At 44.4% G+C, this 44551-nt stretch carries 34 protein-coding genes, 2 pseudogenes, 1 riboswitch and 1 other annotated feature; of the genes and pseudogenes, 4 read left to right on the plus strand and 32 right to left on the minus strand.

From position 1 onward, the window contains the following. Nucleotides 1–388 precede the first annotated feature (388 nt). The 11 genes from tuf to rplJ all read right to left on the minus strand — a co-directional run bounded on the left by tuf (nt 389) and on the right by rplJ (nt 18409). On the minus strand, nt 389–1582 hold the full coding sequence (gene tuf / locus QVP40_RS06940) for an elongation factor Tu (RefSeq protein WP_022067746.1): 1194 nt from the start codon (nt 1580–1582) through the stop codon (nt 389–391). A 108-nt stretch (nt 1583–1690) separates the two neighbouring features. Then, on the minus strand, nt 1691–3808 hold the full coding sequence (fusA, locus tag QVP40_RS06945) for an elongation factor G (RefSeq protein WP_022067747.1): 2118 nt from the start codon (nt 3806–3808) through the stop codon (nt 1691–1693). An 18-nt stretch (nt 3809–3826) separates the two neighbouring features. Beyond that, on the minus strand, nt 3827–4297 hold the full coding sequence (gene rpsG, locus QVP40_RS06950) for a 30S ribosomal protein S7 (RefSeq protein ID WP_022067748.1): 471 nt from the start codon (nt 4295–4297) through the stop codon (nt 3827–3829). A gap of 375 nt (nt 4298–4672) precedes the next feature. Continuing rightward, entirely contained in the window at nt 4673–5089 is a 417-nt protein-coding gene (gene rpsL / locus QVP40_RS06955; RefSeq protein WP_022067749.1) for a 30S ribosomal protein S12, read from the minus strand. 187 nt (nt 5090–5276) lie between these two features. After that, nucleotides 5277–6494, minus strand: coding sequence for a hypothetical protein (locus QVP40_RS06960; protein ID WP_022067750.1), 1218 nt, complete (start codon nt 6492–6494; stop codon nt 5277–5279). Then, nucleotides 6491–7336, minus strand: coding sequence for a PP2C family protein-serine/threonine phosphatase (locus QVP40_RS06965; protein ID WP_022067751.1), 846 nt, complete (start codon nt 7334–7336; stop codon nt 6491–6493). The genes QVP40_RS06960 and QVP40_RS06965 overlap by 4 nt, the downstream gene beginning before the upstream one ends. Then, nucleotides 7302–9122, minus strand: a complete 1821-nt coding sequence (locus tag QVP40_RS06970) for a serine/threonine-protein kinase (RefSeq protein WP_022067752.1) — start codon at nt 9120–9122, stop codon at nt 7302–7304. Before QVP40_RS06970 ends, QVP40_RS06965 begins: the two co-directional genes overlap by 35 nt. Before the next feature lie 432 nt (nt 9123–9554). Continuing rightward, the gene (gene rpoC / locus QVP40_RS06975) at nt 9555–13271 is read right to left on the minus strand and encodes a DNA-directed RNA polymerase subunit beta' (protein WP_022067754.1); all 3717 of its coding nucleotides are present in this window, start codon (nt 13269–13271) and stop codon (nt 9555–9557) included. Nucleotides 13272–13287: 16 nt separating this feature from the next. Then, complete coding sequence (gene rpoB, locus QVP40_RS06980) at nt 13288–17148, minus strand: DNA-directed RNA polymerase subunit beta (protein WP_022067755.1); 3861 nt, start codon at nt 17146–17148, stop codon at nt 13288–13290. A gap of 265 nt (nt 17149–17413) precedes the next feature. Then, nucleotides 17414–17788 carry a 50S ribosomal protein L7/L12 gene (gene rplL / locus QVP40_RS06985; RefSeq protein ID WP_015541728.1) on the minus strand — a complete coding sequence of 125 codons (375 nt, stop codon included), beginning with the start codon at nt 17786–17788 and terminating at the stop codon, nt 17414–17416. 114 nt (nt 17789–17902) lie between these two features. Next, nucleotides 17903–18409 (minus strand): 50S ribosomal protein L10, encoded by a 507-nt coding sequence (gene rplJ, locus QVP40_RS06990; RefSeq protein ID WP_022067756.1) that lies wholly within the window; start codon nt 18407–18409, stop codon nt 17903–17905. A gap of 49 nt (nt 18410–18458) precedes the next feature. Beyond that, nucleotides 18459–18595 (minus strand) — a sequence feature (ribosomal protein L10 leader region). 897 nt (nt 18596–19492) lie between these two features. Between rplJ and QVP40_RS13995 the strand changes: the two are divergent. Beyond that, nucleotides 19493–19657, plus strand: a pseudogene (locus QVP40_RS13995) (hypothetical protein); the annotation flags it as partial. 120 nt (nt 19658–19777) lie between these two features. On the opposite strand, the gene QVP40_RS06995 reads toward QVP40_RS13995, so the two are convergent. Continuing rightward, the gene (locus QVP40_RS06995; protein WP_022067758.1) at nt 19778–20332 is read right to left on the minus strand and encodes a GNAT family N-acetyltransferase; all 555 of its coding nucleotides are present in this window, start codon (nt 20330–20332) and stop codon (nt 19778–19780) included. Nucleotides 20333–20433: 101 nt separating this feature from the next. After that, entirely contained in the window at nt 20434–20676 is a 243-nt protein-coding gene (locus QVP40_RS07000; protein ID WP_022067759.1) for a hypothetical protein, read from the minus strand. 143 nt (nt 20677–20819) lie between these two features. On the opposite strand from QVP40_RS07000, the gene QVP40_RS07005 reads away from it, so the two are divergent. Then, nucleotides 20820–21908: a pyridoxal phosphate-dependent aminotransferase gene (locus QVP40_RS07005; RefSeq protein ID WP_022067760.1), complete on the plus strand. Its 1089-nt coding sequence runs from the start codon at nt 20820–20822 to the stop codon at nt 21906–21908. Between the two features lie 199 nt (nt 21909–22107). On the opposite strand, the gene spoIIID is transcribed toward QVP40_RS07005, so the two are convergent. Continuing rightward, nucleotides 22108–22362 carry a sporulation transcriptional regulator SpoIIID gene (gene spoIIID, locus QVP40_RS07010; RefSeq protein WP_022067761.1) on the minus strand — a complete coding sequence of 85 codons (255 nt, stop codon included), beginning with the start codon at nt 22360–22362 and terminating at the stop codon, nt 22108–22110. A gap of 257 nt (nt 22363–22619) precedes the next feature. Next, a riboswitch (M-box (ykoK) riboswitch) is annotated at nt 22620–22789 on the plus strand. A 231-nt stretch (nt 22790–23020) separates the two neighbouring features. Here spoIIID and QVP40_RS07015 point away from each other — a divergent pair. Further along, nucleotides 23021–23611, plus strand: a pseudogene (locus tag QVP40_RS07015) (magnesium transporter); the annotation flags it as partial. A 5-nt stretch (nt 23612–23616) separates the two neighbouring features. Here QVP40_RS07015 and QVP40_RS07020 read toward each other — a convergent pair. From QVP40_RS07020 to QVP40_RS07090, 15 genes are all read right to left on the minus strand, one after another. Continuing rightward, entirely contained in the window at nt 23617–24225 is a 609-nt protein-coding gene (locus tag QVP40_RS07020; RefSeq protein WP_022067763.1) for an ABC transporter ATP-binding protein, read from the minus strand. Then, the gene (locus tag QVP40_RS07025) at nt 24215–25141 is read right to left on the minus strand and encodes an ABC transporter ATP-binding protein (RefSeq protein WP_022067764.1); all 927 of its coding nucleotides are present in this window, start codon (nt 25139–25141) and stop codon (nt 24215–24217) included. Before QVP40_RS07025 ends, QVP40_RS07020 begins: the two co-directional genes overlap by 11 nt. A gap of 10 nt (nt 25142–25151) precedes the next feature. Then, complete coding sequence (locus tag QVP40_RS07030) at nt 25152–26009, minus strand: ABC transporter permease (protein WP_022067765.1); 858 nt, start codon at nt 26007–26009, stop codon at nt 25152–25154. Continuing rightward, nucleotides 26006–27019 (minus strand): ABC transporter permease, encoded by a 1014-nt coding sequence (locus QVP40_RS07035; protein WP_178709601.1) that lies wholly within the window; start codon nt 27017–27019, stop codon nt 26006–26008. The genes QVP40_RS07030 and QVP40_RS07035 overlap by 4 nt, the downstream gene beginning before the upstream one ends. Nucleotides 27020–27143: 124 nt before the next feature. After that, the gene (locus tag QVP40_RS07040) at nt 27144–28682 is read right to left on the minus strand and encodes an ABC transporter substrate-binding protein (protein WP_257465403.1); all 1539 of its coding nucleotides are present in this window, start codon (nt 28680–28682) and stop codon (nt 27144–27146) included. Between the two features lie 372 nt (nt 28683–29054). Next, nucleotides 29055–29840 (minus strand): ABC transporter ATP-binding protein, encoded by a 786-nt coding sequence (locus tag QVP40_RS07045; protein ID WP_022067768.1) that lies wholly within the window; start codon nt 29838–29840, stop codon nt 29055–29057. After that, nucleotides 29837–30649, minus strand: a complete 813-nt coding sequence (locus QVP40_RS07050) for an ABC transporter ATP-binding protein (protein WP_022067769.1) — start codon at nt 30647–30649, stop codon at nt 29837–29839. Before QVP40_RS07050 ends, QVP40_RS07045 begins: the two co-directional genes overlap by 4 nt. 26 nt (nt 30650–30675) lie before the next feature. Continuing rightward, nucleotides 30676–32211 carry an ABC transporter substrate-binding protein gene (locus tag QVP40_RS07055; protein WP_022067770.1) on the minus strand — a complete coding sequence of 512 codons (1536 nt, stop codon included), beginning with the start codon at nt 32209–32211 and terminating at the stop codon, nt 30676–30678. Continuing rightward, nucleotides 32211–33080: a nickel transporter permease gene (nikC, locus tag QVP40_RS07060; protein WP_022067771.1), complete on the minus strand. Its 870-nt coding sequence runs from the start codon at nt 33078–33080 to the stop codon at nt 32211–32213. The genes QVP40_RS07055 and nikC overlap by 1 nt, the downstream gene beginning before the upstream one ends. After that, nucleotides 33077–34021: a nickel ABC transporter permease gene (gene nikB / locus QVP40_RS07065; protein WP_022067772.1), complete on the minus strand. Its 945-nt coding sequence runs from the start codon at nt 34019–34021 to the stop codon at nt 33077–33079. The genes nikC and nikB overlap by 4 nt, the downstream gene beginning before the upstream one ends. 35 nt (nt 34022–34056) lie before the next feature. Then, nucleotides 34057–34971, minus strand: coding sequence for a LysR family transcriptional regulator (locus tag QVP40_RS07070; protein WP_022067773.1), 915 nt, complete (start codon nt 34969–34971; stop codon nt 34057–34059). A 22-nt stretch (nt 34972–34993) separates the two neighbouring features. Further along, nucleotides 34994–37444: a methyltransferase domain-containing protein gene (locus tag QVP40_RS07075; RefSeq protein ID WP_288200371.1), complete on the minus strand. Its 2451-nt coding sequence runs from the start codon at nt 37442–37444 to the stop codon at nt 34994–34996. A gap of 204 nt (nt 37445–37648) precedes the next feature. Beyond that, nucleotides 37649–38773 (minus strand): MGDG synthase family glycosyltransferase, encoded by a 1125-nt coding sequence (locus QVP40_RS07080; protein WP_022067775.1) that lies wholly within the window; start codon nt 38771–38773, stop codon nt 37649–37651. After that, the gene (locus tag QVP40_RS07085; protein WP_022067776.1) at nt 38770–39378 is read right to left on the minus strand and encodes a glycerol-3-phosphate acyltransferase; all 609 of its coding nucleotides are present in this window, start codon (nt 39376–39378) and stop codon (nt 38770–38772) included. Before QVP40_RS07085 ends, QVP40_RS07080 begins: the two co-directional genes overlap by 4 nt. 136 nt (nt 39379–39514) lie before the next feature. Then, on the minus strand, nt 39515–40417 hold the full coding sequence (locus QVP40_RS07090) for an AEC family transporter (protein WP_022067777.1): 903 nt from the start codon (nt 40415–40417) through the stop codon (nt 39515–39517). A 289-nt stretch (nt 40418–40706) separates the two neighbouring features. On the opposite strand from QVP40_RS07090, the gene QVP40_RS07095 reads away from it, so the two are divergent. Continuing rightward, nucleotides 40707–42038 carry an MATE family efflux transporter gene (locus QVP40_RS07095; protein ID WP_022067778.1) on the plus strand — a complete coding sequence of 444 codons (1332 nt, stop codon included), beginning with the start codon at nt 40707–40709 and terminating at the stop codon, nt 42036–42038. 15 nt (nt 42039–42053) lie between these two features. Here QVP40_RS07095 and QVP40_RS07100 read toward each other — a convergent pair whose 3' ends face one another. The 3 genes from QVP40_RS07100 to QVP40_RS07110 all read right to left on the minus strand — a co-directional run bounded on the left by QVP40_RS07100 (nt 42054) and on the right by QVP40_RS07110 (nt 44158). Beyond that, nucleotides 42054–42521 carry a DUF5071 domain-containing protein gene (locus QVP40_RS07100; protein ID WP_022067779.1) on the minus strand — a complete coding sequence of 156 codons (468 nt, stop codon included), beginning with the start codon at nt 42519–42521 and terminating at the stop codon, nt 42054–42056. Between the two features lie 135 nt (nt 42522–42656). After that, nucleotides 42657–43085: a hypothetical protein gene (locus QVP40_RS07105; protein WP_022067780.1), complete on the minus strand. Its 429-nt coding sequence runs from the start codon at nt 43083–43085 to the stop codon at nt 42657–42659. Between the two features lie 107 nt (nt 43086–43192). Then, nucleotides 43193–44158, minus strand: a complete 966-nt coding sequence (locus QVP40_RS07110) for a hypothetical protein (RefSeq protein WP_022067781.1) — start codon at nt 44156–44158, stop codon at nt 43193–43195. Nucleotides 44159–44551 lie beyond the last annotated feature (393 nt).

Genomic DNA, 44551 nt, shown 5'->3' on the forward strand with positions numbered 1-44551 from the left:
ATCTATCATTTCTAGCAAGAGAAGATGAAGTGAAATGCTTGCATTTTCTAATGATTATTATGGATTCATTTTTAGGGTAACACAATCCGTCGAATTATTTTGCGCTTACGTTTTTTTATACTGTTCGTTATTCTTTTCCGCCCTTTTATATATTTCCAGGCAACAGAAAAACCCGTAGAACCGAAGTTCTACGGGTATCTTACGTTTGGACACAACGTACCTTACGGTACTCTATATTTAGATATATTCGCAGTACACGCCTTCGATTCCGCTACGCTTCATCTCGGTCGGGCATTCGCCCTGTAAGTCCTTCGTCAAATATCCTCATACGAGTAAACTCGCATCGGATATTTTCCTCGTCCCTACACTGCTCATTGCTTATCGAATATTACTCGATAACTGTAGCAACACGGCCTGATCCTACAGTACGTCCACCTTCACGAATAGCGAATGTAAGACCCTGGCTCATAGCGATCGGGTGGATCAGCTCGATTGTCATTTCGATGTTATCTCCAGGCATGCACATCTCTGTTCCTTCTGGAAGGTTGCAAACACCTGTTACGTCAGTTGTTCTGAAGTAGAACTGCGGACGATAGTTGTTGAAGAATGGTGTATGACGGCCACCCTCGTCTTTTGTCAGAACGTAAACCTGAGCTGTGAATTTTGTATGGCATGTGATTGTGCCTGGTTTAGCAAGAACCTGTCCACGCTCGATCTCGTTTCTCTGAACACCACGAAGAAGTGCACCGATGTTGTCACCAGCCTGAGCCTCGTCAAGAAGTTTACGGAACATCTCGATACCAGTTACAACAACTTTACGTGTCTCTTCTTTGATACCAACGATTTCAACTTCCTCAGATACGTGAAGAACACCAGCCTCAACACGGCCTGTTGCAACAGTACCACGACCTGTGATAGAGAATACGTCCTCTACAGGCATAACGAAGTCTTTATCTGTATCACGCTGCGGATCCGGAATGTACTCATCAACTGCAGCCATAAGCTCCATAATCTTGTCGCCCCACTCGCCGTTCGGGTCTTCAAGAGCTTTCAGAGCGGAACCCTGGATAACCGGAAGGTCATCTCCTGGGAAGTCATACTCAGAAAGAAGCTCACGGATTTCCATCTCAACCAGCTCAAGAAGCTCCTCATCGTCAACCATATCACATTTGTTCATGAATACAACGATGTAAGGAACACCTACCTGACGGGAAAGAAGGATGTGTTCTTTTGTCTGAGCCATAACACCGTCTGTAGCTGCAACAACAAGGATAGCACCATCCATCTGAGCAGCACCAGTGATCATGTTCTTAACGTAGTCAGCATGTCCTGGGCAGTCAACGTGTGCATAGTGACGCTTCTCTGTCTCATACTCAACGTGTGCTGTAGAGATAGTGATACCACGCTCTCTCTCTTCCGGAGCTTTATCAATGTTCTCGAAATCTGTAGCGGAGTTACCAGCTACTCTCTCTGCCAGAACTTTTGTGATAGCTGCTGTAAGTGTTGTTTTACCATGGTCAACGTGTCCAATGGTACCAATGTTACAATGCGGTTTGCTTCTCTCAAACTTAGCCTTTGCCATTTTAAAATGTCCTCCTTAAAACTTGACTCTTTTGTCAGAGCATATTTTTCAAAATAAACTTGCTATCCTTGATTATATTGCAAATCAAGGATATTTGCAAGTATTTTATTAAGCGTCTTTCTTGGAAAGAATCTTTTCCTGTACGGACTTCGGAACCGGCTCATACTTCTCAAAGAACATGGAGTAGTTACCACGTCCCTGAGTTCTGGAACGAAGGTCTGTTGCATATCCGAACATTTCGGAAAGCGGAACGAATCCACGGATCATCTTGCCTCCGCCGATGTCATCCATACCTTCGATACGTCCACGACGGGAGTTGATATCACCGATAACATCACCCATGTAATCTTCCGGAGTTGTAACCTCGACTCTCATGATTGGCTCAAGAAGAATCGGGGATGCTTTCTGCATAGCATCCTTGAATGCAAGAGAACCTGCAATATGGAATGCCATCTCAGAAGAATCGACCTCATGGTAAGAACCGTCATATACATTAGCATGGATACCAACAACCGGATATCCGCCAAGCATACCAGCTTTCATGGCCTCTTCGATACCTTCGCCAACTGCCGGGATATATTCCTTCGGAATAGCACCGCCGACAACAGTGGACTCGAACTTATACAGCTCTTCGCCGTTAGCGTCCATAGGCTCGAATTTAACTTTACAGTGACCATACTGTCCACGACCACCGGACTGTTTTGCATACTTGCTGTCTACTTCAACAGCCTTGGTGATTGTCTCTTTATAAGCAACCTGAGGAGCACCTACGTTAGCCTCTACCTTGAATTCACGAAGGAGACGGTCAACGATGATCTCCAGATGAAGCTCACCCATTCCGGCGATAATTGTCTGTCCAGTTTCCTGGTTTGTATGTGCACGGAATGTCGGGTCTTCCTCTGCCAGTTTTACAAGAGCCTCGCCAAGTTTGCCCTGGCCGGCCTTTGTCTTAGGCTCGATTGCAAGCTCAATAACAGGTTCCGGGAACTCCATGGATTCCAGGATAACCGGATGCTGCTCATCACAGATGGTATCACCTGTACCTGTTACTTTAAATCCTACTGCTGCAGCGATATCGCCGGCATAAACTTTGTCAAGTTCCTGTCTCTTATTCGCATGCATCTGAAGGATACGTCCTACACGCTCTTTCTTTCCTTTAGAGGAGTTAAGAACATAGGAACCGGAATTCATTGTTCCTGAGTATACACGGAAGAAAGCAAGCTTTCCTACGAATGGGTCAGCCATGATCTTGAATGCAAGTGCAGCGAACGGCTCTTCATCAGAAGAGTGTCTTACAATTTCATTTCCATCAAGGTCTGTTCCATCGATAGCCGGCACATCAAGAGGAGACGGCATATACTCGATGATTGCATCAAGAAGCTTCTGAACACCTTTGTTTCTGTAAGCTGTACCACAGCAAACCGGAACTGCTGCACACTCGCATGTAGCTTTTCTCAGTGCTGCTTTCATAGCCTCTACAGACGGCTCTTCACCTTCCAGATACTCCATCATCAGATCGTCATCCAGCTCGCAGATCTTCTCTACAAGCTCTGTACGATACAGCTCTGCATCGTCTTTCATATCTTCCGGAATATCAACGATAGAGATATCATCGCCCTTGTCATCATTGTAGATGTATGCTTTCATCTCAAACAGGTCAACGATTCCCTTAAATTCATCTTCTTTACCAATAGGAAGCTGAATGCAGATTGCATTTTTGCCCAGACGGGTCTTGATCTGCTCTACAGCTCCGTAGAAGTCAGCGCCGAGGATGTCCATTTTGTTGATAAATGCCATTCTCGGTACGTTGTATGTGTCAGCCTGACGCCATACGTTTTCAGACTGCGGCTCAACGCCACCCTTTGCACAGAAAACACCAACAGCGCCGTCTAATACACGAAGAGAACGCTCTACCTCAACAGTAAAGTCAACGTGTCCCGGGGTATCAATGATGTTGATACGATGCTCAAGAGCACCCGGTTTTGCTTTGCAGTTTTCCTGCAGAGTCCAGTGACATGTTGTTGCTGCTGAAGTGATTGTGATACCTCTTTCCTGCTCCTGTTCCATCCAGTCCATGGTAGCAGTACCTTCATGGGTATCTCCAATCTTGTAGTTAACGCCGGTATAGTAAAGAATACGCTCTGTTGTTGTAGTTTTACCAGCATCGATATGCGCCATGATACCGATATTTCTGGTTCTCTCTAATGGATATTCTCTTCCAGCCAATGGATTTTCCTCCTCTAATTAGAAGCGATAGTGAGCAAATGCTTTATTTGCCTCAGCCATCTTGTGCATGTCTTCTTTCTTCTTAACAGATGCACCTGTGTTGTTCATTGCATCAAGAAGCTCGTTCGCAAGTCTCTCCTCCATTGTCTTCTCGCCTCTTTTACGAGAGTACATTGTGAGCCAGCGAAGAGCCAGCGCCTGACGTCTGTCTGCTCTTACCTCGATCGGAACCTGATAAGTAGCACCACCAATACGTCTTGCTTTTACTTCAAGAAGAGGCATGATGTTGTTCATAGCTTCTTCAAAAACTTCGATAGCTGGTTTGCCAGCTTTTTCTTCTACTCTGGCGAATGCTCCGTATACAATTTTCTGAGCGACACCCTTCTTACCATCAAGCATGATGTTGTTGATAAGCTTGGTAACCACTTTGTTATTGTACATCGGATCTGCCAGAACGTCTCTTTTCTGAGTATGTCCTTTACGTGGCACGTTACTTCCCTCCTTAATCAATATGATTATATCATCGGTACTCACTTCAAAAACTAAGGTGTTCGCACTGGTAAAGTCCTATATTAACCCGCAACCGACAGGGTATATGGAATACCGTACAAAATTTATAGCCGTTCGTGATCTTACAAATGATAAATATGATGTTCCTGTCCTTTATTTATGATGGAAATTTACTGCCTGTCTGATGATCCTACAGTGGAATCCTCTCATTTCAGACGGGAACTTTCTCAATCGCCCTGCGACCGAGACTGATATCTTTAAAGTTTTCCCTCCCTCTTAAAAGGCGGGAACTTTCTCAAACACTTCATGCTCGAGAAATATCGCAAATTTCTTCACTACGCTACAAAATCTGCTTTATTTTTTCTTCGGTCTCTTAGCGCCGTATTTGGAGCGGGCCTGTTTTCTGTTGGCTACACCTGCTGTATCAAGAGTACCTCTGATGATGTGGTATCTTGTACCAGGTAAGTCTTTAACCCTACCACCACGAATAAGAACAACGCTATGCTCCTGAAGGTTGTGTCCCTCTCCCGGAATGTAGCTTGTTACCTCGATTCCGTTGGAAAGACGAACTCTGGCGATCTTTCTAAGAGCGGAGTTAGGTTTTTTAGGGGTTGCAGTTTTAACTGCTGTACAAACACCACGTTTCTGCGGTGCAGACTGCTCTACTGATTTCTTTCTTAAAGAGTTGAATGTCTTCTGCAGAGCCGGTGCTGTAGATTTCTTTACAGTGGTCTGACGTCCTTTTCTTACTAACTGGTTGAATGTTGGCATTCCATTTCACCTCCCGATTATTTTCTCCATGGATTCCCATGGGGTTGTGCGGTTGCTATTTCGTATTTATACGCACAAAAAGAAATGCATTCCTGTTGCACGCCTGCTCATTATATCCCGTAAAAATACGGCTGTCAAGGTATTTTCTGCATTATTTTTAATGTAATCGCCGACTTTTTCTCTTTTCTCACATTTCCTCATAGGACATCTCCCAGATATCCGCGAACACTGCCAGAGGACAGTCGGTCAGCAGACACATTAAAAGGAAACATTCATATGGATTTACAATATAAATCTCACTCATTCCGCATTTATGGAGAATTGCCTGGATCTCTTCCAGAAAATGACGGTATCTGCTGTAAGGATCATCATCCTGCATTTCCTGGGATACGATAAAAAACTCAAGGGTGATCAGATCAAAGCGTTCCACCGGAAACTTATGATTCATAATGCTGTTGATCCGCTGTCTGCTGAACCTTTTCTGACTGAAATGCTTTGCCAGAATAGAAGCTGACATTTTTTTCAGATTACCCATTTTATTAACAGGTATCCCGCTGCAGATTACTTTTTCCACATCGGAATCCGAAATATCAGAAACCTTCCACACCTTGCCCCGCTCTTTTTCCTCCTCGTCCCCCTGATACATAGAAGCAATAATTTCCTTTGCTCTGTTCAGAAGACGGCAGAATTCCTGGAACGCCTGACTTTTTTCTGACATGGGGTCATCTGTTCCGGCTTTTACATACGCCAGATACTGAAACAGCTTTTCCTCGCTGTCAAGACACAGTCCTCCCGAAAATACTTTGGAAGCCTCTGTGTAATTCTCATCCGGCTCCAGCTCACTGTATCTGTTTTTCAGTTCCTCCGCCTTGTGATATCCATATTGTTTAAAGTAGCAGTACCAGTAAATAACCTCTTCCGGATTATGGAAATCAAAATCCTGCTCCCTGAGCACTCTGGTAAGAAAATCCGAAACATCATCTGCGCTCATTCGCAGTCCGAATCCCAGAAGAAACACCGTTTCTCTTTTTACAGATGCCTGAGTAAGCCAGTTATTTACCAGGGAAGTCAGCTTTGTGGATGTAGGCTTCATGGACTTTGGCGTACAGGTTTCATGAAAAGATTCTATTACGATATCTCTGTAAATATCCTGAGTTACATCTGCAAACGGTTCTTCCAGCCCGGCTCTCTCATAAATATACCGTTTCAGATGGTCTCCAAAAGACACCAGTTCCATTTCTTTATACAGATAATGAAAGATCACATCTGCATCTTCATCCTCAAAGCCTTCCAGACTTACCACCTGACGAAAACGCTGAACTGCTTTTCTTGTAAACTCAAAATCCTCCACACGGTCAAAAGCAACCGTCTGCTCAAAATCCAGATCCTGCATTCGATTTTTCATTTTTCATCACCCTCATCTCTTTTGTGCATCCTGTCCAGCATTTTATGAAACCAGGTCTTTTCCGGCTCTCTGATCTCACAAAGCACCATCGTTGCATTATCTCTCCCGCCCTTTTTCAGCGCCCGTTCAAGCAGAAGCTCCACAGTCTCCTGAACGGGAAGCTCTCTTGTGAGAATATCTGCGATCTCTCCGTCTGACAGCATATCCGTAAGCCCGTCCGAACAGAGAAGGTATCTCATTCCCGGATGTACCTCCATTTTTACAATAAACGGCTCCAGTGCCATGCTTTCTTCCGGAATCCCTACATATTGTGTAAGAGGAGACTTTCCAAAAAGAGAGCCTCCCAGAACATGGTCACGGGAGACTCTCCGAAACTGACTGTCCTCTGCCTGATAAATTCTGCTGTCACCAAGATTACAGCCGTACACCTGGTTCCCGGCAAATGCAAGCACTGCCGCCGTTGTTCCCATACTCCGGATTTTATTTTCCGCACTGTAGTCGCACACAGCCTGATTCATCCGTATACAGGCATTTTTCAAAAACTGCTCCGGATCCTCGGAAATTTCCTCTCTGTACTGTTCATAATATTCTCCGCAGGAGGATGCGGCAATGTATGATGCCATTTCTCCACAGCTTTCTCCGCCCATACCGTCAAATACCGCCAGAAGCGGAAGCTCCTTTTGAGAAACGCTTCCACTTCTGATATGATCCATTCCCTGATTCTGTGCAGGAAGAAGCTCTCCGCAGCACCAGAAGTTGTCTTCATTATTATTTCGTATTTTACCTATATGACATACATAAGCATATTCAATGCGATACGCTGTCTTCTGCCACTGCGCCATCTTCTGTCCTTTCTGCCAACACTCCCACATTCAGTTCAGCTTCGTACTCTTCTGCTTTGTTCCAGTATTTTTCTGCCCGCTCTCTGTATTCGTAATTATCTGTCTCATTATCATGACAGATATTATTTTCATCTATCCAGCGGATCATTTCTCCCTCATCATAATAATAAAGATTTGCCTTCTGCTCGCCTGTTTTTAATTCCGGAAACACATTGTGATCTGCCCACACATATGCAAAAAACAGATCTCCGTCCCAGTAATAGTATTCTTCATAATAACCATCCTCAGAAAGCTCCGGATAAATAAGGACTTTCATCAGTTCTGCTTCTGTACCTTCTGATTTCAGATAACTGATCTTTCCTTCCTGTTCAGATCCGATCCAGTTATAGTGATTCAGATTTTCCGTAATTTCTGTTGCCTGAGAGCCAATCTTTTTCAGTGTATCCTGAAGCTGTTTGTTTTCTGCAGACTCCATAGTTTCAGTTACAGACTGCTTCAGCCTCTGAAGCTCTGCATTCTCTCTGATCAGCCACACAAAAACACTGACTGCAATACACACAGCAATAAACATTACAACCACTGCTGCAATCAGGGGATCAAAACGCTTTTTCTGTTTTTTTCTGCCGGAAGTTCCTCTCTTTCTGCGATTTTGGTTTCCGGTTTCAGACTGTATAGTTCTTCTTTTTGCAGATTCCGTCTTCCGGTTTCCGGATCTTTCGCCTTCCTGCCGAAGCACAATAGTGCCTCCTGGCTCCGGTTCTCCATAATGGACTTTTTCGGAAACAGGCTTTCTTTCCTTTTCTCTGATCTGCGTTTTTTTTGCATTTTCCGTTTTTTCAGGTTCTTCCGTATGCTTTACTGGCGTTTTTTGTTCCTGATATCTGACTGCTTCCAACGCCTCCCGAAATTCTTCCGGAGTCTGATACCTGTTTTCACGTCTGTACGCACAGGCCTTTAAAATAACCTTCGCCAGCCCGTCAGCAGCCTCTGCCGGTGCAGGAAGTTCCTCTCCCGACATTCTTCTGGTCAGTGCATTTTCTTTATCACGATATGTAATAAGCTGTTTTTCCAGATCAATAAATGGAAGGCGATTGTGATTTCTTAATCGGTACAATACAATTCCAAGCGAATAAATATCTACCCGCTGGTCATAGTCTTCACCCCGATACATTTCAGGCGCCATATAGGAAAACGTGCCTTTTTTGGAAAGACCATTTACATTTCTGTCCAGTTCCCTGGCGATTCCAAAGTCTCCCAGCTTGAATTCCCCGAATCTTGATACAAATATATTTTCCGGTTTAATATCTCTGTGGATGATATTCTGTTTCTGGCAATATTCCAGAGCTTTGCACAGATCGATTCCCAGCCGGATAACTTCCTTCTCTGTAAGTTCCTTGCCCATACAGTAATCCAGAAATCCTGTCAGATACTCCATTCGAATATAAATATCCCACCCGATATCATCCAGATATTCCACAACCTTGTAATCTTCTACTGATACTACATGAGAATTTCCACGAAAATACTCCATGGTACTGACTTCCTGAATACAGTCTTCCACAAGGCTGTGAAAATATTCTTTCACTGACTGTTCATCAGGATTCTCAGAACGGACACTGCTCAGTTCTCCCTGGCTGGAAGGAATGGTAATAACCTTGATAGCAGAATAAAACGTCTTCCCCTGTACGATTCTCTGCGCTTTATAAACCTTTCCAAAAGAACCTTCACCGATTTTTTCGATGATCTTCCATTCCGGCCATACCGAAATCGGAAGCTGTTTTTCCATTCCTCTTCCCTCCCCTCATGATTGCTGATATCTGACAGTTATCTGAACCACCTTCAGCTCTGTCATTTATCTGTCAGCAAAATTATTGTTTGAATTTACCCTTATTTTCTGCCGATAAGTCATTATAACATGAGCCTTTCCATCTGTCTGTATTTTTCGATTTTATTCCATAATTTTTCATATTTTTTTAAGATTTACACAAACTGCTTTCTAAATTCACCTATTAAAATCCCTTCTTAGAACAGTCTGTAATAAATTCCTTCCATATATATTCTCTCTGCAAAAAACAGATTTTTCCCCTTATCCAAAACATCTGCCGGATACGCCGAGATCTTGAACATGCTAAAGCCATATATACAAAGGAAGCCCTCAGGCCTGTGAGCCATTCGGACTTCCTTTGTATTTTATCTGCGCATATTCTGCGCTTTTTATTTATTCTTCTTCAGAATCAGCTTCTTCTGTTTCAACGAAATTATCTTCGCTGCTTTCTTCTACTGCTTCTTCAGTTTCAGCTGTCTCAGAGGTTTCCTCCGGTGTAACATCTGCATCATTTTCTGTAATGTCCTCTGTTACTTCCTCTTCCTCTTCTTCCGGCATTCCTGTGTCAAGCTTGATCGCGCTGTAGCGTTTCAGACCTGTTCCTGCAGGAATCAGCTTACCAATGATAACGTTTTCTTTCAGACCTACAAGATGGTCAACCTTACCTTTGATAGCAGCCTCGGTAAGAACCTTGGTTGTTTCCTGGAAGGATGCTGCTGACAGGAAGGAATCTGTAGCCAGAGAAGCTTTGGTAATACCAAGCATTACCTGCTTTCCTTCTGCCGGAGTCTTTCCTTCTTTTTCAAGCTGCTCGTTTACTTCCTCAAAGTCGAGAACATCTACAAGTGTGCCCGGAAGGAATTCAGTATCTCCATTGTCCTCAATGCGGATCTTTTTCAGCATCTGACGTACAAGAACCTCAATGTGCTTGTCACTGATCTCAACACCCTGGAGACGGTATACACGCTGAACCTCACGGAGCATGTAATCCTGAACTGCACGAACACCTTTGATTCTCAGGATATCATGCGGATTTACACTACCCTCTGTCAGCTCGTCACCAGCCTCAAGTGTCTGACCATCCATGATCTTGATACGTGATCCATAAGGAATCAGATATGTTTTGGACTCTCCGCTTTCCGGATCTGTAACAATGATCTCACGTTTCTTCTTGGTATCGTTGATAACTGCAACACCAGGAATCTCAGTGATGATCGCAAGACCCTTCGGCTTACGTGCCTCAAAAAGCTCCTCGACACGAGGAAGACCCTGTGTGATATCGCCGCCGGCAACACCACCGGTATGGAAAGTACGCATGGTCAGCTGTGTACCCGGCTCACCGATAGACTGAGCAGCAATAATACCAACAGACTCTCCAACCTGTACAGGCTCACCTGTTGCCATGTTGGCGCCGTAACATTTTGCGCAGACACCGACTTTACATTTACAGGTAAGAATTGTACGGATCTTAACCTGATCAATTGCTCCGCCCTCTGCGTTTACACCCTCAGCCATGATTCTGGCTGCACGTTTTGGTGTAATCATGTGATTTGCTTTTACAAGCACTTCACCGTCTTTATTCTTGATCGTCTCACAGGAGAATCTTCCTGTAATACGCTCCTGAAGGCTTTCGATCTCCTCTTTGCCGTCCATAAAGCCTTTGACATACATACCGGAGATCTCGTCTCTTGTCTCGCAGCAGTCTGTCTCTCGAACGATCAGCTCCTGGGATACGTCAACCATTCGTCTGGTCAGGTAACCGGAGTCGGCTGTACGAAGAGCTGTATCGGAAAGGCCTTTACGAGCTCCATGCGCAGACATGAAGTACTCCAGTACGTCAAGACCTTCACGGAAGTTTGACTTGATAGGAAGCTCAATGGTGTGACCGGTTGTATCTGCCATCAGGCCTCGCATACCTGCAAGCTGTTTGATCTGCTTATCAGAACCACGGGCTCCGGAGTCGGCCATCATGAAGATGTTGTTGTACTTGTCAAGACCGTCAAGCAGGGCTCTTGTAAGCTCATCGTCAGTCTTCTTCCAGGTTTCAACAACCTCTTTATAACGCTCTTCCTCTGTGATCAGACCACGTTTGTAGTTCTTTGTAATTTTATCTACGATATTCTGTGCATTCTGGATCATCTCAGGTTTCTGAGGCGGCACAGTCATATCGGAAATGGAAACCGTCATGGCAGCACGAGTGGAGTACTTATAACCTGTGGACTTGATAGCGTCAAGTACCTCAGCTGTCTTGGTAGCTCCATGAGTGTTGATAACTTTTTCCAGAATCTGTTTCAGCTGCTTTTTACCTACAAGGAAGTCAACCTCAAGCAGAAGTTCGTTGCCCGGAATGCTTCTGTCCACAAATCCAAGATCCTGCGGAAGAATCTCGTTGAACAGGAAACGTCCCAGTGTGGATTCTACATTGCCGGTAAGAACTGTTCCATCCGGCATTGTCTTTGTGCAGCGAACCTTGATCTTTGACTGCAGAGTGATAACCTTGTTCTCATAAGCAAGGATTGCTTCGTTTACGCTCTTGAAGAACTTACCTTCTCCCGGGTATCCCGGTCTTTCCTGTGTCAGATAGTAAATACCAAGAACCATATCCTGTGAAGGAACGGCTACCGGGCCACCATCAGACGGTTTCAGAAGGTTGTTTGGTGACAGCAGGAGGAAACGGCACTCTGCCTGAGCCTCAACAGAAAGCGGAAGATGTACCGCCATCTGGTCACCATCGAAGTCCGCATTAAACGCGGTACAAACAAGGGGATGAAGCTTAATAGCCTTACCTTCTACAAGGATCGGCTCAAATGCCTGGATACCAAGACGGTGCAGTGTAGGCGCACGGTTCAGCATAACCGGATGTTCTTTGATAACGTCCTCGAGAACGTCCCATACCTCCGGCTGGAGCTTCTCCACCATTTTCTTTGCATTTTTAATGTTGTGAGAGGTACCGTTTGCAACAAGCTCTTTCATAACAAAAGGCTTGAACAGCTCGATAGCCATCTCTTTCGGAAGACCGCACTGATAAATCTTCAGCTCAGGTCCTACGACGATAACAGAACGTCCGGAGTAGTCAACTCGTTTACCCAGAAGGTTCTGACGGAAACGTCCGGATTTACCTTTCAGCATATCGGAAAGGGATTTCAGAGCTCTGTTTCCAGGACCGGTAACCGGGCGTCCGCGGCGTCCGTTGTCAATAAGAGCATCTACTGCTTCCTGCAGCATACGTTTCTCGTTGCGGACGATAATATCCGGAGCGCCAAGCTCCAGCAGTCTTTTCAGACGATTGTTTCTGTTGATGATTCTTCTGTACAGGTCGTTCAGGTCAGATGTTGCAAAACGTCCGCCGTCAAGCTGTACCATCGGACGAAGATCCGGCGGGATAACAGGAATTGCTGTCATGATCATCCACTCAGGACGGTTGCCGGACTCACGGAAGGATTCCACAACCTCCAGACGTTTGATGATTCTGGCACGTTTCTGTCCTGTTGCATCCACAAGCTCTGCCTTCAGCTCCTCAGCATCCTTTTCCAGATCAATGGCCTGCAGAAGCTCCATTACAGACTCTGCGCCCATTCCTACACGGAAGCCGTATCCATAGGACTCACGGGCATCCTGGTATTCCTTTTCTGTAAGGACCTGTTTGTACTGAAGCCCGGAATCAGCCGGGTCCAGTACGATATAGTTTGCGAAATATAAAACCTTTTCCAATGTTCTCGGAGAGAGGTCAAGGATAAGTCCCATTCTGGACGGGATACCCTTGAAATACCAGATATGGGATACCGGAGCAGCAAGCTCAATATGACCCATACGCTCTCTTCTGACAGATGCCTTTGTGACTTCTACGCCGCATCGGTCGCACACAACGCCTTTGTAGCGGATTTTTTTGTATTTACCGCAATGGCACTCCCAGTCTTTGCTGGGCCCGAAGATTCTTTCACAGAAAAGTCCGTCCTTTTCCGGTTTCAGAGTACGGTAGTTAATAGTCTCAGGCTTTGTTACTTCGCCTCTTGACCACTCTCTGATCTTCTCAGGGGACGCCAGTCCGATCTTAATGGCATCGAAAGTCATTGGCTGATATGTTTCATTGGTATTGGTTGTTTCTGCCATGTATTCTTTCCCCTTTCTATTCTTCGTCATCAAGAGTTTCGTCAAAGTCAAGGAATGCATCTTCCTCTTCTTCGTCTTCCTCTTCCACATCTACAAGTTCTTCACCCTCGAACTCCTGCTGTGTATAACCGTGCTTGCCAAAGGATTCCTCTTCTCTGTCTCTGCTGTGTCTGTCTCCCTCGATCACGGAACGAAGATCTGTATCGCCGTAATCCACGGTTTCCATAATCTCCACCTCAGTGTTGTCATCTCTCAGGACCTTAACGTCAAGACCAAGAGACTGCAGCTCTTTCAGCAGAACCTTGAAGGATTCCGGAATTCCCGGCTCAGGAATATTATCACCTTTAATAATTGCTTCATAAGTCTTCACACGACCTACAACATCATCGGATTTAACTGTCAGGATCTCCTGCAGAGTATAGGACGCGCCATATGCCTCCAGAGCCCAAACCTCCATCTCTCCGAAACGCTGACCGCCGAACTGAGCTTTACCGCCCAGAGGCTGCTGTGTTACCAGTGAGTATGGACCTGTAGAACGTGCATGGATCTTGTCGTCTACCAGATGATGCAGTTTCAGGTAATGCATGTGTCCGATTGTTACAGGACTGTCAAAGTATTCACCGGTACGTCCGTCACGAAGGCGAACCTTACCGTCTCTGGAAATCGGAACGCCCTTCCACAGTTCTCTATGGGCCTTGTTCTCATCCAGATACTGCATAACGTCAGGAGCAAGTACATCCTGATATTTTGCACGGAACTCTTCAAAGTCCTCTGTGTTTACATAATCATTTGCCAGTTCCAGAGTATCCTGAATGTCATTCTCGTTTGCACCGTCAAATACCGGAGTTGCAACATTGAAGCCAAGAGCTTTTGCAGCAAGACTTAAATGGATTTCCAGCACCTGTCCGATGTTCATTCGGGAAGGTACGCCCAGAGGATTCAGAACGATATCCAGCGGACGGCCGTTAGGCAGGAACGGCATATCTTCAACAGGAAGTACACGGGAAACAACACCCTTGTTACCGTGACGACCAGCCATTTTGTCACCAACAGAAATCTTACGTTTCTGAGCAATATAAATACGAACAGACTGATTTACACCAGGAGAAAGCTCGTCACCGTTCTCTCTTGTAAATACTTTAGCATCAACAATGATACCGTACTCACCATGAGGAACCTTAAGGGAAGTATCTCTTACCTCTCTCGCCTTCTCACCGAAGATCGCACGGAGCAGACGTTCTTCTGCAGTAAGCTCTGTCTCTCCCTTAGGAGTAACTTTACCTACCAGAATGTCTCCTGCACGAACCTCAGCACCGATACGGATGATACCGCGCTCATCAAGGTCTTTCAGAGCATCGTCACCAACGCCCGGAACATCTCTTGTGATCTCTTCCGGTCCCAGCTTGGTATCTCTGGCTTCTGCTTCATATTCTTCAATGTGGACAGATGTATAAACATCGTCCTGAACAAGTTTTTCACTTAAAAGGACAGCATCCTCGTAGTTGTAGCCTTCCCAGGTCATAAATCCGATCAGCGGGTTTTTACCAAGGGCCAACTCACCATTAGAAGTAGACGGACCGTCTGCGATAACCTGTCCTGCCTCTACATGCTCGCCCTGGAACACGATCGGCTTCTGGTTGTAGCAGTTGCTCTGGTTACTTCTGAGGAATTTTGTCAGATGATAATCATCTTTTGTTCCGTCATCATTTTTGATGCTGATATCTGTAGATGTGGAGCGAAGAACTGTACCGGCCTTCTTAGCCACAACACACACACCGGAGTCAACAGCAGTCTTTGTCTCCATACCTGTTCCAACAACCGGAGCATCGGTGGTCAGAAGCGGCACTGCCTGACGCTGCATGTTTGATCCCATGAGCGCACGGTTGGCATCGTCGTTCTGCAGGAATGGAATAAGCGCTGTAGCAACGGAAAATACCATCTTAGGAGACACGTCCATGTAGTCAAACATATGTCTCTCGTATTCCTGAGTTTCCTCACGGAAACGACCGGATACGTTTTTATGAATGAAGTGTCCTTCTTCGTCCAGAGGCTCGTTGGCCTGCGCTACATGGTAATTATCCTCTTCATCGGCTGTCATATAAACAACCTCGTCAGTTACTACCGGATTGGACGGGTCTGTTTTGTCAATCTTTCTGTACGGAGCCTCAACAAAACCATACTGATTGATTCTTGCATAGGAAGCAAGAGAGTTGATAAGACCGATGTTAGGACCCTCAGGAGTCTCGATCGGACACATACGTCCATAATGAGAATAGTGAACGTCTCGAACCTCGAATCCGGCTCTGTCTCGGGACAGACCGCCTGGTCCCAGGGCAGACAGACGTCTCTTATGGGTCAGCTCACCTAACGGGTTGTTCTGATCCATGAACTGGGAAAGCTGTGAAGAGCCAAAGAACTCTTTCACTGCCGCTGTTACCGGTTTAATATTGATCAGGGACTGCGGAGAAATATTCTCTGTGTCCTGAGTTGTCATACGCTCACGTACCACTCTTTCCAGTCTGGAAAGACCAATACGGTACTGATTCTGAAGCAGCTCACCTACAGAACGGATACGGCGGTTACCCAGGTGGTCGATGTCATCATCATTTCCAAGGCCGTATTCCAGATGCATGTTATAGTTAATAGAAGCAAGAATATCTTCTTTTGTAATATGTTTCGGAATCAGATCATGGATATCTCTGCGGATCGCATCCTTGATATCCTCAAGACTGTCATTTTCTTCCAGTATTTTTTCGAGAACCGGATAATATACTAATTCTGTAACACCCAGTTCCTTCGGATCACAGTCAAGCTCAACATGAGCAGAAAGATCCACCATAAGGTTGGAAAGAACCTTGATCTTGCGATCCTCTTCTCCCTGGATCCATACAAACGGAGCAGCGCTGTTCTGGATCTTGTCAGCGATCTCTCTTGTGATGTTTGTGCCTTCATCTGCAAGGATTTCTCCTGTAGACGGATCCACAACTGCCTCTGCAAGCTTGTGTCCTACAATCCTGCTGTTAAAATGAAGTTTTTTGTTAAATTTATAACGTCCGACTTTGGCAAGATCATATCTTCTCGGATCAAAGAACATTGCCATGATCAGGCTCTCTGCGCTCTCCACTGCCAACGGCTCACCCGGACGGATTTTTTTGTATAATTCCAGAAGACCTTCCTGATAATTTGTGGAAGTATCTTTTGTGAAGCTGGCAAGGATCTTGGGCTCCTCGCCAAACAGTTCTACAATTTCCGCATTGGTGCCGATACCAAGGGCACGAATCAGCACAGTGATCGGAACCTTTCTGGTTCTGTCTACACGAACATAAAAAACATCGTTGGAGTCTGTTTCATATTCCAGCCATGCACCTCTGTTGGGAATTACGGTACTGGAAAACAACCTTTTACCAACTTTATCATGTGCGATTGCATAATAGATTCCAGGGGAACGTACCAACTGGCTTACGATAACACGCTCTGCACCGTTGATTACAAATGTGCCTGTTTCCGTCATTAACGGAAGGTCTCCCATGAAAATCTCGTGTTCGTTGATCTCTTCTGTTTCTTTGTTAATCAGTCTCACTCGAACCTTCAAAGGTGCGGCATAAGTCACGTCACGTTCTTTACACTGCTCAATTGTATACTTCGCATCCTTTGCGTCAAATGTAAAGTCGATGAACTCCAGACTAAGCTTTCCGCCGTAATCCGCGATTGGAGAAATATCATCAAATACTTCTTTCAGCCCTTCATCCAGGAACCATTTGTAGGAATCTTTCTGGACTTCGATCAGATTCGGCATATCCAGGACTTCTTTTTGTCTCTGGTAGCTCATACGCATGCTTTTTCCAGTTTTTACAGAACGAATTCTGTTTTTTTCCATTGACGTTTCACCCCTGTTTTTTTATTTATTACAACATGATCCTGTTTATATTTTCAGGTAAACAGGCATATCTTGCCATAATATAGCATTTTTCACTATAACATACTGTTGTCAACCTGTCAACCAGATTTTCAAACTTTTTTTGATCACCTTTTTCATTTGCCGGCAAGACTGATACAGAATATACTGTTTTCCCGATAAAGTAAAAAAAGAAACGCAGGAACACCTGCGGCGTCCCTGCGCTGTCTCTTCTGTTCAGACTGAATTATTTCAGAGTGATCTTTGCTCCCTCTGCTTCCAGTTTTGTCTTGATGTCCTCAGCCTCAGCTTTGGAAGCGCCCTCTTTAACTACCTTCGGAGCACCGTCAACTACAGCTTTAGCTTCTTTAAGTCCAAGACCTGTTACTTCACGAACAACTTTGATAACTTTAACTTTGTTCGGGCCTACTTCTGTAAGCTCTACGTCGAACTCGTCTTTCTCTTCAGCTGCCTCGCCTGCTGCGCCTGCTGCTGCAACTACAACGCCTGCTGCTGCAGATACGCCGAACTCTTCCTCACAAGCTTTTACAAGTTCATTTAACTCTAATACAGATAACTCTTTGATTGCTGCAATAAATTCTTCTGTTGTTAATTTTGCCATTTTAATTTCCCTCCATATAATATTATTTTAATTTATACCGGTTCACAGTGCTATACGAAAACTGTAAACTCTTCCGCACGCTGTCTGCGCATTGTAAATCTGTCCCTGACAAATTTACTCAGCTGCTGCTGCGTTTCCACCCTGTGCCTCTGCAATCTGGTTAAGCACACGAGCGAAGTTTGTGATCGGAGACTGAATGCTTCCAAGAAGTTTTCCAAGAAGTTCTTCTCTGGACGGAATCTGGGAAAGTGCCTGGATTCCAGCCTGATCATTGTAGTTGCCCTCAACTACACCTGCGATCAGCTCCAGTGCCGGGAACTGTTTCGCATATTTAGCAAGGATTCTAGCAGGTGCTGTTGCATCTGTAGCAGAGATTGCCAGTGCGTTTGTACCTTCAAGATGTTTGGAAAGGCTCTCACAGTCTGTTCCCTCAAAAGCACGTTTCATCATTGTGTTTTTGTAAACTTTATACTGAACACCAGCTTCTCTTAATTCCTTACGCAGAATAGTGTCCTGCTCAACAGTAAGACCACTGTAGTTTACAAGAACTACGGACTGAGCGTCTTTAATGCTGTTTGCGATTTCTTCTACGATTGGTTGTTTCAGTTCTACTTTTGCCATAAATGGTACACCTCCTTATAGATTTTGATATACCGCCGTTGCAATGGATACTGAGATAAAAAAAGCCCTACTGTACCATGACAGTAAGGTCTCCTGTAATCTTATCAGAATACTAAGTCCTCGGTAGGCGTTTTGATCCTTATGCCTTACGGCACCTACTGTCTTCGGCAGCGTTCTGTAATAGAATAACACGGAGAAAAGTTCATGTCAAGATTTTATTTAAAAATTCTTTAATTCTTTAATAAGCCTTTTGGTCAGGCCCTAAAAAATATGTTATACTAAACAGGGGATTTCTATATATTATAACTGCGAAAGGTACGGTACTTTATGGTTCAGATATGCCGGAAAGATAAAAAGTTGGTTTACGAAACCATACGCCCTGGAAATATAGGTGCTAATGAAATATCCATTCCTAACCTGGTTGATGATATTCTCCTTACTTTTACCATTTTGGGCATATGTAAGAATACGCGTTACATTTGTATTAAGATTCGTAATTTTAATTTCGTTTATACTCATAATCGTACATTCCTTCCTATATAATTAAATCTTTTTTTCCTTGAAAATCAAGGATTATTTAATGTTTCATGAATAAATACCCCAGAAAAAGGATACATGGAAGCGGTCATTTCTCTGTATCATATTTTTTACTAACCATCTAAAGTCAGTAATCTTATCTTACTCTGAAATTTTCTCAACCTTCTTTCTTAAAATTCCTTATATTTTTTTGAATTATATAAGGATCTCCTGTGCTTTCTATATTTTTGTAATTTAGGATCCTAACATAAAGATACCCAAAACAAGCTTGGTTTCCCAGTTCTGTCATGTTACATTTTTTATCATAAACGCTTCCATTTATTTTATTCCTTTATAAAACAGCAAATGAACAAATTTAAAAAAGTGCATAAATCCCCGTTGTTTTGTCTTTACAGGATACACATATAGAATTTAAAGTTTATCTGTATCTACCTATTATGGATTCTATTGCGCAAAATTCTGTATTATCTCATTTATAGTTTTATATACTAAACTCAAATGCTCAAAACAAGATATTACTAATTATTATGATCTCCCCGGGATCGCTGCACAGAAGAAGAGCAGCTTATAGAGCTGATAAAAGAATACGCAGCCAATGATTTTCGCGAAAAGAAATGCTACAGCGATATGAATCAGAAATATTTTGCATATCATGACCGTAATAACTGTAAACGAACCTATGAATTTATCCTCAAAAACTGCCAAAAGTAATCACTGATTACTGCTTTCTGTCGTGATCTGCAGCGCCCCCGGCAACATACCGGGGGGGCGCTGATTATATAATATCTTTTTATTTTCTCTGATAGCTGCTGTTGATTCTGCAGATGAAACTTACGGCAGCTGAGAGATCAGAGACGGATTCAATACCCGCACTCCTTCTTCACCCAGAATCCGCTCCAAAAACCCTGTATATTCATCATAAGTCAGACTTCCATCAGGAGTCAGAAGCTCAAAATCTGTTCCGTACACATGGGCAAAAAGTCCTGTCTCTTTCAGACCGTTTCTCAGATAGAAGGCTTTCCTGCGCTTTCTGTCCTGAGTATTCTCTGCTTTTTCATCCTGCATTTCGATTTCAAAAATATATTTATTACTGCGGAATCGTTCCAGTAAAAGCTTCAGGCTTTTACTTCCATATCCACCGTTTCTTTTTTCAGGAGAAACAGCAAAATAATCCAACAGCGCAGTATTTCCATCCATCATATTAAAGGCAAGTCCCACAAACTCATCCTGATCTGTCACTGCAAAAAGCTCCATCTGTCCCTTTTCCGCAAGATGCTCCATAAGAGAGATCGGCTTTTTTTCTTCAGCAGGAAAAGCTTCTTCGTAGAGCATATAAACCTGTTCTTTAAATTCTGTTCCGTTTTTCAGTATGTTTTTTAATTCCATATTTTATTCCTTTTCTGAGCTGTCAGAGCAGCCCTTCTCTATATTTTTATAAGTTTTATCGCCCGGATATCAGGGATTTCCTCAAACCTTTCCGGTATTCTTTAAAACTCCGGCCAGGACAGAATCTCTCTGGAAATCTGAGCTTCATAATCACCTTCTACGTCTATACTCCGCCCTGCTTCATAAATATTTGTCTCGGCGCCCCATACGTCGTCATGATACTCCCACACATGAAAACTCAGCCCCCGGAACATAAAGTCAAGACTTCCGCACCCGTCCTCATCTGTATAAGTAAAAGAGATATTTTTTCTGTTCAGCGCATCCTGCACTGTTTCCAATCTCATAATCCTGCCCCTTTCCAATTTCATTTTGTGCCTGTAATTTTACCCCTTGTATACAGCGCTGTCAATATGTCTCCGGATGCTTGCATAAGCCCTTATAATGCTTTATGATAAAAGAAAAGTCTGTCTGAAAGGAGATCTGCCATATGACGTCAAAACCTGTTTTTCACGGAAGCGATATTGAAAAAATCTGCAGCTTCTACCATCTGAAAAAAGAAAATATCATAAACTTTGGAGCAAATGTGAATCCCCTTGGGCTTCCGAAAAATGTGCAGAAAGAGCTTGCCTCACACCTTTTTCTTCTTTCTTCCTATCCGGACAGAGAATATTCCTCACTGAGAAATGCCCTGTCCCAGTACTGCAGCATACCCTCTGACTTTATTCTGCCCGGCAACGGATCCAGCGAACTGATCTCTCTTCTCATTGAAGCTGTAAATCCCCGGCATACGCTGATACTCGGTCCCACCTACTCTGAATATTCCAGGGAGCTTTCTTTTTCCGGAAGTACTGAGACCTGGTATCATCTGGAGGATTCCAGCGATTTTGCTCTGGATATCCAAAATCTCTGTCTTACCCTGGAAAAAGATTATGATTTCCTGATTATGTGTAACCCTAACAATCCCACTTCCTCTGCTGTCACACAGGAGAAACTGCGAAAAACCCTTACCTTCTGCCGTCAAAAAGAAATTTTTGTAATGATCGATGAAACCTATGTAGAATTCGCCCCTGATCCGCAGCTTATTACCGCAGTACCCCTTACCAGGGAGTTTGAAAATCTTATGGTCCTTCGGGGCGTATCAAAATTTTTCGCCGCACCGGGCATGCGCCTTGGCTATGGAATTACAGGGAACAAAGAACTTCTCTCAAAAATAAAAAACAGACAGATTCCCTGGTCCATAAACAGTCTGGGAGCCTTTGCAGGAGAACTGCTTGTACAGGACAAAGACTATATTTCCCGTACAAGACAGCTGATTTTAAAGGAAAGAGAAAAACTTTATCAGGAGCTTCTGAAGCTTTCTTCTTTTAAAGTATTCCCTGCCTTTGCAAACTTCCTTTTACTGAAAATAATCAAACCCGGGCTCACTGCCTCCAATGTATTTGAGGCATGTATCCGCCAAAACCTTATGATCCGTGACTGTTCTTCTTTCCAGTGTCTTGACGGAGAATTTGTCCGCTTCTGCATTATGCTCCCGGAACATAACGAACAGCTTCTGAACGTATTAAAAGGGCTGTAAAAGCCCTTTTAATTCATGCTATATCGCTTTAAAATTATATTTGTGAGGCAGTTCTCCCTCTTCTCCGAACAGTTCAGGATTTCCCCGGGAAGGGGGGCTGCTTTTCAGTCTTTTTTGCAGAAGCGTAAGGCAGGCTGCAGCCGTTCTTATCTGCAAAAGCAGTATAGAACACACTGTTTCCGCCGCAGTTTTTTTGCTTTTACAGAACACGGTGCAGATACTTTTCTCTGGTCGCCAGTCCTCCTCTGATATGTCTCTCTGACTTATTCTTATCCAGAACCTGGCGCACCTCCGCCGCCAGCCCCGGATTGATCTCCGTCAACCTGTCAGAACAGTCTTTATGTACTGTACTCTTACTGATTCCAAATTTTTTTGCCGCCTGCCTTACAGTTGCCTTTGTTTCAATAATATAGCCTGCAATCTCCACTGCCCGTTCTTCAATGTAATCTTTCAAAGGAAAATCCCCCGAAAACGCTGTTTTTACAATGTATGCTGTATTATATAAAATGTATTCCAGTTCATACCTCAGGAATCAGAAGCCCGAAGCATATAAGATCATGTTGCCGCACATAATCCGAAAGAGATTGTAGCTCTCTTCTGTAAAAACTGTGCTTCGGAATAATATAAAAAGTCTGTAAAGTCCCTCTGATTTTTTTAATCCGGGCTTGACAAACCCATACTGCAGGACTACAATGGGATAAACAATTAAATAAACAGTTTCGGTAGGTGAGGCTACCACAGGGATTTGGATTTTCCTAAGATTGCTGCCGCAAAAACGTGGAGACACGATTCGCTGGTCAGCAGGATATGTCGCAGTCAAGGCATAACCTAATGCAATTTTTACGCCCTGTGATGCTAAAGCTTGAACGATGTTTCACAGGAAAAATATATCCTGTCATTGCTCAGGCGATGACAGGATTTTTTATTCCTCAAAAATCAAGGGATTCAGAAAGTTTTAAGCGGACCTGTCCCCTTTGTTCTGAAAAAGGAGGTGAGAACCATGGAACCTGGAGCCAGTTGTCAGATCATTATATTAAAGAAAGGACTGAAGAATTATGATGAAAACATTACTGATTCACACACCGGAAAATTATACTTCTGTCAGCTCTCTGACAGAGCCAAAAGCTGTACAGGAGTCCATGGAAAAGCATGAAACCTCCTATTTTGAGACTTCCGTACTGACCCATGCCAGAAAACGCTTTATGTGGCTTCTTTTTCTGATGCTTTCTGCCACAGTTACCGGAACTATTATTACCAGATATGAAAATGCCTTTTCCGCAGTTCCTCTTCTGGTTTCCTTTATTCCCATGCTGATGGATACCGGAGGAAACTGCGGTTCTCAGAGCTCAACCCTGATTATCCGCGGTCTTGCCCTGAACGAGATCCGTCCCCGTGATGTTTTTCGGATTGCATTTAAAGAATTTCGGATTGCGCTTCTGGTAGGCACAGGGCTTGCTGTCATAAACGGAATCCGCATTCTGATTATGTACAGAGATCCCAGACTTGCTCTGGTAGTTTCTCTGTCTCTGACTGCTACTGTAATCCTGTCCAAGATCATCGGATGTATTCTTCCGCTTGGCGCAAAAACCCTGCATATGGATCCGGCAATCATGGCATCTCCTCTGATCACTACAGCTGTGGACACCTGCTCTATTATTATTTACTTTTACATTGCCACAAGGATCTTTGCCCTTGCTGTGTAACCTGTTTATTCCTTCTGAAGATCAACGATCCTGGTACAGACCTTTTCCAGAAGCTCCTGGCTGTGGCTGACTACGATCATTCCAATTTTGCGCTTTTCGGTTTCATCCATAAGGAAATGCCAGATCTGACTCTGTGTGATGAGATCCAGCATGGTGCTGATCTCATCCGCCAGAAGGAACTGTGTCCTCTGTCCCAACGCTCTTGCAATACAAAACCTCTGCATTTCTCCCCCGGACAGCTCTGCCGGAAAACGGTTCATCCAGTCTGCCTCAATGCCAAGTCTTTTGATAAGGTCAGGAGATACGTTATCCCCCTCCTCAAGCACCGATCTCATTCGCAGCCTGGGATTAATGGCCTGTTCCGGATGCTGCCAGATCAACTGAACCGGACAGTAGGAGCCATAGAAATCAAGAGGCTTTCCGTCCAGCAGAACCTGTCCGCTGTCAGGCTTCTCATATCCCGACAGTATTTTACAGAGGGTTGTTTTTCCAAATCCGCTTGGCGCCACAAGCCCTACCCGCTCTGTACTCTCTGCTTTCAGACTGAAATCTTTTAAAATTTCCCTGCTTTTTTCTCCATATCGAAAAGAAATATTTCTGGCTTCAAGAATCATACACGCACCTCACATATCCTCCGTTTACTTCCCTGTAGGGAATTTCCCCTCTGCATTTTTCTGTACATTTTTCACACCTTGGAGCAAAGGGACAGCCCTCCGGCATATCTTTTACATAGGGCTGTACCCCGTCAATATAATGAAAGCCATTTTGAGGCATTGCTCTCCATAAGGCTTTTGTATAGGGATGGCGCAGCGTTTTTTCCTGGCGAAAATCCTCTGTTTTTGCATCCTCCAGAGTGTATCCTGCATAGAAAACAAGAACTCTGTCCGCAGTTTCCAGCGCAAGCTCCAGATCATGGGTAATGATCAATACTCCCGCTCCCATATCAGCCAGCTCCCTGAAATGCTCCATAGCCCTCTTTGCCGCTTTCAGGTGAAGTCCCGGCGTAGGTTCATCTGCAATAACCAGCTTCGGCTCTTCGATCATCGCAGTGGATATCATCACTCTTCTGGTCATTCCTCCGGAAAGCTCAAAGGGATACTGTTCCTGAACTTCTTCTGCCAGACCGTACCGTCTGAAGATCCCGTCCAGCTTCTTTTTTCTTTCAGGATCCTTTTTGCCTTTGCAGATCTGCGTTCCCACCTTCATCAGAGGATCCAGGTAGGAAGTGCTCTGAGGAACCATAACAATCTCTTTTCCTCTGAGAGCGCAGATTCTTTTTTCTGTAAGAGGCTCTCCACAGTAAAGAATCTCTCCGCCCATTTCTGCATTATAGGGAAGAATCCCCATTACCCCATGAGCCAGAAGGCTTTTTCCGGAACCGGAAGAACCCACAACAGCCACCATTTCTCCCTGATGGACAGTAAGACTGAGATCTCTGATCACAGGAAGCTTTGTCTGCTTTGTGCCCTTCTGATACTGGGAAAAGGAAATATTCATATTTCTGATTTCAAGTATTGTATTTTTTTCCATTTCACCCCTCCTATTCATGAGCGCTGGCAGGATCCACCAGCTTCCGGATACCCTCGCCCACAGTATAAAAACACACAACTGTCAGAACCAGCATCAGTCCCGGGAACAGAGCCAGCCACCACTTTCCGGTAATCAGATATTTCATTGCCTCTGACAGGATAATGCCAATGGCAGGCTGCTCATTGGAAAGTCCGAAGCCCAGAAAAGTAATACTGGATTCGTGAAGGATCGCATGAGGAAAAAGAAGTATCAGACCTACCAGAAACTGCGGAAAAAGATGAGGAACCATATGCTTCGTGGCAATATAAAAATTACTTTTCCCAAGCTTTCTGGCCATTTTAATATACTGCTGCTCTTTTAACTGCAGAACCTCACCCCGGATCAGCCGGGCAAGGGAAGTCCAGTGGGTCAGGGCAACGCCCAGAATCACGCCCTTCAGCCCCCGCCCGCAGGCAACGCAGATCAGGATCAGAAGAAGCATATGAGGGATTCCCATAACAAGATCAATAAACCAGGTGATAACTGTATCTACCGCTTTTCCCATTGTTGCAGACAGAACTCCCAGAATAAAGGCCATCACCGCACTGAAAGCCGCGGCGCTGATTCCAATGATAATGCTGATGGAAAGCCCTTTAACCGTCCGGGTAAACATGTCTCTTCCCAGCCAGTCGGTTCCAAACGGATATTTCAGGCAGGGAGCAATATTTTTACGGGCAAAATCAGTTTCTCTGGCAGCATCTCCACAAAACATTCCGCCAATACACACAGCAGCCAGAAAGATCAGTGAAAGAACAAGCCACAGTACCAGCCTTTGCCTGCGGTTCCATTTTTTTATCATAAACGTTCCTTTTTTTGTGTTTTTTGTCATTTTGCGGCACCTCCACGTCTGATACGCGGATCGATCACACCATACAGAATATTTGCAATGAGATTTCCGCCAAAAACAAATAAAGCGCTGATAATAGTGATCGCCATAAGAAGCGGCATATCACTTCCAAGTCCTGCGCTTACCGCCGCCTGTCCAAGTCCCGGATAGGAAAAAACCTGCTCTACCAGAACAGAACCGCCAAAAATTTCACTGATGGAAGCAAACTGCAGGGTCATGGCCGGCGCCAGAACATTTCGAAATCCATGATTCCTGAAAATCTGCCACAGGCTTTCACCTCTTGCTCTTGCAAAAACAACATAATCACTTTCACAGATATCGACCATTTTTTCTCTGGTATGCATGGCAATATTGGCAATTCCGGTAATGGACAGCGTAACCGCCGGAAGAATGGCATGATATACCCTGTCCAGAAAAGTTACGCCGCTTGCCTCCACGCCTATGGGTACGCTTAGCCCTATGGGAAGGATCTTCAGCCACACCCCGAAGATGATCAGAAGCAGCATGGCGATCCAAAAAGCCGGGGTACTTGATATTAACAGACAGTAGCCTTTTACTGCCTTATCTACAAATTTTCCACGGTTCATTCCTGCCAGGGCGCCTAGGGCAAAACCAATAAGCCCGGACAGAACCCAGGCAATAATCATAAGAAAAAGCGAATTTCCCAGTTTTACTGCAATTACCTTTGCCACATCCTGTCTGTAAAGAAGAGAAACACCCATATCTCCCTTCAGAAAATCCTTCAGCCACGCCAGATATCTCTGAACCGGCGGTTCTCCTACTCCCCAGTATTCTTCAAGCTTTGCAATCTGCTCCTGGCTCATGCTTCCCAGCGCAGCCTGTCCCACATTGGCCTGAAGAGGATCTACGGGAGAAACTGTCATAAGAGCAAACGCTGCAATACTGACTGCAAAAATAAGAAGAACCATCTTCACAAAATTTTTCAGTATAAACTTTCCTGCTGTATTTTTCAATATTTTCTCCTTGTACATAAATCGTTTGAAACGCACAGTATCCGGCAGCTTCCGGGGACGTTTTTATTCCTGTTACAGAACAAACCTCCCCAAAATCCTGCCGGATAATTATTTTATACGTGATTTTATTAAACTTTCGGAATTACTCCCATGTCCACTGATCCACATTATTTACAATAGACCAGCCATGTCCGTGAGGATGAATCTTCTGATCTGCAACTTTAAGTCCATCTCTTACAAAATACAGATGATCCACATTGCACAGCCAGATCCAGGGAATATCTCCCTCCTGGGTAATACCTGTTTCTCCGTCCCACTGAGCCTTTTTCCACAGCTCATAAGATTCCTCAAGATCGCTGCTTTCCAGAGCCTCATCCATGTATTTGTCTACGGTCTCATTGGCATACGGTGAATATTCAGCAGTTCCTGTTTCTTCCATTGTATGGTAAATATTGTAAAGCTCCATAGGAGTGTGCGCTCCCCATCCCCACATCAGAGGCTGAGACAAGGCCGCAGTATAGGCGGTATCCCAGTCAGCTCCCTCTGTAGTAACAGAAATTCCCAGTTCAGCAAGCTGATTTTTTGCATCCTCAGCCAGAGCCTGACGTACAGAATCAGATGCCGGATAAACGATCTTCATCTCAGCGCGTACGCCGTCTTTTTCGCGGATTCCGTCTTTTCCTTCTTTCCAGCCGGCATCCTCAAGAATTTTTACCGCTCCCTCAAAATCGTACTCTGTTTCTGCCTCCTCGTTATACCAGGGCATTTTGTCACATACGCTGTATGCGGGAGTTCCGTAGCCGTTCAGTACATTGTCGATCATTTCTTCACGGTCGATTCCAATGTTGATCGCGCGTCTTACTTCCACATCGCTGGTAAAATCATTTCCGGTCATTACTCCGTCTTTTTCTTCTGCCGGAGCTGCCGGAAGATTAAATCCACGGTTATCAACTGTATCTACACGGAACAGCTCATATCCCTCTATTTCCGTATCAGAATAGGAAGCTGCCGTATGCGCTACGTCTACCGTTCCGGACTGAGCTGCCGCAAGAGCCGCGTCCTCTTCCATAAAAAGAACCGTAACCTTTTTCATCTTTGGTTCTTCTCCGTAATAATCCGGATTGGCCTCAAAGATCACCTGCTGCCCCTTATCCCACTGCTTCATGATATAACGTCCTGATCCAACAGGATTCTGTCCGTAATTCTCGTCATATGCATGTTCCGGAACAATTCCCACTACAGCCATAGTATACGGCCAGATGGAAAACGGCTTGTTCAGATGAAACTCTACTGTGGTATCATCCACTGCAACGGCTTCCTCCAGCATGGAAAAATCATTGACAGAGCTGTTGTCGCGGCAGTTATTATAGGTAAACGCTACGTCCTTTGCTGTCAGTGGTTCTCCGTCTGTAAATTTTACATCGTCACGGATCTTTACTGTCCAGATAAGCCCGTCCTCACTGACAGAATAATCTGTGGCAAGATCCATTCCAATAGACAGATCTTTGTTGGTAACAGTAAGTGTGCTCTGTATCAGAGGCTCATGAACATGCTCTCCGGCTCCCCAGCCATATGCAGGATCAAATCCCGCTTCCGGCTCAGAAGTTGCAGGCATGGTAACAATCACTTCATCCTTTGTTTTCTGTTCTGCTGCTGAAACCACTGTGCCGCTTCCGATCATGGAAACAGTCATACAGAAAGCCGCCAGCAGTGCCATTAACCGCTTTTTCATTTGATTTAACCTCCCTGATTTTCGTGTTTCACCAGTATAACATTGATTTTCGTCAGATTTAACCCTGTACGGGGGATATAAACCCATTCATATTTTGCATGGATAATCTTTTTATTTCATACCTGTACATCCCCCTGGGAGGCTTGTTAAAATCTCTGACTTTGTTAAAATATAGTCAGCACAGGAAATTGTGTTATATGATGTCAAAGTCAGTGCACGACCTCCACTTATGATGCACTAACGATCCCATTAAAATACTCATTTAAAAAAAGCACCTGTAACAAGTGCTTTTTTTAATACGTTTTTTTATATTTTTCCGGTCTACAAAACAGACTCGATCAGATTTCTGGTGTACTCCTCCCTGGGAGACCATATAATTTCCTCCGGAGTTCCGGTTTCCACAATTTTTCCCTGTTTCATAACGATCACCCGGTCGCAGAACATCTGAACCAGAGCAAGATCATGACAGATAAAAATTACGCTGAGACCGTTTTTCTGTCTTAATTTTATCAGAAGCTCCATAATCTGTTTCTGCACAGTTACATCGAGAGCACTGGTAGCCTCGTCGCAGATCAGAAGCTCCGGGTCCAGCGCAAGGGCTCTGGCAATAGCAGCTCTCTGGCACTGTCCTCCGCTGACCTGATGGGGATACCGGGAAGCAAATTCCGGCGTAAGCCCACACAATTCTAGAAGGTTATCCACCTTTGTTTTTAATTCCGTTCCCTTTATCCCCATATTCCGCAGACTTTCCCCAATTCCGTCTCCAAGTGTCCTTCGGGGATCAAAAGACTCCGCGGGCATCTGGAAAACCATCTGCATATGACGGTATGCCTGTTTCAGCTGCCGTATTCCTGCCTGAGATATATCTATACATCCAGACTCTGTTCCTTCCGATGAAGGATAAAACAGAACTTTTCCCTCTGTACAGGGAAGAAGTCCCGTAATCAGTCTGGCAACTGTACTTTTTCCGCTTCCTGATTCACCCACGATCCCCAGACACTGTCCTCTTTTCAGTTCAAAGGACACCTCGTCCACAGCTGCAAAGGATTTTTTTCCTGCTGTAAATACCTTTTTCAGTTTCTCTGCTTTCAGCAAAATTTCTGTCATAATTTCTGATTCTCCCGTCTTTTCAGCCGGATCACAGAATCCATAAGCTGACGAGTATACTGACTTTCCGGATTTTCCAGAATCTTCTGTGTATCTCCGTAATCCATTACTTTTCCATTCTGAAGTACGAGGATCCTGTCTGCCATTTTTCTGACCACGCCAATATTGTGAGTGATCAGAAGCATGGCTGTATGAAACTCTTTTTTCATCAGAAGAAGCTCTTCCACCACCTGTTTCTGTACAGTCACATCAAGAGCGCTGGTAGGCTCATCTGCCAGGAGCAGATCCGGTTTTAAAAGCATGGCGGTACAGATTCCCACTCTCTGATTCATTCCTCCGGACAGTTCAAAGGGATAGCTTCCAAGAACACGGGCACAGTCTGTAAGTCCGATTTTTTTCATCAAAACAGCTGCTCTGTTTTCCACTTCCGCTCTGCTGACCTTCTCATGCTCCGATACGGCCTCGTACATCTGAGCCCCTACTGTACGCATAGGACAAAGGGCTGATTTACAGTCCTGAAAGACCATTCCAAGCTCAGGTCCCCGGTATTTCCTCAGTATTTTTTCCGGCATGGCAGTGAGATTTTCTCCTTTGTACCACACCTGACCGGCGACTTCAGCTCTGTTTCCCAGAAGTCCCATAACGGCTTTTGCAACCGTACTTTTTCCACTTCCGGATTCCCCTACAATACCCAGGATTTCTCCCTTTTTCACCTGAAAGCTTATGTCCTGTACAACAGGCTCTCCATCATAACAGACAGTCAGCTTCTCCACACGGAGCAGTGCATCTTCATTCTTTTTTACATTCATTCTGCGTCCCCTGTTCCCGGAATCAGTTATTCCACATCCAGATCTGCCGTGATCTCATAATAATCACAGGGATGAGCTGCCATTCCCTTTACATTGGATTTTGTCACAATTCCCATATTGAGATGTGATACAAAGAAAAATCCATCGTCGTCCAGAATCTTCTGCTGCAGCTCTGTTGCCAGCTTTGCTCTCTCCTCCGGCTCAAATGCCTGATGAAGCTTTTCTGTAAGAGCTGTTACCTCTTTGTTTTCATATTTTCCGTAGTTTTTTGGTCCCACTACTGTACTGGTAAAGAAATATTCCGGATCTCCGGTGGGAGCTGTGGTAGTAGAACTTACATACACATCAAAGTTGCCGTCTGCCGCATAAGTCATATGATCCGAAGTATTATTTACCACAACGTCAATTCCGATTTCCTTGAGAGTTGCCTGTGCATACTCCGCAAGCTTCGGCTGCTCCAGACGGGTCGGGTAGGTCAGCCAGTCTATGGTAAGCTTCTGTCCGTCCTTGTCTGCACATCCGTCGCCGTCTGTATCCTTCCATCCGGATTCTTCCAGCAGCTTTTTTGCCCCTTCCGGATCATAGGAAACTGTTTCCACTGCTTCATTTCCATAAGAAAAACTGTCCGGAAAAGCGGCTTTGGCAGGGAGCCCTCTCCCCTCCATGATCACAGAGCAGAAGCCCTCTTTATCAATTCCCATTTCAATGGCTTTTCGTATATTCTGATCCTGCATGATCTCCGACTCAAAATTAAACTGTCCGAAAAAGCATCTGCTTGTTGCGCAGGAATTAATGGTATACTCCGGATTTCCGTCAAAAAGCGCGTAGTTATCATACTGAAGACCATAGGTTCCCTGGATATCGCCTGTCTGAAGGGCCGCGGTCAGAGCGCTTCCGTCCGAAAAAGACTTTACTGTAACTTTATCCACCTTTACATCGCCGCCCCAGTAATTTTCATTTTTTACAAGATCAATCTGAGTGGGGGTAACTTTTTCTGCAATATAAGGACCTGTTCCTGCCACATTGGCATTTCCCCCTTCTCCCTGAACGCCATATTCCATATCAATAATGGCTCCGTAGGGATCTCCCAGATAGTTAATGATTGCCGGACATGGTTCTGTTGTGTAAATAGTCAAAGTCAGTCCGTCTGCATCAATATAATCGATCTTCATATCAGAAGGAGCCCGGTCATGAACCTTTACCAGATTTTCCAGACATTCCTTTACTGCCTGGGCATCCATAGTGCGGCCGCTTGAAAACTTTACTCCGTCTCTCAGTGTGATCTTTACCGTAGTGTCGTCCACAAACTCATAATCTGTGGCAAGCCAGGGCTCCACCTCCATATTGTCATTGTACTTAAATAACGTTTCCCCTACACCATACCTGAGCGCACTCCATCCGGAATAATTATCATGAGGGTTCAGCCCGGCGTCACCCATTTCCTCGCTGTAACCGGTTGTTCCGTATACAAAGGTCTTTTCTTTGTCTGCCATTACGCTGACACTCAGTCCCGATATCATCACTGCTCCTGCAAGCACTGCAGCAATAAATTTTTTCTTCATTATTTACCTCTTTTCTTTTTGTGTTCCGGATCCAGATAATCTCTCAATGTATCTCCCAGAAGGTTAAAAATCAGTACCGTTACAAAAATTGCAGCTCCCGGCGCAAGAGACATCCACGGCGCGATCTGCAGAAGGCTTCTGCCCTCATTGATCATACTTCCCCATTCTGCTGCCGGCGGCTGTACTCCCAGTCCCAGAAAGGACAAGCCTGCAAGCTCCATCATCATAGTTCCAATATCCAGAACTGCCGTTACAAGGACAGGGCCTGCAATATTAGGCAGAATATGCCGCAGAAGCAGAGCCGGTGTGCTGCTGCCGGAAAGTCTGGCCGCCATTATATACGGCGCCTCTTTCTGAGTCAGCGTCAGTCCTCTGGCCAGCCTGGCAAACTTCGGCCAGCTTACCACTGCCAGAGCAAGTACCGCATTCTGTACACCGCCGCCCAGGACTCCTGCCACAGCTAATGCGAATACCAGACTTGGAAAGGCCAGAAACAGATCTGATATCCTCATAAGAAAAGCATCCACAAAGCCTCCCCGCCAGCCGCAGATAATTCCCACAAAGGTTCCCGTTACTGTTGTAATGCTCACCAGGATCAGTGTGGAAAAAATACTGGTAGTTCCGGCTATCAGAATCCTGGAAAACATATCCCGTCCATAGCGGTCTGTTCCCAGCAGATGCTCCGGCCCCGGCGGCTGCTTTGCCAACAGAAGATTCTGCTCATAAGGGTCATAGGGACAGATGTATTTTGCACACAGAGCTGTTAAAAGAAGCAGCGCTGCCAGAACTGTCAGCACAATAAGCCGTATTTTTACAGAATCTGTTCCCGTCCTGTACACAGAAGATGAACCTCTCTTTTTCTTTGTCATCCTTGCTCACCTCCCAGTCTTACACGGGGATCCAGATAATGATACACAATGTCCGTAATCAGGTTCACTGCTACATAGATCACTGCCATCCATGCCACATATACCTGAACGACAGGATAATCTCTCATGGTAATGGCATCCACAGCCATTTTACCTACACCGTCCCACATAAAAATAGATTCCACAATGGTAGTTCCGCCCAGAAGGCTTCCCACAGACAATGCCATCAGCGTCACAATGGTCAGCATGGACGCCCTCAGAACATTTTTCCAGATAATCACACTTCCTCTGACACCTCTGGCCCTGGCTCCCATCACATAATCCTTATTCAGTTCCTCCAGAACAGCCGCTCTGATCTGACGGATATATTTTGCCGCCATAGCTATGGCAAGGGTAAGAGTGGGAAGCACAAGACTTGCCGCAATATTTTCTGACGTAATCACAGGCAGCCATCCAAGCTTTACAGAAAATACATACATTAAAATCAGCGCCGCAAAAAAATTCGGGGCAGAATTTCCGATAAAACTCAGAAAACGTATCAGATAATCTGACCATCTATTATGGCGTATGGCAGAAAAAATCCCAAGGGGGATCGCTGTCAGCATAGTCACTATCATAGAAGAAACTGTAAGCAGTATGGTTGCCGGAAGCTTTTCCATAAAAGTATCATATACCTTCTGCCCGGATACATAGCTGGTTCCCATATCGCCTGTGACCATTCCTGCAAACCATCTGCCATACTGTACCAGAAAAGGCTGATCCAGACCGTATTCTTTTTTTGTCTGATCAATTACCTCCTGGGAGACAACTGACCCTGCATTTTCATACATGTAGGTTACTGCATCTCCCCCTGCAAGCCGCATCATGGCAAAGGACAGAAACGTAATCCCGATCAGAACGGGAATTAACTGAAGCAGTCTTTTTCCTATATATTTCAACATAATTTTATCCTCTGTTTATCTGCTTTTTCATCATTTTACTTACCGCTTCCGATTCGTTCTTCCAGAAAACAGATGAATTCCTTTAAACTGCTGTCCATCTCTTCTCCCCGATGTCTGACATACCCGAAGATCACCCGGCTTCCTTCCATTTTCAACGGGATTCCGGGAAGTGTATCTTTCTTATTCTCTGACAGATAGCTTCCGCTGATATTTGCCACATCACTGTTTTTTAAAAGCCTTTCCATAATATAATCACTGTTTGTAATAACAGAAATATCCAGGCCTTTCCAGGAAAAGCTCTCCTTGTTTTCGGCGGCTCCAATATCAAAAAATTCGTCCTGATAGTTCTGAACCAGCCGAACTCCGTCAAGCTCTTCATAGCTCAGGCTCTCTTTTTCTGTTCCGTAAAGAAAGGATTTTCCTCCCGGATAAACAATGGCTTCTGTTTCATGCAGGGGAATAAATTCCATCCTGTTTCTGGACAGTTCATAAAAAAAGTCCTCTTTCTGCCGTTCCAGAATATACACAAACCCCACATCATCCAGATAGTCCCGGACGCGTTCCATCACTGTCCGAACTCCTGCCGTGTAAATCTGAAAATGATAATTTCTGTCATAATTCTCATTATAAAAATCCACAAAATGAGTGGCGAACCAAGAGCTTGGATTTGCGGAAATCCTGAGCCATTTTGTCATACCGTGGTCCGCCATGGCTTCCAGCTTTGTGACTTCGCCTACAATTTTACAGGCATAACGATATACCTGACTTCCCTGAGGCGTAAGACGGATCCCTCTGGGAAGCCGCTCAAAAAGCTGCATTCCCAGAGAATCCTCCAAAGCCTTTACCACCTTGCTGACACTGGGCTGAGTGGAATATAAAATTTTTGCCGCCTCGCTGACAGAGCCGGTCTGAGCGCAGGTCACAAAATACTGCAGCTGTTTTAAATCCATAATTTTTTCCTTTATAGTTCTTTTACTTACAGGTTCTCAGCATAAACATTGGTGTGGGATTATAAAACTCATCCTTTTCCACATAAATCCTGCTGCTGATTCCCAGATCCACAGAAAATTCCTGAAGCTTCATTGCCCCCAAAGTCTCCAGATCCCAGGCCGGACGGCTATAGGAACTGATTGGAAGCTGACGTTTGATCTCCTCACATTCTCTCATCATATCATCGCCAATTTCCTGATGCGCATGGTTGTCCGGAAGCTCGGACAGGTCTGTAAAATCACTGAGCCCGTAATTTGCATCAAAATTCAAAAGTATGCCGCCTTTTTTCAGTACGCGCACCCATTCTCTGTAAGCGCTTTTTACATCCGGAAGGGTCCAGGTAAGGTTTCGGGAAATCACCACGTCAAAGCTTTCGTCTGCAAATCTCAGATTTTCTGCATCCATTACAAAGAACTCACAGTCTGTTTTTTCCTCTTCTGCAAGCGTTCTAGCATTTTCAACCATATCAGGCGTCAGATCCACACCAGTGACCTGATATCCTTCTTTTGCCAGAAGCACGGAAAAAAATCCCGCTCCGCAGCCCACGTCAAGGACCCTGAGATTTCTGTCCTGAGGAAGCTGATTTTTTATTTCATAAAGCCATCGTTCAGACATAGGACTGTGAAGCTCCGCCCTTTTATGTTCCAGGAAATCTCCGCTTCTTTTTTCCCAGTAGCTTACAATTCGCTCTTTCCGCTCATCATAGGGATTGACAATCTTTCCATAAGCGATCATCGGCCCGTCCCCCAGTACCTGAAGCGTGCCGGTCTGATACAGGATCACACCGTCATACTCGGCCACGCTCAGCTCCAGAAGACCGCCTTCATAATCCCGCACTTCACCCAGAATCTCTCCTTCCCGGATCATATCGCCGGGCTTTTTAAAGGGATACCACAACCCGTCCCGGGAAGCGTCCTGATAACAGATATCTGTAACATCCAGAGGATAATAAGTTCTGTAATCCTTTTTCCCCTGATAAATTCCCAGATGACAGAGAATATTCCTGACATCTCTTCTTGTAGAGCGTACTTCTTCACTGGTCCAGGCTCCCATACCGCCCCGCTCAATAAGAATACTGGGTATTCCCTGAGAAGCCGCATAGTTATAAGCGCCCCCTGACGCCACATTGGAGCGGACCATGTAAGGTACGTCCACCTGCTCTGCCATGCGTCTTGACTGACTGACTGTTTTTTCATCTGCCATGCCCGCATAATACACATAAGAAGTCAGCTGTTCATAGTCATCCCCACTGTGCAGGTCAATGTAATAATCTGCTGCCGGCTGAAGCTCATGGGAAACTGCCCACGCAAGACGTTCCATTTCTGTACCTTTTGGATTTCCGGGAAATTCCCTGTTCAGGTTTTTTCCGTCTGTCAGTCCCATACTTCCGTTTCTGCGCTCAAATGCCGGAACATTTATCACCTTTACAATAATAATGGTACCTGCCACTTTCTGAATTTTAAGCTTCTGTGAAAGCTCAATAGCAGCCTGTATTCCCACATATTCTCCCCCGTGGACTCCTGCTGTGATCAGCATTGTTTTTCCAGGTCTTGTTCCATGAAGCACGGCAGCCGGAAGCCGGAATTCGCCCTGTCCCAGCTCCAGATAACCAGTCCACACGTTTCCGGGTTCCACTGAAATATGATTGAGGCAAAAGCTTTCTCTTTTTTTCCCGGAAAGAAGAAAGATTGGGGTGGAGCCATTATTTGCGATCTCTTCTTCTGTCCATACCTGTTTCCACACCTCTGTGTCGCAGCTTACTTCTGTCAGCCCTGCATTTTTCAGGGCTTCCACATCCCACTGAGGACGCTTCTGTCTGCTTAAAGGAACCTGTCTGGCAATGGCCTCCATCCGTTCAATATCTGTTCCTGTATAATAATCTTCCAGATTTTTTTCTTCCACCCTCTGGCGGTCCTTCTCGTAACCGCTGCGCTTTTCCTCATCATAAAGATGACCGTACCAGTCTGCATCAAAATTGCACAGAAGTCCGCCCGGTTTCAGCACACGTACCCATTCCTCATACGCCTGTCCCGGGTTTTCCAGATTCCAGGTAACATTTCTGGAAAATACCGCGTCAAATTCGCAGTCTCCCAGTTCAAGCTTCTGGGCGTCACTGAGCTTCCAGGTGATTTTTTCCGCAAACACTCCTGTATTCTTTTTTGCCTCTTTCAGCATCTCCTCTGTAACGTCTGCTGCCGTTACCTGATATCCGGCCTCCGCAAGAAGCAGGGCAAAAAATCCCGGTCCGGTTCCCACATCAAGAACCTTCAGCTCCTCCGGGTTCTTTCCCGGAAAATTCTCTTCAAAGAGAGAAAGAAGCTTGTTCTTCCACATACTCCGTCTGGCGTCTGCCATTTCCTGCTGATTATATTCTGAATAGCCCTCTGCACGCTGTGTCCAGTAGGCATGAATTTCTTCCTTTAACGTATTCATGATTCTTTCTGCTCTTTCTGTTAGTATGTTCTTTCTATAAAAAGAATCCTGTATTTTTTCGGTTCCTGCCTGTGGCTGCCGGTTAATTTTCATTTCCTGCTGCCTGTGGCAATAAAATTTTTATAATGGACTTTTTATAGACGGCTTTATTATATAAAAAAAGAAATCCCTCCTGCAACCCTCCCGGGGGGATTTCTTTGCTGTTCAAAACCTGTTTCTTTTCTGGATTTCTCCGCTGATAAATTCATACAGCTTCTCTACCGCGTTTCCGTGAATCTGCTTTTTCTGAGCGCTGACCATCTGAGCTACCGCCTCAGGATCGTTCATAAGCTGGATTCCTTTTTCCACCTGCCCATTGAGGGTAATTGCTGACCAGCTCATGCCTGCCTTCATAAAAAATTTCCGGTTTACTGTTTCGCAGCCGGGAATCGGAGCCGTATGGATCATCGGCACACCCGTCACTGCCGCTTCTGTAGATGTCAAACCGCCCGGCTTTGTAAAAAGAACGTCACAGGCCTTCAGATAAAGAGACATCTGAGTGGTAAATCCCAGAATCTGTACCCGGGGCTGTTTACAAAACTCTTTTTTCAACTTCTGTTCCGCCTTGCGGTTGCTTCCGCAGATCACAAGAATTTTTTCCTGAGCTGTGCCTTCCAAAAGCTTTTTTACAAGCTCGGAAAGATCTCCGGCCCCCATACTTCCTCCGGCTGCCAGAAAATATCTGCCTTTCGTATCAAGCCCCAGCTTCTCCCTTGCCTGTTCTCTGCTTGTATTCCTCCGGCAGCTCTTAGCCACCGGAATCCCAAAAGCCAAAAGCTTCTCCGCAGGAATCCCCCGTCTGACACAGGACTTTTTTAAAGCCTCATGGGGAAGCACATAATAATCACAGTCTGTCTCCTCCCAGAAGGGAATACAGGTGTAATCTGTCATTACTGCCACCGTAAGCGGAAGCTTCATGCCCTTTCGTTTCATATAAGTAATTGTTTCTGCCGGATAAAGATGCGGCATGATCAGAACATCAACCGGATGTTCACGTAAATATCCGTCCAGATACTTTGCCATTCTCCCGTTAATATAATACACAGGAGATTTCTTCAGCAACCGGCTGGCTACCATTCCCAGCTTATAAAAAAGCCCGAAAAGTCTGGGCGTTTTTTTGACAATCTGAACATATCCGTCTCCTACCAGACGTGAAACTCCCTCTCCTGCAAGGCAGAGATAGTCAAGTACATATGCCTCGTCGCCTCTCTCCTGCATCTCCTCTGCAATCGCCCGGGCTGCAGAATTATGTCCGCCTCCTGTATTGCAGGACAAAATCAATGCTTTCATTCAAGTCTCCATTCCTCTCCCCGCCTGTATGCGGCATTTGCCTTCAGACAATGTTTATGTATCACAATCCCTGACATCAGGACACAGCCGGCCAAGACTGTTCTGCGCGGCACTGTCAGCATAACAGTAACAGCAAAGGCCAGAAACGTATATACGCTTTTTCTGGTATTAGACCTGGCAGATATTACGATTACAAACAGCAGATACCAGAAAATCAGAGCTGCCAGAGGCTGCCACAGAGGAAGCAGTCCGATCAGTACGCCAAAAGATACTGCAATAGCCTTGCCCCCATGTCCTTTCTGAAACAGAGAATGAGCATGTCCGAATACAGGCGCGGCCATTACCAGCGCAAACATCCAGGAATCCATTCCCAGATCCCTGGCGCACAGGGCAACCGGAAGCGCCCCCTTTCCCAGATCTGCCAGAAGAACCAGTATCCCACAAAAAGCGCCTCCACAAGCAAATGCATTAAACGTTCCCGGATTTCCATCCTCAGACTCGGTCTGAACATCCACTCCCCGAAAGATCATAGGAATCAGCCGTCCAAACAAAATACTTCCTGACAAAAATCCCATAATCACATAGAAAAAGTATCCATATTTCATAATCCAACCTGCTTTCCTGCTGCAAATAAAATCTCACAGTCGTTTCTAACCAGAGCTGGGCTTCTCCTCCGACCTCTGAATTTCTCATTTCCCTTAATTACAGTTCTCTATCAATCCCCTGTCCAGAGTTTTCCTGTTACAATACCATACTCCACAGACAGATTGTGGGAAGCGATAACAAAGTAGAAAAAATAACCATTTTTGTTGCAAAGGGAGAATCCACCCCATATTTCTCTGCCAGAATACTTGTTGTAGCGCCTGCCGGCATGGCAGCCAGCAGTACACAGATGCCAAAAGCATTTTTATCAAGAGGCAGAAAGCTACAGACTCCGTACACCACTGCCGGAATCACCACAAGCCTGTGAAACGTAAACTTTGCCACAGTCCGGTCCCAGAAATCCTTTACATTGATATCTGCAAGAATCATTCCAACTGCCATCATGGAAAAAGCTGTATTGCAGTTTCCTATATAATCCACTGCATCTGTAACCGGCGCCGGAAGCTTCCACCCGGTAAACATAAGAAGAATACCCAGTTCACTCATAATAATACAGGGATGCGTCAGAACCTTCCTGACCGTTCCTTTCCGGTCTGTGGTTCCGGAAAAAACTGCCAGTCCGGAAGTCCACATCATGATCCTCTGAGGAATCAGATAAATACTGGCAAGCACCAGCCCCTCTGCCCCGTAAATCCCCTCTGCTACCGGATTTCCCAGAAACCCTGCGTTTGAACAGATCGTTCCATACCGGAGACATTTATTTTTCCCCTCTGGTTCCTTCCTGAAGATCAGCCTTCCATAAAACACGCAAAAAATCTGAATCCCGACAGAGATCAGAAGGACCTCCAGATAATACAATAGTCTGCCCTCCACAGGACTGTTCATAAATGCATGAAGAATGTTGCAGGGCAGAATCACATAAATAACAAGATCGTTCAGGTTTTTTTGTCCCTGCGGTCCAATGAGCCCGATGCGCTTCAGCATAAATCCCACTGCTACCAGAAGAAAAATCGTTGCCTGCAGCGTAAGTACTTTTTCCATAATACCCCTCTTTTCCTGTCTGTACAGAAAATCTCCTGCCATAATCATACTGACCGCTGATTTTTCTGAAAGATATCCCCAGTGTATCACAACCAAAAAATACTCGCAACAAAAAGACAAACCTCTCTTGACGACACAGCTTATACCATGCTACAATGTCACCTGTCCAAAACACAGTGTGGACTTTTTTGGCCAGGCCACTTTTCGCCACACAATTACCATCCGGTAGTTGTGCGGCTTATTTTTTTGCCATAAAAGTCTTTTTTATAAACCAACAGGAGGAATATAAATGAACAATACTTTTATGAAAGAAAAGCCAGTATTTCCTCTGATTATGTCCATGGCTCTCCCCATGGTGATCTCCATGCTGGTAAACTCTTTGTATAATATAGTAGACAGCTTCTTTGTTGCGCAGATCAGTGAAGATGCCATGACAGCGCTTTCCCTGGTCTTTCCCATCCAGAACCTGGTGAATGCCATTGCCATTGGTTTTGGCGTGGGAATCAGCTCGCAGATTGCTTTTCATCTGGGAGCCGGAAATAAACACAATGCAGATATTGCCGCTACTCACGGAACGGTTTTGTCCGCTGTACACGGACTTATTATGATGGTAGTCTGTACTCTGATCATGCCCTCCTTTCTTGGGCTTTTTACACCGGACAAAAAGGTTATTGATCTGGGCGTAAGATATTCCGGCATTGTTTTTGCCTTTTCTGTTGTAATAGGGCTTGATCTTGCTTTTGAAAAGATTTTCCAGGCAGTTGGAAGAATGAAAGTTACCATGTTTTCACTGATGTGCGGCTGTATTACCAATATTATACTGGACCCGGTTCTGATTTTCGGTCTTGGTCCCTTCCCTGCACTTGGAATCGAAGGCGCTGCCCTGGCAACAGGTCTTGGACAGGTTTTAAATCTGATCATTTACCTGGTGATCTATTTTGCCCGCCCAATTCCTGTACGCATCAGGAAAACATGTCTGAAACCAGACAGCAGCATGGACAAAAAACTTTATGCTGTGGGAGTTCCGGCAATTCTGAATATTGCGCTCCCCTCCCTTCTGATCTCCGTGCTGAACAGCCTGCTTGCTGTTTACTCCCAGAGCTATGTGGTAATTTTGGGCATTTATTACAAGCTTCAGACCTTCCTCTATCTTCCTGCCAGCGGAATCGTCCAGGGTATGCGCCCTGTGATCGGATATAACTATGGAGCAAGAGAACACAAACGTGTGAAAAAAATCTATATGGTAACGCTTGCCATGAGCAGCGTCATTATGATCATCGGAACCGTTATCTGCCTGGCAGTTCCCGGACAGTTGATGGGACTGTTTACCTCCAATGCCGAAACTGTCCTTGCAGGAAAAACAGCTCTCCGTATCATCAGCGCCGGCTTCCTGGTTTCCGCAGTATCTGTTACTGCCTGCGGCGCACTGGAGGGTTTGGGAAAGGGAACCCCTTCTCTTATCATCTCTCTGTGCAGATATGTACTGATCATCATTCCTGCTGCCTTCGTCCTCAGCAAAGTTTTTGGTGCTGTAGGAGTATGGCATGCCTTCTGGATCGCTGAAGCCGCTACTGCAGTCGTAGCCGGCCTGATCAGCCGTAAAGTAGTATGGGGACGTTAAACGTCCCCATTAGATTTAGTATTCTAATTCCCCCCAGTATTCTTCATAGTATCTTTTCAGTATTTTCTGGTATTTTTTTTCTTCAGAAAGTGCATCATAAAACTTTTTATTTTTTATAAGATATGACATCCATCCCAGCCATTCATTATCTTTTAGCAGAAGCGCCTGCTTTACCTGATAACCAACAGCATGCACCAAAAACTGAGGCTCCATTTTTTCCAGCCTCTCCATGATCAAAAATGCCCCAGGCCAGTTGATATCCTGCAGCCACTCCAGCATCTCACATGTGTATTTATTTAATTCTTCATCAGTTTTTTCACAGATTACCTTTGCACAATTTTCCCACGACCATCCATATTCTATAGGCTGCATAAATACAGATAAGGATTTTATCTTTCTCGCCTCTCTGAGAGCCTCTTCCTGAATCTCTGCTGGTTGCCCCTCATCCATCATTTCAAATAAAGTATCAATATCTACTGACATATCAATATCCTCCATTCCTCCGCCTTTCAGTGAGCGGTACAAATAAGTGACACTACGAGTCTGTATACTAAAAATTGTTTAATCAACTTAGTTTAATTGTGCGGCAGTTCAGTCAATGACTCCTTAGTATAAATTTTAATAAAACTCTCGGTCTCCCATATGGTTAATAATTGATCTCCATCTTAATTTTTCAGCACAAATTACTGTTCCCATATAATCATCTAAATCTGCTTCTGATAATCCTCCACAGTCACACCAATAAATCAATTCGTTTTGCATAAACATAGTGGCATCAAGTATTTCACATGTATACGTTTCATCTAACGGTAATAATTTTAAATATTTTAAACCTTGAAATTCCAATTCAAACATACCATTTTCTTCACTTTGGCATTGAAATGCTACATTTAATATCCTCTTATCATTTACCGGATACATTTCATATCTATTATTTACATATGCCCCACTTGAATATTTCAATTCTTTAATACAACAGTCATGGAAAAAATTTATTTTTTTCATAAAATCATTTATATCTCTCTCAGAAGAAATCTCGTACCACATACAAGCCCCCTAAATATGAATTGTTCCATCTATAATGTAGACATCAAATATTTACAAACTCCATAACCCCATACAAAGCTATTTATATAGAATAATCCCTCTGATCTTCAGTCAAAATAATTTGGAGGGTATTTCCATCTTAAGGAATCCTTTCCCGTATCCAATCTTTCTTTTTCCGACAAATAAAACTCATCATAACCGGATATATGTACAAGTTTTTCCCGGAATACCTCCTTCGCTAATCTGTTTCCGATATATGAATCAACTTTATATCCGGACATATATCCTTCCTTATCGTATATTCCGGTACAAAGCTCTCTTATTATGGTCCCATCTAAAGTTGTATTTTCATTATATATTGGAAACCAAAATTCTTCATACCACCATTTTTCTATTTTGCTGTTATCATACAAATAAGTTTCCTTACCTACTCTGTGTATTCCTGTTTTGCCTTCATACACACACCATTTCAAATATTCCAATTTGTTATTAAGATTTTTTAAAATCTTTATACCATACAATGTTTTATTTCCACAAAGCTGCTCAAAAACCATATAATATATATAACTCTTTGAATATAAGACACAACAAATATTATGGTAGCTTTCACTTGAATAATAAATAATAGATACTAATCTGCCATCCTCTCGGAATAAATATTCCAGCTTTCCATATTTGTCTTTTGGTACTCTCTTATAAAAACTCCCTCTTTCCGCATTCCCCACTGTAAGGTCAAATACTGGACTTGCTTCATATAATCCCATACTAAACCCTTTATGTTTACTGTATTTCCTGTACTTTACTTTTGAACTTAAAATAGCCGACAACTCTTCTCCCTGGCTTTTACAGATCCCCTGCATAATCAGAAATTGAACAGTTTCTTCCATGTGTTCATCTATGAACGTTTTTTCATCAAGCAAATACTCTTCTGCTTTTTTATTCCGATCTGAAAGTTTTTGTCGGATTGAATCTTCTCTTTTTGTAAGATCGGATCTCTTCGTACTCAGCACATCTAAAATCGCTGCTCTATATTGTTTACACTCTTCCGAGCTCAGTTCACAGCCGTTCAACATTTCTATAATTTCAGGACACTCAAGAAAAGCGTTCAGGCAATTATAGGATTCCTGACTAATTTGCCCTGTGTATAAAATTCACTAACAATCTTCTGCCAAAACTCCTGTTCACTTATGTTCTTCATTCAATCCCCCCTTCCCCAATACCATTCTCCCTGGCTCTGTACCACCTGTTCTTTTTAAAACAATATGAAAATAAGACAAAACTTCTGCCGGATAGAACAGCGCCGATAAGATTACAAAGAAGGAATAAATACTCCATCCAAAATACCGCTGCTGCTAAAAGCTTATCCCAACTATGCTAAATACAGCTTACCACTATATTTACAGCCCCGTCAATAAAAGTAACCATGTTATTCCAATACCTTTATATCCTTTTTTATAAAGAAAAGG

This window comes from Blautia sp. CAG:257, from assembly GCF_000433815.1.
Classification (GTDB): Bacteria; Bacillota; Clostridia; order Lachnospirales; family Lachnospiraceae; genus Blautia_A; species Blautia_A caecimuris.

What these genes read in the sequence shown, in the direction of transcription:
- tuf (WP_022067746.1), bottom strand. Translation starts at nt 1,582, where the DNA reads ATGGCAAAGGCTAAGTTTGAGAGAAGCAAACCGCATTGTAACATTGGT.
- rpsL (WP_022067749.1), bottom strand. Translation starts at nt 5,089, where the DNA reads ATGCCAACATTCAACCAGTTAGTAAGAAAAGGACGTCAGACCACTGTA.
- QVP40_RS06960 (WP_022067750.1), bottom strand. Translation starts at nt 6,494, where the DNA reads ATGAAAAATCGAATGCAGGATCTGGATTTTGAGCAGACGGTTGCTTTT.
- QVP40_RS06965 (WP_022067751.1), bottom strand. Translation starts at nt 7,336, where the DNA reads ATGGCGCAGTGGCAGAAGACAGCGTATCGCATTGAATATGCTTATGTA.
- QVP40_RS06970 (WP_022067752.1), bottom strand. Translation starts at nt 9,122, where the DNA reads ATGGAAAAACAGCTTCCGATTTCGGTATGGCCGGAATGGAAGATCATC.
- rpoC (WP_022067754.1), bottom strand. Translation starts at nt 13,271, where the DNA reads ATGGCAGAAACAACCAATACCAATGAAACATATCAGCCAATGACTTTC.
- rpoB (WP_022067755.1), bottom strand. Translation starts at nt 17,148, where the DNA reads ATGGAAAAAAACAGAATTCGTTCTGTAAAAACTGGAAAAAGCATGCGT.
- rplL (WP_015541728.1), bottom strand. Translation starts at nt 17,788, where the DNA reads ATGGCAAAATTAACAACAGAAGAATTTATTGCAGCAATCAAAGAGTTA.
- rplJ (WP_022067756.1), bottom strand. Translation starts at nt 18,409, where the DNA reads ATGGCAAAAGTAGAACTGAAACAACCAATCGTAGAAGAAATCGCAAAC.
- QVP40_RS06995 (WP_022067758.1), bottom strand. Translation starts at nt 20,332, where the DNA reads ATGGAATTAAAAAACATACTGAAAAACGGAACAGAATTTAAAGAACAG.
- QVP40_RS07000 (WP_022067759.1), bottom strand. Translation starts at nt 20,676, where the DNA reads ATGAGATTGGAAACAGTGCAGGATGCGCTGAACAGAAAAAATATCTCT.
- QVP40_RS07005 (WP_022067760.1), top strand. Translation starts at nt 20,820, where the DNA reads ATGACGTCAAAACCTGTTTTTCACGGAAGCGATATTGAAAAAATCTGC.
- QVP40_RS07020 (WP_022067763.1), bottom strand. Translation starts at nt 24,225, where the DNA reads ATGATTCTTGAAGCCAGAAATATTTCTTTTCGATATGGAGAAAAAAGC.
- QVP40_RS07025 (WP_022067764.1), bottom strand. Translation starts at nt 25,141, where the DNA reads ATGGAAAAAAATACAATACTTGAAATCAGAAATATGAATATTTCCTTT.
- QVP40_RS07030 (WP_022067765.1), bottom strand. Translation starts at nt 26,009, where the DNA reads ATGACAAAAAACACAAAAAAAGGAACGTTTATGATAAAAAAATGGAAC.
- QVP40_RS07035 (WP_178709601.1), bottom strand. Translation starts at nt 27,019, where the DNA reads ATGTACAAGGAGAAAATATTGAAAAATACAGCAGGAAAGTTTATACTG.
- QVP40_RS07040 (WP_257465403.1), bottom strand. Translation starts at nt 28,682, where the DNA reads ATGATCGGAAGCGGCACAGTGGTTTCAGCAGCAGAACAGAAAACAAAG.
- QVP40_RS07045 (WP_022067768.1), bottom strand. Translation starts at nt 29,840, where the DNA reads ATGACAGAAATTTTGCTGAAAGCAGAGAAACTGAAAAAGGTATTTACA.
- QVP40_RS07050 (WP_022067769.1), bottom strand. Translation starts at nt 30,649, where the DNA reads ATGAATGTAAAAAAGAATGAAGATGCACTGCTCCGTGTGGAGAAGCTG.
- QVP40_RS07055 (WP_022067770.1), bottom strand. Translation starts at nt 32,211, where the DNA reads ATGAAGAAAAAATTTATTGCTGCAGTGCTTGCAGGAGCAGTGATGATA.
- nikC (WP_022067771.1), bottom strand. Translation starts at nt 33,080, where the DNA reads ATGACAAAGAAAAAGAGAGGTTCATCTTCTGTGTACAGGACGGGAACA.
- nikB (WP_022067772.1), bottom strand. Translation starts at nt 34,021, where the DNA reads ATGTTGAAATATATAGGAAAAAGACTGCTTCAGTTAATTCCCGTTCTG.
- QVP40_RS07070 (WP_022067773.1), bottom strand. Translation starts at nt 34,971, where the DNA reads ATGGATTTAAAACAGCTGCAGTATTTTGTGACCTGCGCTCAGACCGGC.
- QVP40_RS07075 (WP_288200371.1), bottom strand. Translation starts at nt 37,444, where the DNA reads ATGAATACGTTAAAGGAAGAAATTCATGCCTACTGGACACAGCGTGCA.
- QVP40_RS07080 (WP_022067775.1), bottom strand. Translation starts at nt 38,773, where the DNA reads ATGAAAGCATTGATTTTGTCCTGCAATACAGGAGGCGGACATAATTCT.
- QVP40_RS07085 (WP_022067776.1), bottom strand. Translation starts at nt 39,378, where the DNA reads ATGAAATATGGATACTTTTTCTATGTGATTATGGGATTTTTGTCAGGA.
- QVP40_RS07090 (WP_022067777.1), bottom strand. Translation starts at nt 40,417, where the DNA reads ATGGAAAAAGTACTTACGCTGCAGGCAACGATTTTTCTTCTGGTAGCA.
- QVP40_RS07095 (WP_022067778.1), top strand. Translation starts at nt 40,707, where the DNA reads ATGAACAATACTTTTATGAAAGAAAAGCCAGTATTTCCTCTGATTATG.
- QVP40_RS07100 (WP_022067779.1), bottom strand. Translation starts at nt 42,521, where the DNA reads ATGTCAGTAGATATTGATACTTTATTTGAAATGATGGATGAGGGGCAA.
- QVP40_RS07105 (WP_022067780.1), bottom strand. Translation starts at nt 43,085, where the DNA reads ATGTGGTACGAGATTTCTTCTGAGAGAGATATAAATGATTTTATGAAA.
- QVP40_RS07110 (WP_022067781.1), bottom strand. Translation starts at nt 44,158, where the DNA reads ATGTTGAACGGCTGTGAACTGAGCTCGGAAGAGTGTAAACAATATAGA.